The sequence below is a fragment of the Streptomyces sp. NPDC004266 genome (genome assembly GCF_042874095.1).
Classification (GTDB): Bacteria; Actinomycetota; Actinomycetes; order Streptomycetales; family Streptomycetaceae; genus Streptomyces.
Genome location: NZ_JBIAMM010000007.1, coordinates 54,883 through 112,553, shown reverse-complemented (window position 1 = coordinate 112,553; position 57,671 = coordinate 54,883). Strand labels below are relative to the sequence as shown.

The window sequence follows — 57,671 nt, the reverse complement described above, 5'->3', positions numbered from 1 at the left end:
AGCAGCAGTTGTGCCCCTGCGGGGACGTCCACGCCGCCGAGCGTCACGGGCTCGGCGGCCACCCGGCGCCAGGTGGTCACCGGCGGTTCGCGGCGCAGCACTTCCTCCACCCACGCCTCGGCCAGGCCCTGCTCGTCGGCCGCGCGCGACCACAGGCCCGGCTCGGCCAGGGCCCGGTGCAGCGTGGTGGAGATGAGCTGCCCGGTGGTGGACTGGCCGGCGACGAAGACGAAGAAGCACGCGCCGACCGCGGTCCCGACGTCCACCGGTCCGCCGTCGGGCAGGCGGTGGCGGCTCAGCGCCTCGACGAAACTGCCGGGCCGCGCCGGGGCGGCGCTCACGGTCGTGGTGAGCCACTGGTGGAACTCGCCGACCAGAACGGCCAGTTCCAGCTGTCGCTCGGGTGTGGGCCTGCCCCAGAACAGCTCCAGCGAGGCGTCGCTCCAGCGGACCAGGGTGACGGGGTCGACACCGTCGATGCCGAGGAGCTCCATCAGCACCCGGCAGGGCAGGATCTGGGCGTAGGCCTCGAACAGGTCGCAGGAGCCGGTCGCGTCGAGGCGCCGCCGAGCGGCGTCGAGGAGCTCGTCGGCGATGCGCTCGATGACGGGGACGGCCGCGGCGACGCGCTGGGCGTTGAAGAACCGGGTGACCACGCGCCGCAGACCGTGGTGGCTGTCGGTGCCGTTGTTGGCGAGCGCGGGCGGGAGTTTGAAGCCGGCCCGGGCCAGTACCCGCAGCACGCCCACGGGCAGCGGGGTGACGGCGTCCTGCGCGTTGTCGGGGCGGAACGCCGCCGGGTCCAGCAGGACGCGCCGGATGTCGTCGTACCGGCTGACCAGCCACAGCCCGGTGCCCGGGTCCCGGTGCACGGGGGCGTCGGTCCGCAGTGCGTCCAGCCAGGGGTGGGGGTCGCGGACGAACCCGTCACCGAACAGGTCGAGCCGGGGTGTCGCGGCAGGTGCGGGCAGGTCAAGGGCCTGGGGAGTCACGGCCGGACGCTAACACGCACGTGGTCCGACACCGCCCGGATGTGCCCGGCGTCACGCGGGCCGGAGTTCCGGCTCGGCGAGACGCAGCGGAACCCTGTTCCTTCTTCGGGCACGCGGCCGCATCGGTGAGCTTCTCGACCGCGTCTTTCGTCTTCTGCTGCATGGAGTTCGGTCGTAGTTCATCGCGACGGTCGCTTGGCGCTGTCCCTTCGTCGTCGCGTACGACCTGAACCGGTCCTCCACCTTCATGGGGGCGCGGGATGCGATGTCGCCCGGTCCCCAAGCGTTGGCGACCTGCTTCCCTTTTTCGGCAGTCACCACCACTGCGCCGGGGACGTCACTGGCCAGCACCGCTTCGACGTCTGTTGCAGATTCTTCTTCTGGGATTCTGAAATCGACTCTCCCTCGTCGCCACAAGCGCTGAGGGAGAGGGCAACAGCGACGGAAACGACCACGAGTCTGATCGGAGCCTTCACCATGCACATCTCCCGTGTGGGGGTCGGCTCTACGATGCCCATCCCCGAGTCCTGGGTTAGGGAGGCACGCCGTGGCAGCCGGGCTCGGGGAGGGGCCTTACCGGAGTCCGGGTGACGTGCGGCGAACAGGCGTGTCTCGGAAGTGGTGGATGTCAGACGTCATTTCTCATGGCTGTCAGAGGGGCGGGAGAGCCTCATGGCAGGAGATACGGCCTGGCTTGTGCCCTGCGCGGATTTCTCGGCGGCCGGCACGGCTCTCCGCCGCGCCCCGAGGCCATGGGGCGCGGCGGAGCTCCTGACCGAGGGCCGCCGCCCTTGGTCACCGGGCCCGGTCAGGTCACCGGGGCCGTGCCGCGCCGGGCGTTCCGCCGGCTTCCGTTGATCCGGTCGTTGAACCGGTCGACGGCCCAGATGGTCCGCAGCCCTGAAGCACCCATCATCACGGGGCGTCCGAACTCGGGCTTCTTCCTCCAGAGGGCCTTCAGGTCCTCGTGCTGTTCTCCGTCCACGATGTGGTCGGCGATGAGCGAGCCGAGGTACGGCGCCTGGGCCAAGCCGTGGCCGTTGCAGGCGACCGAGTAGAAGATGTCGTCGTCGATCTTGCCGGCGAGTGGAAGCCACGACGTCGTGATCCCGATCCATCCGCCCCAGGCCCGAGCGGCCGCGACGTCGGCCAGCGCGGGGAAGCGGGTTTCGAAGCCGCGCGCGAGGTCGGCGACGACCGCCTCGTCCGGCTTCCTCAGAGGGAGCGGGTAGCCCTTCCCGCGTTGGATCCGACGGACGCCGAACACGATCGTGTCGCGCGAGGTGAGCCGGTAGTTCTCCATGAAGTTGTGCTGGGTGACCACCCCCGACCGGCTGGTCCAGCCGAGGGCGGCCAGGCGCGCGGGATCGATGGGCTCGGTCTCCACCTCGGTGACCCAGATGGGCACGGACAGTCGCTTCGGAGTGATCGCCAGCTCGCCGCCGAAGGCGTTCGTCGCGAGCACGAGTCTGTTCGCGCGCACCTCACCGCGGGGTGTCCTGACGGCGATGCGATCGCCGTTCCGCGTGATGTCGGTGACCCTCGTCCGTTCGAAGACCCGGGCACTCGACGAGAGGACGGCGCGGCGGATGCCCAGGCTGAACTTGCCGGGGTTCATCATCCCGCCGACGGACTCGCGGAAACCGCCGAGGAATCCGCGGGGGATGCCCAGCTCCGCACTCGTGCCGAGTTCGACCTTCCCGCCGGCCTTCTGCAGGATCTTGGTCACGCGGCGCACGCGGCCCATCTGCCCACGGGAAACCGCGGCGCAGACGTTGCCGGTGGCCTCGTAGTCGCAGTCGATGTCCAGCCGTTCGATCAGGTGCTCCACGAAGTGCGCGGCGTTCTCGGCGAACCGGACGATGCCGGGGAACTTCCTGGGGTAGAGGATGTTCAGGAACTGGATGTCGCCGCCCGGGGCACCCGCGACCTGTCCGGCATTGCGCGAGGCGGAGCCGTGGCCGCAGAACTCGGCCTCCAGCAGCACCACGTCCTGGCCGCGCTCCGCCAGCCGCAGCGCCGTCGACATCCCTGCCAGGCCACCGCCCACGACCGCCACCTCACAGGTGACGTCCTCTTCCAGGGCGGACTGGACGTCGTCGGGCGGGTCGACCCATCCACTGAAGGTGGTGTACTCGACGTTGTCCGTCTTCATCTCGTGTTCCCTTGCTTCGTGTGGTACTTGGCAGCGGCTCGACTTCAGGCCAGCCGGCGCTTGAGGATCTTTCCGCTGCCGGTCATCGGCAGGCTCGACACGATCTCGACGATGCGGGGGTACTTGTAGGAGGCCATCTGTGCCTTGCACCAGGCGACGAGCTCGTCGGCGGTGAGGGCGGCGTCCTTCTCGAGGATCACGAAAGCCTTGATCTCCTCGCCGTGGCTGTCGTGCGGGACGCCGATGACCGCCGCGAGGCTCACCGCGGGATGGGTGTGGAGCACCTCCTCGATCTCGCGGGGGTAGACGTTGAAACCGCCGCGGATGATGAGGTCCTTGGCCCGGTCGACGATGTGGTAGAAGCCGTCCTCGTCGCGTCGTGCGAGGTCCCCGGTGCGGAACCATCCGTCGCGGATCGCCTCGGCCGTCGCCTCCGGGCGGTTGTAGTAGCCCTTCATGACGTTGTGGCCCCTGATCGCGATCTCGCCGATCTCCCCGGCCTCGGTGACCTCCGTCCAGTCCGGTCGGATCAGCTTCAGTTCCACACCCCAGATCGGAACGCCGATCGAGCCCGGTCGGGACGGGAGCCGGGGGTCGCTGAACGTGGCGACGGGCGATGTCTCGGACAGCCCGTACCCTTCGAGCACGGTGACGCCGAGGCGCTGCTCGACCCGGTTGATGATCTCGACCGGCAGGGCCGCCCCACCGGAGATGCCGATCCGCAGGTTGTCGGCGATCCGACGGACGTCGACGTCGTCGGTGAGGGCGTTGAGCAGCCCCCACCACATGGTCGGAACACCCGCGAAGAACGTGATGACCTCGCGGCCCATGAGCTCGACCACCTCACGGGCGGCGAAGCGCGGCACGAGGTGCAGGGTCGCCGCGACCGAGAACCCCGCGTGCATCTGTACCGTCGCGCCGAAGGTGTGGAACAGGGGGAGGCACACCACGTGGCTGTCGGTGGCCGGTTCGTTGCGGAACAACCGGTTGTCGGCCAGCACGTTCATCATCGTGTTCGCGTGGGAGAGTTCGGCGCCCTTGGCCTGTCCCGTCGTTCCCGACGTGTAGAGGATGACCGCGGTGTCGGCCGGCTCCCTGACCACCGACTCGAACACGGTGCTCATGCCGGCGAGTGCCTGACCGAGCGTCTCGGTACCGGCGATCGGGCTGGGGGCTTCCTGGTCGGCGGTGATGACGAAGAAGTGCTCGACCGTCTTGGCCTCGAGGTGTCCGGCATGACCCTCTGCGGCCATGGGGAGCTCCGGGGTTCCTTCGAAGCAGAAGTACGCCGAGACGTCCGCGTCGTCCAGGTGGTAGGCGATCTCGCGGCCCTTGAGCAGGACGTTGAGCGGGACCACGACCGCGCCCGCCTTGAGCACGCCGTAGTAGACGATGGGGAAGGAGGGCAGGTTGGGGCAGCTGAGGGCGACCTTGTCGCCGGGCCGGATGCCCCGGGACACCAGCAGGTTGGCGACCTGGTTCGCCGCCGCGTCGACCTGGCGGTAGGTCAGCCGGGTCGAGCCGAGCACGAGTGCGTCCCGGTCCGGGAACGTGCGGGCGGAGTCTTCGAGGAGGATCGAGAGGTTCAGCAAGGTGGTTCTCCAGCGGCTCTGGGTTCGGTCAGCGGGTGGTCTCGACGGATGGGTCGAAGACGTCGGCTCTCGGCCGCTGCGTCCTTCACCCGCCTCCCGGACACGACAGCGGCGCGTTTCACAACGGAAGGTCCGGCGAGTCGACTCCGACCACCCGGTCACCGCAGAACACGCGCACCGACTCGGCGGGGCCGTGACCGCCGATGCCGGACGGTCCCCAGAAGCTCTGCGCGGAATCGTCACCGAGGTCGGCGACCTTGGCGCCGTTGACCCGCACCTCGCCGGACAGCACGCGCGAGCCGACCTCGACGGCGCGCTCCGTGTCGCCGCCGAACACATAGGCGTCGAGTCCCGAGGGATGGGCGTTCGCGATGCGCAGCGCCTCCTCGTCGGAATCGACGGCGTGCAGGGACACCACCGGACCGAACAGCTCCGCGGTGGCCTTCGCCGGGTCGGCCCCGGCGGCGACGGTCGGCGAGAGGAAGAACCCGTCGAGCTCGGGCAGCCGGGCCGGTCCGCGGACGCTCGCTCCCAGGGCGCGCAGCCCTTCGATCCGGCTCTCCAGCGTCGCGAAGTGCGGTGCGTTCGAGATCGGACCGAGCTCGGTGCTCTCGTCGAGCGAATGACCGATCACGACCTTGGAGATGCGCTCGGTCAGCGCTTCGAGCAGCGGCCCCACCAGGCTCCTGTGGGCGAGGACCTTGCCCGGCCCCTCACACCACTGGCCGTTCAGCTTGGTCATGCCCTCGAAGATCCCGTCGGCGGCGACCTCGACGTCGGCGTCGTCCAGGACGAGCGCGGGGTTGTTGCCGCCGAGCTCCAGCTGAAGGACCTTGAAGTCCTCCGCGGCGGCCCGGGCGATCGCCCGGCCGGCGGCCGGACCACCGGTGAACGACAGAACCTTGACGCGCGGGTCACCGCTCAGTGCGGCACCCACGTCGCCCCGGCCGTGCACGAGCTGCAGCGCGCCGCTGGGCAGCCCGGCTTCGACGAAGCACTCGACGATGATCTGCGCGCTGCCCGGGGCGTGCTCCGACGGCTTCAGGATCACCGGGCAGCCCGCCGCGACCGCGCTCACGACCTTCGCCGCGGGGATGAAGCTCGGGCCGTTCCAGGGCGTGAGGATCGCGGCCGGCCCCCACGGGACCTTGTACAGGCGGACATCGCGGCCGCCCGCCGCCAGAGCCCGTACCCGCGGGATGTGCAGCACGTCCGCTGCCGTCGCTCGTATCCGGGCGGGCAGGAACGCCGCCACCTTGCGGGTGACGCCGATCGGCACACCGCTGGTCAGGGAGTCCGTGCGGGCGATGTCCTCGGCTCGGGCCTCGATGAGCGCGGCGACGCGTTCGAGCACGTCGGCACGCTCCTGACGGGCCTCGTCGTCCCACCGGCCGACGCCGTACACGCGCTCGGCATGCCGCAGCGCCCGCTCGATGTCCTCGGACCCGGTCGTGACCGTGCGGTGCACCGGTTCCCGGGTGTTGGGGTCGACGTTCCATTCGCCCCGGACCGTCTCGCAGTCGCTCCAGGCGTCCGCGATGTAGTTCACCGGCTGGGGAATCGTCGTCTCGCCGCTCGACATGTGAGTCACCTCTGCATCCGTTGTTGGTCAGGTCTGCATCCGTTGTCGGTCAGGCCTGGAGGTCGACGACGACGCGCGTCACGTCACCGCTGCGCATCGCCTTGAAGCCCTCGTTGATCTCGTCGAACGGGATGACCTGCGTGACCATCTCGTCGAGCAGCAGCCGCCCCTGCCGGTAGAGGCGCGCGAGCTGGACGATGTCCTGGCGCACCTGTCCCGATCCCATGTACGAGCCGATGAGGCGCTTCTCGCCGAAGAAGAAGTCCGAAGCGGGCACCTTGAGTTCGGTGCCCTCCGGGGCGATGCCCACCAGGCACGCGGTGCCGGTCGCCCGCACCACCGAGAGTGCCGTGGCCGCGGTGCGCGCCGAGCCGACGGCCTCGAACGAGTAGTCGACCCCGTCGCCCAACAGCCTCCGGACCTCCGCGGCGACGTCCTCGGCGCCCCCGTTCACGACGTGCGTCGCGCCGTAGCCGCGCGCGGCCTCGAGTCGCGCCTCGTCCAGGTCGATCGCGACGACGGCCGAAGCCCCCGCCAGCCTGGCTCCCTGGATGATGGCCGACCCGACGCCGCCGCAGCCGATCACCGCCACCGTGCTTCCCGGACGCACCCGGGCACCGCGGAAGACGGCGCCGACGCCGGTGATGACACAGCACGCCAGGAGACATCCCACGTGCAGCGGCACCGCGTCGTCCAGCTTCACCAGCGCGTTCTCCCGCATGAGGGTGTGCCGCGAGAACGCGCCGACGTCGCCGAGCCGCTCGACCGGCTTGCCGTCCGCCAGCCGGAACGCGGGACGCGGGCGACGACGGACCTCCGCCACGCGCCGGCACTGAGTCGACCGGCCGGCCTCACAGTTGACGCACCGGCCGCACGACGGCGTCAGCGCCCCGACCACGCGGTCTCCGACCCGCAGTCCGGTCACCGCGGAGCCGGTCGCCTCGACCACACCGGCCACCTCGTGACCCACCACCACCGGCAGGGCGGTCGGCACCGTGCCGGTCATGTAGTGCAGGTCGCTGTGGCACAGGCCCACGTGCGAGACCGCGACGCGCACCTCGTCGGGCTCGGGATCGTCCACCTGGATCGCGGTCATCTCGAGCGGTTCGTTCACCGCGGTGAGCACCGCGGCCTCCGTGTCGATCACGTCTTCTCCTCTGTCGTTCCTTGTGGAAGGGGCCGTACCGGCCCCTGTCCCGAGCTACTTGGCGCTGTCCTTCGCGGTCCAGAAGCCTTCGATGCCCGCCCTGAACACCCCGCTCTCCCAGATCTCCCGCGCGGCGGCGTCCTCACGGGCGAAGGCCTGCTCGATCTCGTCGAGCCGCGGCCGCAGGAGCGCCAGGTGGAGCGCCGTCGTGTTGTTCTCCGGCGTCCACTCGACGACCAGGTCGACCGCGCGGTCGACCAGTTCGCCGGGCGCGACGACCTCGTCCAGGAGGCCGATCCGCAGGGCCTCCTCGGCGCCGATCCGCGGCGAGCCGAGGACCATGCGCATCGCGTGGTTCCGGACGATCCGGGTCAGCAACAGGCTCGACGCGTTCGAGATCGTGATGCCCCGGCCGTTCTCCGGCTGGTAGTACTCCGCCGCCGGACTTCCGATCCGTGCGTCGCAGCAGAGGGTGATCTCCGAGGCACCGCCCACCGCGAGACCGTTCACGGCCGCGATGACGGGGACCCGTGTCTCCACGACGGCGCGGGTGATGTCGTGGAAGGTCTCGAACGCCTCCCGCATCTCCTCGTACGAGGTGGGCGCCGCCTGGAGGTCCTCGCCGGCGGAGAACGCCCGGCCCTCACCCGTGAGCACGATGCCGCGCACGTTCTCGCCGGCCCCGAACTCCCTTATGACGTGAGCGAGTCGCCGTCGCGTGGCGACGTCCATGGCGTTCAGCTTCTCCGGACGGCGCAGGGTCAGCACCGCCACGCCCCGTACGACGTCGACGTCGAGGACGTCCGCGGACGATGCGGCGGGCGTGCCGGCAGAGCCGCGCCGGGCGCCCAGATCGAAGGTGACGCCGGGCTCGGCCGCGGCGCGGGCCTTGAGCGCCGGCTTGGACACGCGCTCGGACGGCGTCCGCGGGAAGTCGGCGACGAACTCGACGTAGCGCGGCACCTTGAAACGGGCGAGCTGCCGGCCGGCCCGGTCGACGATCCGCGCGGCGGTCGTACGGTCCGCCGGCACCCCGGCGGAGAGTTGGACGAAGGCCTTGACCTCTTCGCCGAAGGTCTCGTCGGGTTCGGCGACGACGGCGGCGGCCACGACCTCCTCGTCACGTTCGAGAGCGGCCTCGACCTCGGCGCTCGCGATGTTCTCGCCACCGCGACGCACCATGTCCTTGATACGACCGACCAGCTGAACGCCTCCGTCCGGCCGGCGGACGACGACGTCGCCGGTGTGCAGCCAGCCGTCCCGCAGCACGCGGGCGGTGTCCTCCGGACGGTTCCAGTAGCCGAGCATCATCGGCCTGCCCGAGACGATCAGCTCACCGGGCTCGCCGTCGGGCAGGTCGACCCCCTGCGGGTCGACCACCCGGACCCGCTTCGTCGGCACCGGAAGCCCCAGGCTCCCGCTCCCCACGGAGTCCGCGTCGTCGACGGAACCGAACAGGTCGACGCCGGTCTCGGTCATGCCGTAGATCTCCCGCCACGGCGCGCCCCAGCGTTCCTCCAGCTGCGCGTGGATCCCGACCGGGATGCCCGAACAGAGCACCAGGCGCAGCTGGTTGTCCAGGTCGTCGGGGCTCGGCGGCTGCTTGAAGAGCAGCGTCGGCATGGACCCGAGCACGTAGAAGAAGGTGGCGCGGTGGCGGCGGACATCGGCGAAGAAGCCCGACGCGGAGAACCGGGGCAGCACGACCAGCGGGGCCCCGATCGTCAGGGCGAGCGCGGTGTTCCACTGCGGGTCCATGTAGGAGAACGGCTGAGCGGTGAGCAGGACGTCGTCGGACCCGAGGCCGGTCACCGCGGCGCAGGTCCAGCCCAGCCGCACCCAGTAGTCGTGGGTGAGCATGCACGCCTTGGGGAAACCGGTGGTGCCCGAGGTGTACTGCAGGTTCGCCAGGGTCCCGGCGGTGGGGCGCACCGCCGGAGCGGTCGCCGGGAAGGGCGCGGACCCGTCCGCGGCGACGTCGACGATGCTCAGGTCCGCCAGATCGGTCTCGTTGTCGGCGACTTCCTTCAGGAGACCTGCCCGCTCGTGATCGGTGAACACGATCAGGGCCCCCGAATCCCTCAGGAGGAAGGTGAGATCGGCCCGCTTGTACGAGGAGTTGACCGGTACCGTCACAGCGCCGGCCTTCAGCGCGGCCAGCCACACGACCGGCCAGTGCACGATGTTCGGGAGCATGATCGCGACACGGTCGCCGGGCCGGATGCCGTCCACCTCGATCAGCCGGTGCGCCAGCCGGGAGGTCCAGGCGTCGATCTCGGCGAAGGTCCAGGACTCGTCGCCGAAGCGGAGGAACTCCCGATCGGGTGATCGCCGCGCACGCTCGGCCAGCAACCCGGTCAGCGTCGCGACGGACGGGTCCTCTCCCATCTGCTCGGGCCTGACGGCCGGCTGCGGACGTCGAGAGGCCGCGTCTCCCTCTCGCTGAGGCGTTTCCTTCACGACCACGACTGCTCCCCGGCCCCGGCAGGGCTCTGCTCGCGTCGGTTCGGCTCCGCGTCGGCCGACTCGTCGTGCCTGTGCAGGGCGCGGTAGGCGAAGTAGTAGGTGAACATCTGGAATCCCCAGGTGCTCAGCGCGCCGATGTAGAAGAGGGTGTGCGCCGCGTCGTCGCCCGGAATGTGGACGAAGTCGTACGTCCAGGCGATGGCACAGGCGGCGGCGGTCGCCAGGCTCACGCCGAGGGCCAGCCCCTTCGCGCCGATCGCCCAGAGCCGCTTCGCGAAGTAGATCAGGAACAGGGTGGTCAGAACGTTGACCACGATGAGGAAGATCGCGACTCCCACGCCGATCCGCTCACCGAAGAACAGCAGGAAGAGTCCGACCGCGGCGGCGAAGACGAACACCCCGACGTCCGTCCCCACGGACGGCTTGTACCGGTGCGTCACCTGCATCAGGCCCATGACGAGGATCAGCGTGATGCCGACCGACCGGGAGAACTGGTCGAAGAAGTACGCGACGGTGTACATGGGGCTCGTCTCGTCGGCGCCCAGGAGCGCGTAGACGAGGAAGTTCGACCCGGAGGTGGCGACGATGATCCATTCGAGGCCGAGAAGGTAGTTCTTGAAATTCCGGATGAATTTCCACCCGAAGGTGAACCCGACGACGATCATCCAGACGTCGGCGAGCAGGAAAAGGAGTTCTCTGAGTGCCATTTTTCCTCGGTTCCTTGGTCCTCGTCAGAGCGTGGTGGGCAGGCCGGCGTCGAGGGAGGTGTAGTCGTCCCGCTTGAGCAGCTCCATGGGGTCGGACATCTGGCCGGCGACCTCGGCCCAGCCGAGGTAGTGCTCCGACGACCAGTCGAGGGCCCGCTGGATCTCTTCCGGGAGCTTCCGGATCTGCTCCAGGCCGTACGCGAGGAAGTGGTTCTCCTCGGTGCGCAGGAAGGCGAGGTCCCAGCCCATCGAAAGCCCGAAGCGATGGGTGTCCGTGGTCGTGTTCTCGCCGCCGCCGTGATAGGTCGATCCGATCCAGATGAGCGCGGAGCCCGCCGTCATCTCGGTGGGGACCGCCTCCTCGCGCCGGGGCGCCCGGTGGTCGTCCCAGAGGTGCGAACCGGGGATCACCAGCGTTCCGCCGTTCTCGGCGGTGAAGTCGCTGACCGCGACCATGATCTGCACCCGGGCTTCGCGCCGGTATTCCGGGTGCCGCCACAGCCAGACGGAGTCGTCGCGGTGGAGCGGCTGCGCGCCCTGGCCTGGGCCGATCTTGATGGCCATGGTGGCGCCGATGTGCATTCCCGCGGGATGGGGCACCGCGTCCTCTCCGAAGAAGACGTCGATCGGCTTGTCGAGGATGAGCTCGGCGACGCGGTGGTACAGCGGGTTCAACGCCACGGTGACCATGTGTTCCGTCTTGGCGAACAGGCCGCCGGCCCGGCGCGTGCGGTTGCCGGCGAACACCTCGTCGTGCCCCGTGTCCACCGTGTCGAGCACGGGGTCCAGGTCGGCCCTGAGGCCCTGGACCGTCGCCTCGTCGAAGAGCCCTTCGACGATCACCCCGCCGTCTCGCAGGATGATCTCGACCGCCTCTTCGGGGGGCGTGTCGGCGGTGATGCGGGCGAGTGTCGGATGCGACATAGCCATTCCTCCAGTCGATGCCGGCGACGGCATCGGGTCTTCGCGAGGGGATGAGGGTCATGCTGGTTCATCTTGGTCATACGATCAAGTCATTTGACCAAGTATTTCGGCCGGGGCCGTGGAGTCCGTCGATGTGGACAAACCGCCTGGTAGCCTGGGTGTCGACTTGATCAAACGTCCAACTTCGACAGGGGGCAGATGTGGCACGCGTACCGGCGGCCGAGCGGCGCAACGACCTGGTGAACGCCGCCATCCAAGTGATCGCCAGCCACGGCGTCGACGGTGCGACGACCCGCCGTATCGCCGAGCGGGCGAACGCCCCGCTGGCCACGCTGCACTACTGCTTCCAGACCAAGGAACTGCTGTTCACGGCCGTTTTCGAGAGGCTGACGGAGCAGTACCGCGAGGTTCTGATCGAGAACGACGTGCACGGCGACCTCGTCACGACCGCGCGTGCGACCCTCCGCGGACTCCTGAACTGGTATCTCGAGTCCGATCCGGAGTTCGCGACCGCGAGCTTCGAGCTGATCAGCTGGGCGCAGCGCCAGGAGGAGCACCCGGCGGTGACCGTGTACAACGAGGCGTTCAACGTCGTGCGATCGATCCTCGCGAGGGCGGCCGCCGGACAGGACGTCCCGCCCGAGACGATCGACCAGATCGGCTACGTCATCGGGACCCTTTCGGACGGCTTCGTCGTGAACTGGCTGACGTACGCCGACCGTTCCCGAGCCGCCGAGCAGGCGGAGATCGTCGTCGACGTGTTCGACGCGTGGCTGGCCGCGAAGCTCGCCTGATCACGGGCCCCGGACGGTCCCTGACCGGACCCGAGCGGCGCCTGCCCGTCGGCAACGCGCTGACGCGCTCGGATCGGCCTCGTCACAGGCGTTTGACGGATTCCTCGACGATCCACGTCATCGTCGGATCGTCGCTCTCCATCCATTCCGGGTGCCACTGGACTCCCAGAACCGGTGCGTCCGGAAGCTCCACCGCCTCGACCACGCCGTCGGCCGTCCGGCCCGTGACGACAAGCCCCGTGCCGCAGCGATCGACGGCCTGGTGGTGCCACGAGTTGGTGACGGCCCGCTCTCCGAACAGTCCCGCCACGATCGAGCCGGCCTCGAAGGCCACGACGTGATCGTCCGTGCCGTCGGTGAGCGCGGCCTCCTGCGACAGGTGCCGCACCTCGCCGGGCGGAAGGTCGGCGACGAGCGTGCCGCCGAGCGCGACGTTGAGGACCTGCATGCCCCGGCACACGGCGAGCACCGGGATCCCCCGGTCGAGCGCGGCACGGACGAGCGCGAGCTCGTACCCGTCCCGCTCGACGTCGTGGACCCTCGGGTCCGTACGCGGGTCGACGTCGCGGACCACGGAGGGATCCCCTCCCCAGCACGCCGGATGCAGGTCCTGCCCGCCGGTGACGACGACGCCGGCCAGCCAGTGGCAGACCGCCTCCGGATCCGTCTCGTACGCGAGGTGCACGGGGAGGCCGCCGGCCCGCGCGATCCGGATCGCGTAGTCGGACATGTAGCTGTCGGCGCAGCGGTCGCCGTACCGGCGGTCCGCGCCCTTGATGAGGTCCAGCCGGATCCGGCGGCCGGTGACGCCGATCAGCGGCCGCACCGCGGTCGGCGCGTCGTCCGCGGCGCTCACGGCAGTTCGAAGTATCGGGCGGACTCCCACTCGGAGAGCTCGGAGAACGGATCCCCGCCCGCGGTGTGGAACTGCATCCACTCCCACCGGCGCGTTCCGACCCAGTAGTCCACGAACTCGGCGCCGAGGAGGTCGCGAAGGATCGGGTCCGCCTCGAGCGCGGCGGCGGCCTTCGTGAGGGTGTCCGGCAGCCGGGTGATCTCCCCGGGCGGCATGCACCACGCCATCTCGCTGACCGGCTCCGGCGGTTCGATCTTGCGCTCCAGGCCAGCGACCACACCGGCCAGCACGCCGGCGAGCGCGAGGTACAGGTTCGCGTCGGCGCCGGGGACCCGGTACTCCAGCCGGGAGTACGACGGGTGCCCGCACACCGCCCGGATCGCGGTGGTCTTGTTGCTGATGCCCCAGGTGGCGGTGACCGGCGGGCCGCTGAGGTCCACCAGGCGCCGGTACGAGGTGATCTGCGGGAGCACGATCGAGGTGTTGCCCTCGATCGTCGCGAGCAGACCGCCGACGGCATGGCGCATCGTCTCCGACGGCCCCTCCTCCGCGTAGAACGCGTTGGCGCCGTCGCGCTGGAGGGACAGATTGATGTGCGAGGCCTGACCGTAGCCCGCGGTGGGCTTGGCCATGAAGGTGACCGTGTGGCCGAGGTCGAACGCGACCTCGCGCATGATCTGGCGGGTCCGCGCCCAGGCGTCGCAGACCGTGACCGGGTCGCCGGGCGCCAGGTTGATCTCGATCTGGCCGGCGGCGTCCTCGTCGCTCCAGGCCTCCCACTCGATCCCGACCGCGTCGAGCCGGTCGGCGACGGCGTTCATGTAACCGGTCCAGTCCTTGGACTTCGCCAGGTGGTAGGCCGTACCCGCGCTTCCGCCCAGGGGGGTCAGGTCGCGGTATCCGCGTGCGCGCGCCTCGTGGATGGACTCCTCGAAGACGGTCGCCTCGATCTCGACGGCGACGGTCGCGGTGAAGCCGAGCGAGGCGAGCCGGTCGACCGTCTTCTTCGTCAGGTTGCGCGGACAGATGGGGACCGGTGTGCCGTCCTTCAGCCAGTAGTCGCCGATCACGGCGTCGAGACCCGGCTCCCACTCGACCCGGGTCGAGAGGTCGGGGCGGAAGTAGACGTCGTCCAGGTGCCCGCGCCAGTCGGGATAGGCGAAGCCGAAGGCCGGGGCGTTGCCGAGGTCGAGGCCGAACAGGAGGTCGGCGAAGGCGAACCCGGAGTTCACGCCCGAGGCGAACTTCTTCGGCGCCAGGGTCTTGCCGAGGAACGAGCCGTCGTGGTTCGTCGCCTCGATCCGGACGGCCCGGGTCGTGGCGTCGGGGGCGTCGAATCCCGTGACGGGCCGGGTGAGTTCAGACATCGTAACGAACCTTCCAGGAAGCGCCGACCATGACCGACAGCTGGGAGAGGGTGCCCTGGATCCCGAGCACACCCGTGGAGAGAACGGCGAGAAGGTCGTCGGCTCCGGAGAACACTCCGGCGAGCGTCTCGGGGGCTCCGGCGATGAGGTAATGGGTCGCGCCCTCGCCGAGCACGACCTGCTCCAGGCCGTCGGGGCCTTCGGTGACCGCGATGAGAACGTCCGGAATCCCCGGTACGGAACGCGCGGCGGTCCAGAAGCGCTCGGCGGCCGTCCGCCAGTCCGGCACCGGCGGCGACAGCGCGAGCAGCGCGTCCGCGGCGAGCTCAGCGTCGCCCGTCGGGGCGTCGGCGGGCGCGAACCGGGCGTTCAGGTCGACGGTGATCGTCGCATCGGGTTCGACGGGGACTCCGCTCGAGACCTCGATGACGCCTCCGGCGAAGGCGATCGTCGCCGCCTGCGGCGTCTCGTGGGACCGGATCGCCACCGTGGCGGCCGGCTTCCGCAGCGCCTGGAGCGCATGGCCCGCGCGGGCGGAATCCCGCAGCGTGCGGCCGATCAGCCGGACGAGGGGAGTCGCGTCGTCCTCGATCCTTACGTCGACCTCTGTGGCCGTCGCTGCGCCGGACGCCGCAGGAGCCGTCGTGGTTTCGGTCATCCTCCAGTCCTTTCGACTTCGGGAGATCACGCGCGCCGCGAATCGGCCGCTTCGGATCTCGGATGGACCGTGATCATCATGGTCAAGTGACTAGATCAGGTGACTAGGATGGTGGGGTACAGGTCGCGACCTGTCAATGACTTCGGGGAGGCCCCACAGTGAATGAAGTGAATCCCGCGTACTGGGACCGACTGGACGCCGATGCGCGATGCGCGGCGCAGGTCATCGCCGGAACCCTCCGGAAGCCCGTACGGGAACTGGGTGCGGAGACGGCGCGGAAGCTCCTGGCGACCCCGCCGTCGGAGCGGCCGATCACCCCTCTCGACCGGGTCGAACGCCTGACCCTGCCCGCCCGCTCCGGCGAGCTCCGCGCACGCCTCTACCACCCGGACGGCACGCCGCCCTCCGCCGGACCGCGCCCGGCGCTGGTCTATCTGCACGGTGGCGGCTTCGTCCTCGGCACCCTCGACGGAGTGGACGAGGTGTGCCGCGCGATCGCCGCCCGATCCGGGTGGGCGGTGTTCTCCCTGGAGTACCGACTCGCGCCGGAGAATCCCTATCCGGCCGCGCTCGACGACTGTCTCGACGCGTTCGCCTGGTTGCGCCGATCGGCACCCGGGCTCGGCGTCGATCCGCACGTGATCGCCGTCGGGGGGGATTCCGCCGGCGGCAACCTCGCTGCCGCGCTGTGCCTCAAGCTCCGGGACCTCGGGCTCGCCCGTCCCGTGTCCCAGGTGCTCGTCTACCCCGCCGTCGACGACGCGTTCGCCACCCCGTCCTGGACGGAGTTCGCCGACGCACCCCTGCTGACCAGTGCGGATGCCCGCTGGTTCTGGGAGCAGTACCTCGGCCCGGACCATGGGGGAGCGGTCGATCACTACGCGGCCCCGATGCATGCCGAATCACTGCGGGATCTCCCTCCGGCGCTGGTTCTCACCGCCGAGGTCGACCCGCTTCGCGACGACGCCGAGGCCTACGCCGAGAGGCTGCGGCGTGACGGAGTGGAGGTCACGATGACCCGCTGTGCCGGTGTCTTCCACGGCTTCTTCACCGAAGTGGGCGTGTTCGCCAGGACGGACGAGGCGATCTCGCAGGTGGCGCGCCACCTGCGGGGCGTCGCCGCCGCCTGAGCGCGCGCGGCCGGGGTGAGCCGACTCGCATCCGACTGTTGACGGCACCCGGGCCCATGGCTAGATTCCGTTGGTCATACGACTAAGTCGTTTGACTGAGACTTGCGCTCTGATGCGCCGAGGGGCGAACGGCCCCCGCCGAGGCGAAGCCCTGACGGCCCGATGTCATCCGCATTTCGACTATCCGAAGGCACACGCATGACTGAGACCGCTCCACCCACCGCACCCGTCGTCGACCTCCTCTGTGTCGGTGCGGGATTCTCAGGCCTCTACGCGGCCTACAAGGCCGTCGAGAAGGGCTGGACATTCGCAGGATTCGAGGTCGCGCCCGACGTGGGCGGCACCTGGTTCTGGAACACGTACCCCGGCGCCCGGTGCGACGTCGAGAGCATCTACTACTCCTACTCGTTCAGTCAGGAGCTTCTGCAGGAGTGGACGTGGAGCGAGCGCTTCGCTCCGCAGGCCGAGATCCTGAGCTACATCAACCACGTCGCGGACCGCTTCGACCTGCGCAGGCACTTCCGCTTCGGCACCAAGGTGACTTCCGCGACCTGGCTCCCGGACGAGCGGCTCTGGGAGGTGACCCTCGACTCCGGCGAGACCCGGCGGGGCCGTCACCTGCTCGCCGCCTCGGGCGGTCTCTCGACGCCCAAGGACTTCGACGTGCCGGGCCTGGAGAACTTCACCGGGACCACGGTCTCGACGAGCCGGTGGAACATTCCGCTGAGCGACCTGGCGGGCAAACGCGTCGCCGTGATCGGCACCGGATCGTCCGCGGTGCAGTGCATTCCGCTCATCGCCGAGGTCGCCGAGCACCTCACCGTGTTCCAGCGCACCCCCAACTACGTGTTCCCCGCCCGGAACGCCCCGCTGTCGGCGGACTACCTCGACGAGATCAAGAGCAACTACACGGCGATCCGTGAGGAGTGCCGCCACTCGCTCGGTGGCATCCCGGACCGCATCCCGGACGCCGCGGCGTTCGACGTCTCCGACGAGGAACGGCGTGAGCGCTACGAACGGGCCTACGTGCGCAGCGGATTCAACGGTGTCGGCGGCGAGTTCTCCGATCTGCTGACCGATGCGAGGGCGAACGAGACCGCGGCGGAGTTCGTGCGCGAGAAGATCCGCCAGATCGTCCACGACCCGAAGACCGCGGCCGTCCTGGAACCCCGCTTCCACCCGCTCGGCGCCAAGCGCAGCTGTTTCGGCACCGACTACTACGAGACCTTCAACCGGCCCCATGTCTCGGTGGTCTCCCTGCGCGACGAGCCGATCGACACCATGACGAGCGACAGCATCGTCACGAGGGGCGGCTCCTACGAGGTCGACGCCATCGTGCTGGCGATCGGGTTCGACGCCTTCACCGGCCCGCTGTTCGCGCTGAACGTCTCCACCCCGGAGGCCGGCAGGCTGCAGGACGCGTGGAGCGACGGAGTCCGGACGTACCTGGGAGTCATGGCCGCCGGGTTCCCCAACTTCTTCATGATCGGCGGACCGCAGAGCCCCGCGCTCGCGAGCAACGTCGTGGTCACGATCGAGCAGGCCGTCGACTGGATCGCCGATCTGATCGGACACGCCAAGGCGGCGGGGGCCGACGTCATCGAGCCGACGGCCGAGGCCCAGGACGACTGGGTGAAGATCACCGAAGACACGGTGAACCAGACGCTCTACGCGATCGCCGACTCCTGGTACCGGGGCTCGAACGTGTCCGGCAAGCCGACGACCTTCCTCGGTTACGTGGGCGGTGTCGGCAAGTACCGCCGGATGTGCACCGAGCTCGCCAAGCGCGGCTACCCGGGCATCGAGCTCGACGGCGAGACCGTCGCCCGCCGCCTCGGCCGCATCGACAGGGAGATCGCATGAAGGTCGTGCACCAGCGCTACGTCGCCCATTCCGAGGCGCACTACGCGGGGAACCTCGTCGACGGGGCCTTCGGGCTGAAGCTCTTCGGAGACGCCGGAACGCACCTGGCGATCACCATCGACGGCCACGAGAGCCTGTTCGCCGGGTACGCGGCGGTCGAGTTCCTCGCCCCGGTCCGCGGCGGCGACGTGGTCGAGGTCGAGGCGCGCCTGGCGTCGAAGGGAAGGCGCAGCAGGACCGTCGACTTCGAGCTGCGGATCATCTGCAGGTCCGTCGACGACAGCGGCCGGGCCGAGGTGCTGGCGGAGCCCATCGTGGCCACTCGGGCGCGAGGGACGGCCGTCGTGCCGGCCGACGCCGCGACGACGGCGCCGTGACCGTCGGGGACGGAGCCGGTCGGCGCCGGCGGTCCGTGACGCACCACGACGCGTGGCCGGTCACGGTGGCGTGAAGCAGTTCACGGCGGTGGGCCCGAAGGTCCACCGCCGCCCCGGTAGGGGCCGTCCGGGCACCCACGGGACCCCGTCCCGACCGGGCGGCTGTCCGTGCGTACGGCCCGCCGATTCCGGCGGCAGGCCGTACCGGTGCATGCGTGGTCCCGCAAACAACCACTTCGGAGACTGACATGACTGAGATCAACGAACCGGTCGGCCTGACAGGGGAGTTGAGGCCGCGCAGTGCGCCGCGGAGGGGATCGCTCGTCGCGGTCGGCACCCTGCTCGTCATCCTGACCAACGCGATCATGTTCATCCTGCCCCCGCTCCTGCCGGTCATCCAGGCGCAGTACGGACTCACCACCGTGTCCGCCACGATGTGGATCTTCACTCTGCTCACGCTGGGGGGAGGCGCGGGCTACATCCTGCTTCCGCGGCTCGCCGACGTGTCAGGCGATCGCCACGCGTCCGTGTTCGCCTCCGGGTGTCTTGCCGTCGGAGCGCTCGTCCCCGCCGTGGGCGACTCGTACCCGGCCCTGCTCGTGGGGTCCACGGTCATGGGCTTCGGCAGTGCGGCCCAACTGCTGCCCCTGGGCTTCCTGCGGCGGAACCTGGGGGAGGAGGGGATCGTCACGGCGGTCCGCGTCCTGGTCGTCGCCTCGGGAATCGGAATTGTCGTGGGCATGATCGGTGGCGGGCTCATCGTCGAGACCCTGTCCCTGCGCACGTTCTTCTGCATCCTCGCCGCGGCGTGCGCGGCGACCACGATCGCCTCGTTCGCGGCCATCCCCCATGTCCCGCCGGCGGAGTCCGGCGGTCGCATCGGCCTGCTCGGCACGGTGTGGCTGATCACCTGGGTCGGAGCGGTGCTGCTCACTCTGACGCAGGGCCTGGTGTGGGGCGGCGCGGCCGTCATCCCGCTGATCGCCGGTGTCGTCGGTGGACTCCTGTGGGCGCGCGTCGAGCGGAAGTCCCCGGCCGCGGTGTTCGACGTGGTGCTGCTGAAGTCGCCCCTCGTCACCGTGGCGTGCCTGTCGATGGCGGCGTTCGGCGCCGTGAACGCGGCCTTCCTGCTGCTGCTCAGCACGTACAGCCAGGTCGTCCCCTCCTCCCTCCCGCCCGGGGACGCGTACGGTCTCGGGCGCACCGCGCTGCAGACGGGCCGGCTCATGGTGCCCTTCGCGGTGATGTTCGTGGTGGGTGGCAAGGTGGTCGATCGCCTGGTCGCCAAGGGGCGCGGTGCCTCCGTGCTCGTGGTGGGGGCGCTCCTCAGCGCCGTGGGACTCGCCTGGCTCGCGCCGGCCCACGACCGTCCGTGGCACTATCTCGTGGGCGCCGGCGTGATCGGCCTCGGGTGCAGCATGGGGTACGCGGCCGGTTTCAGCATCGCCCAGATGGCGGTGCCCGAGGAGAAGGCCGGGATGGCCGCGGGTGTGGCCGGCACCGCCATGGCGATCGGCATCGCGTTCGGATCGGCACTGATCACCGGCGTGCTGAGCGCCTCGGTCGTCTCCGTTCCCGGCACGGAGGTCGAGGTCGCCGAGAGGAGCCTCTACGGCACGAGCTACTGGATCTCGGCCGGCCTGGCCATGCTGATCGTGGTCGCCGTGCTCGTCTCGCGAGCGCGCAACGGCCGACGCGTGCCCGCCACGACGTCCTGAAGGCCCTCGTCTCGTCGACGGAGAACGCGCAGGATCTTCCGGTCCTTCGTCCGGGCAGACGTGCGCTCGGCACGGGCCCTGACCCTTCGGTGCCCGGCGTCGTCCCCCTCCTGACCACCCAGGAGGGGGCGGCCGGCTCCCCTCCGGTGCCGAACGATCAGGCCGGTACCGCGACAGGCGCCGTCCACGATCCGCCACCGGCCGCGGAGCCGGCACCGGCCGTCAGGACATTCGCGATGAGTCGGAGGAGCATCTCATGCTGTGAGGCCGGTACGGTGCGCTACGCCCCCGGTGGGCGAGAGACGGCGCACGTCGGCCGGCCGTGAGGAGGTGGCGGCCATGATCGTCGACTGCGCGCACTACCAGGACGGACGTCGGCAGCACGAGGGCGCGATGCCGCTGGAGCAGGCGGCCGCGCACTGCAGGCTGGGCGGGTTCGTCTGGCTGGGCGTCTTCGAACCGAGTCCTGAGGAATTGACCCGGGTCCGTGAGGTCTTCGGACTGCACGAGCTCGCCGTCGAGGACGCCCGGACGTTCCACCTGCGGCCGAAGGCCGAGCAGTACGAGGACGGCACCGAACTGATCATCCTGCGCACGGCACGCTATGACGACGAGCGCGAGGAGATCGACACCGGCGAGATCAGCATCTTCCTCGCGGAACACTTCGTGATCACCGTGCGCCAGGGCATCGCGAGCGAGCTGCACGGAGCACGGAGCCGTCTCGAAAGCCGCCCCGAACTGCTGAAGACCGGCAGCACCTCCACGCTGTGGGCCATCTTCGACCAGGTGGTGGACAGCTACGCCCCGGTCGTCGAGGAGCTCGAACGCGACATCGAGCAGATCGAGGCCACCGTGTTCTCCGGGGCCGTCGCCCCGACGCAGCGGATCTACTTCCTCCGCCGCGAGGCGACCGACTTCTACCGCGCCGTACACCCGCTCCTCGCCGTGCTCGGACGGCGCCTGCAGCCCGGCAAGTCGCCGCCCGCGCTCCTGCCGTACATCCGCGACGTGCACGACCACCTCTTGCTGGTCAACGAGGAGGTCGCGGCCCAGCGCGACCTCCTGACCACCGTTCTGGAAGCGAACATCGCGGTGATCTCCGTCGAGCAGAACAAGATCAACCTTCGGCAGAGCGCCACGATGGAGCGTCTCACCATCCTCGCGAGCGTGTTCCTCCCGCTGTCCTTCGTGGTCGGCTTCTTCGGACAGAACTTCGACTGGCTGGTCAGCCACATCACCGGCTTCCCGGCGTTCCTCGTCCTCACCGTCGCCGGGATGCTGCTGCCGTGTCTGATGCTCTACGCATGGCTGCGCCGACGACGCCCCGCCCACCCGCCGGCGCCGACGCCGGAGGTGACCCACAGCGTCCGGGGCGGAGCGGAGGACCCCACGGAGTGAGGACGCCACGGCGAGGTCCTCGTGGTCGCGGTCTGCCACGCGGACCCGCAGAAGCCGGGGCAGCGGCTCCCGCAGGACCAGCGGACCCGCTCCCCGTACTCATCGGGGTTTCGTCAAAGCCCCCTCCGCCCGATGTCGCCGACGCCGTCCCGGACGGAGGCGGGACACGTGGGGCCGCCGCTCGGTCCTGCGAGGTGCGTCATGGCGTTCTCGACGTTCTCGGTCCGTGACGCGTTCGCGGTCGTCGCCGGTGAACGCCGGGCGGCCCGCGTTCCGTTCGGCACGCCGCTCGGTGCCGGACGACTCCCGGGAGCCCTGACGCGGTTCCTGTGCGGTTTTGCCGAGGGGAGCGGGCGGGAAGGGCGACCCGGTTTCGCGTCAAGGGGGCACGAAGCCGTGGGTGAGGCGTCAAGAGCACGTCAGGGGCCGTAAGAGGGGCGTCAACGAGAGCGGTTTCGTGGCCGAAAGGCTGTTTCCTCGTCTGGTCCGAGTATCCGTTCTTCTTCCTTCCGGGAGCTCACGATGGCCGACGTGGCCTTCGTCGTCACCACGGTCGCGGTCTTCGCGCTGGTGGCCTTCATCGCCAAGGGGGTGGCCAAGCTGTGAGTGCCGAGAACATCGTCGGCCTACTGGTCGCGGCCGCCCTGCTGGGTTATCTCGTCCTCGCCCTCGTCAAGCCGGAGAGGTTCTGAGTACGGCCATGAGTCCCGTTCTGGCTGGAATACTCCAGCTCCTCGCCCTGGCCGTCGCCCTCGGTCTCTCCTACCGTCCGCTCGGCGACCACATGGCCGAGGTGTACTCCTCGCAGAAGCACTACCGGCCCGAGAAGTGGATCTACAAGGCCATCGGCGCGAACCCCTCGGTGGGGATGCGCTGGCCGGCGTACCTGCGCGGAGTGCTCGCCTTCTCCGCGGTGAGCGTCCTCTTCCTCTACCTGCTGCAGCGCCTTCAGGGCTCGCTCCCGGGCTCGCTCGGCTTCGTGTCGATCGACCCGGACCAGGCGTTCAACACGGCCGCGTCGTTCGTCGCCAACACGAACTGGCAGTCGTACTACGGCGAGCAGGCCATGGGCCACGTTGTGCAGACCGGCGGCCTGGCCGTGCAGAACTTCGTGTCGGCGGCGGTCGGCATGGCGGTCGCGGTCGCGCTGGTGCGCGGCTTCGCCCGGTCCCGTACCGGTGAGCTGGGGAACTTCTGGGCCGATCTGGTCCGCGGCGTGGTGCGGATCCTGCTGCCGATCTCGGTGGTCGGCGCCCTCGTCCTGGTGGCGTGCGGCGCGATCCAGAACTTCTCCGGCATCCACGAGGTCGGGCAGTTCGCGGGCGGCACGCAGCAGTGGAACGGCGGGGCGGTGGCCTCGCAGGAGGTCATCAAGGAGCTGGGCACGAACGGCGGCGGGTACTTCAACGCCAACTCGGCCCACCCCTTCGAGAACCCCGACGGCCTGTCCAACCTCTTCGAGGTCTACCTGATCCTCGTCATTCCCTTCGCGCTGACGCGGACCTTCGGCCGGATGGTCGGGTCCCTGAAGCAGGGGTACGCGATCCTCGGCACGATGGCCGTGATCTGGCTCGGCTTCACCGCGCTGATGATGTGGACCGAATTCGCGGGCAAGGGAGCGGCGTTCGAGCTCGCGGGCGGGGCGATGGAGGGCAAGGAGACGCGCTTCGGCATCGGCGGCTCGTCGATCTTCGCGGTGGCCACGACGCTGACCTCGACGGGAGCGGTGAACTCCTTCCACTCCTCGTACACCGGTTTCGGCGGCGGGATCACGATGCTGGGCATGCAGCTCGGCGAGATCGCGCCCGGCGGTGTCGGCTCCGGCCTGTACGGCATGCTGATCATGGCGATCATCGCGGTGTTCATCGCCGGCCTGATGGTCGGCCGCACCCCGGAGTACCTGGGCAAGAAGATCGGCACCCGCGAGATCACGTTCGCCGCCCTCTACATCCTGATCACTCCGGCGCTGGTCCTCTGCTTCACGGCGGCCTCGTTCGTCCTGGACACCCCGTCCCACTCGATGACGAACTCCGGCGCGCACGGCTTCTCCGAGATCCTCTACGCCTACACCTCGGGCGCCAACAACAACGGCTCCGCGTTCGCGGGTCTGAACGCCGACACCCGGTGGTTCAACTCGACCATCGGCATCGCGATGCTCCTCGGCCGGTTCCTGCCGATGGCGTTCGTCCTCGCGCTGGCCGGCTCCCTGGCCGGGCAGACGCCCGTGCCCGAGACCGCGGGCACCCTGCGGACCGAGAAGCCGCTGTTCACCGGCCTCCTGGTCGGCACGATCATGATCATCACCGGTCTCACCTACTTCCCGGCCCTCGCTCTCGGCCCGCTCGCCGAAGGGCTCGCGGCATGACCCACGACCTGAAGGACCACGAGGACGACATGTCCGTCACCACTGCTCCCACCACGGCGCCCCACGAGGACCTGCCCGGGGGGCACCACGCTCCCGGGCGGGTCGGCGGCGGCCTGTTCGATCCCCGGCAGCTGATCGCCTCCTTCCCGGACGCGCTCCGGAAGCTCGACCCGCGCGTGATGGTCAAGTCGCCGGTCATGTTCGTGGTGCTCGTCGGCTCGGTGGTCACCACCGCGCTCGCCGTCCAGAACCCCGGAGACCGGTTCGGCTGGGCGATCACCGGCTGGCTGTGGCTGACCACGGTCTTCGCCAACCTGGCGGAGGCCGTCGCCGAGGGCCGGGGCAAAGCCCAGGCCGACACCCTGCGCAAGGCCAAGACCGACACCGTCGCCCGCCGTCTGACGAAGACGGGAGAGGAGCGGGTGCCCGGCACCGAGCTGCGCGTCGGCGACCTCGTGGTCTGCGAGGCCGGCGACGTCATCCCCGGGGACGGCGACGTCGTCGAGGGCGTCGCGAGCGTCGACGAGTCCGCGATCACGGGCGAGTCCGCCCCCGTCATCCGTGAGTCCGGCGGCGACCGGTGCGCGGTGACGGGCGGCACGAAGGTGCTCTCCGACCGGGTCGTCGTCGAGATCACGACGAAGCCCGGCGAGACGTTCATCGACCGCATGATCAACCTGGTCGAGGGCGCGGCACGGCAGAAGACCCCCAACGAGATCGCCCTCGACGTCCTCCTTGCGTCCCTCACCATCGTCTTCCTGCTCGCCGTGGTCACGCTGAAGCCCTTCGCGATTTACGCGGGCGCCGACGGGCAGACCTCGACGATCGTCCTCACGGCCCTTCTCGTCTGCCTGATCCCCACCACGATCGGCGCCCTGCTCTCCGCGATCGGCATCGCCGGCATGGACCGGCTCGTGCAGCGCAACGTCCTGGCGATGTCGGGCCGTGCCGTCGAGGCCGCGGGCGACGTGTCCACGCTGCTGCTGGACAAGACCGGCACCATCACCCTCGGCAACCGGCGGGCTTCCGAGTTCGTCCCGGTCAAGGGGACGACGGAAGCCGAGGTCGCCGACGCCGCCCGGCTCTCCTCACTGGCCGACGAGACGCCCGAGGGCCGCTCGATCGTCGTCCTCGCCAGGGAGAGGTACGGGCTGAGCGAGCGCCACCCGGGCGAGCTCGCCCACGCCACGTGGATCGAGTTCACCGCCCAGACCCGCATGTCGGGCGTGGACGTCGACGGCCGCAGGGTCCGTAAGGGGGCGGCCGGTTCGGTCGTGGAATGGGTGAAGGAGCGCGGCGGCGAAGTCGCGGAGGACGCCCAGGACGTCACCGACACTATTTCCCAGGCCGGTGGCACGCCGCTCCTCGTGGCCGTGGAGGACGACAGGGGCGCGCGCGTCCTGGGCGTCGTCCACCTCAAGGACGTCGTCAAGGAGGGCATGCGGGAGCGGTTCGATGAGCTGCGCCGCATGGGCATCAAGACGGTCATGATCACGGGCGACAACCCGCTGACCGCCAGGGCCATCGCCGAGGAGGCGGGTGTCGACGACTTCCTCGCCGAGGCCACTCCCGAGGACAAGATGGCCCTCATCAAGCGCGAGCAGGCGGGCGGGAAGCTGGTCGCGATGACCGGTGACGGCACGAACGACGCCCCCGCCCTCGCCCAGGCCGACGTCGGTGTCGCGATGAACACGGGCACGTCGGCCGCGAAGGAGGCCGGCAACATGGTCGACCTCGACTCCGACCCGACCAAGCTCATCGAGATCGTCGGGATCGGCAAGCAGCTCCTCATCACACGAGGCGCGTTGACGACCTTCTCGATCGCCAACGACGTCGCGAAGTACTTCGCGATCATCCCGGCGATGTTCGCCGTCGCCTACCCCTCGCTCGACAAGCTCAACGTCATGGGCCTGGCCTCGCCCGAGTCCGCGATCCTCTCGGCCGTCGTCTTCAACGCGCTGGTCATCGTCGCCCTCGTCCCGCTCGCCCTCAAGGGCGTGCGCTACCGGCCGAGCAGCGCCGACTCGATGCTCCGCCGCAACCTCGGCCTCTACGGACTCGGCGGCCTGATCGCGCCGTTCATCGGCATCAAGCTCATCGACCTCCTCCTCTCCCTCGTCCCCGGGCTGCGTTGACCAGAAAGAGTGCTGACCCACGATGAACGACTCAGCAGCGAACACCGGCCGTGTGCTCTGGGCGGGCCTGCGCGCCCTCCTCGCCCTCACCGTGATCACCGGCGTCCTCTACCCGCTCGCCGTCACCGGCGTCGCCCAAGCGGCCTTCCCCGGAAAGGCGAACGGCTCCGAGATCAAGGACGCGAGCGGCAGGGTCGTCGGCTCGGCACTGATCGGGCAGTCGTACGAGGATCTCCGCTGGTTCCAGCCGCGCCCGTCCAACGGACTCGGTGTGAACAGCGTCAACACGCAGTACGAGCTGATCCTCTCCGGCGCCACCAACCGCTCCGGCGACAACGAGGACCTGGTCAGGTGGGTCACCGAAGCCAAGGCCGCCGTCGTCAGGGACAACTCGGTGAACGGCTACACGGTGAAGCCGTCCGACGTCCCCGCGGACGCGATCACCTCCTCCGGCTCCGGCCTGGACCCGCACATCTCTCCCGAGTACGCGAAGATCCAGGTCCATCGGGTGGCCGAGAAGAACCACCTCACCGTCGCCCAGGTCGACCGGCTCGTCGCCGACCACACCGACGACCGCGTCCTCGGCTTCATCGGCGAGCCCCGCGTGAACGTCCTCGAACTCAACGTGGCGCTCAAGGAATCGGCCAAGGGCTGACGGCCCCGTCCCCGACGAGGCGGTGCGCCGGGCCGACCGGGCCGACGAGTACCTCCGGGAACCGGACCGGGCACCGCGTCTCGAAGGCCGGGGGCCGCCCGTCGCCCGGCTCGGCAGATCCCGGACCGCCCGGACCGGATCGAGCGCACTGCGGTCCCGACCGCTCGGAAGGATGATGGGAGCATGGAAGGGCTACCTTTCACTCCTCCCGCCGGGGCGGACGAAGACGGGCACCTCGGTCCGCCCCCGGCCGCTTTCGCCCTGCTCGCCGCGGACGGGGTGCTCGTCGGGTGGAGCCGGGAGGCCGAGGCCCTCCTGGGGTATCCCGCTGCGCAGGTGCTGGGACGCCGGGCGGCGGACCTGCTCGTCACCCCGCGCGCCGAGCGCGACGGACCGGCGGAGCGGCCGCCGGACCAGCGGCTGCGGCTCGACGGGACACGCGGTGCCGTCGTGGACGTGCGCCACCGCAGCGGGGACACCGTACGTGTGGCGGTGACCCTGCATCCCCTGACCCCCGCCTCCGACGGGGACCCCACCGGCCGGGCCCCCTCCGCCGTCCTCATGGCGACCGAGCTGGAGGGGCTCCGCTGGTGGGAGACCCGTCAGGCGATGCTGCAGGGGCTCGTGACCCAGTCGCCGGTGACGCTGAGCATCTACGGTCCCGGCGCGCGCCTCCTGTGGGCCAACGCGTCCAGTGTCCGGGAGCTCGGCGGCGACCTCGCGGCATCGCTGGGCCGCTCCATGACCGAACTCTTTCCCGGCGACGTCCTCACCACCCAGCACCTGGCGCCGCCCGAGGAGTTCGTGCAGCAGATCCTCGAGACCGGTGAGCCGGTCATCGACGTGCGTTTCCGGGGGCGGGCCCCGGCCGACCCGCGGCGTGAGCGCGTCTGGTCCTCGTCCTACTTCCGGCTGCTGGACGGCCGGGGAGAGCCGGTGGGCGTGTGCGAGCAGTCCATCGACGTCACCGGCCACTACCGTGCGCAGCAGCGCCTCGCGCTCCTCGCGGAGGCCGGCGCGCGGATCGGGGCGACGCTCGACCCCTCCGGAACGGCGGCGGAGCTCGCGAAGACCGCCGTGCCGGAGTACGCCGACGCCGTGCTCGTCGACGTGGCGGCGGAAGTGCTCGAGGGAGAGGAACCGAAGCCCGCCACGGCATGGGACCTCGTACGCGTGGCCGATTCCGACGGAGAACCAGCCCGGGTGGGCGAGCGGGTCGCGTACCCCGCCGGATCGTCGCAGGCCGAGAGCCTGGCCGGGGGCCGGTCGACCGCGGACGCCGCAGTCGCGCCGACCCGGCTGTACGTCCCGCTGATCGTGCGGGGGACGCCCCTGGGCCTCGTCACCTTCGTGCGGGGCGACGAATCGGAACCCTTCGACGACGGCGACCGGTCCGTGGCCGAGGAGCTGGCGTCGCGGACCGCCGTATGCATCGACAACGCCCGGCGGTACCGCCGGGAGCGCACCGCCGCGTTCATGCTCCAGCGCAGCCTGCTGCCGCGATCACTGCCCGAGCTGAGCGCGGTCGAGGCGGCGAGCCGCTACCTGCCGGCCGACAGCCACCTCGGCGCCGGCGGCGACTGGTTCGACGTCATTCCGCTTTCAGGGGCCCGTGTCGGACTCGTCGTGGGGGACGTCGTCGGCCACGGACTCGGGGCCGCCGCCACCATGGGACGCTTGCGCGCGATGGTGCACACCCTGGCGGAGCTGGACCTCGCGCCCGACGAACTCCTGGCCAGGCTGAACGATCAAGTCGGCAAGGACGCGTCGGACCAGAACGGGAAGGACGGGGAGGGCAGTGGTGCCGTCGGAGCGACGTGCGTCTACGGGATCTACGATCCGGCCTCGCGGAAGAGCACCTGGGCGGCGGCGGGACACCTGCCGCCGGCTGTGATGCAGCCGCACGGCCCCGTGAGCTTCCTTCGTCTGCCGCCGGGGGCTCCTCTGGGCGTGGGGCGGCTTCCGTACGAGGGCGTGGAAGTGGAGCTCGCGGAGGGAAGCCTGGTCGTCCTGTTCACCGACGGCCTCGTGGAGGCCCGGGGGAAGGGTGCCGAGGTGGGGCTGGACCGGTTGGCGGCCGTACTGGGCGAGCAGCGGGGATCGTCGTCCGACCGGTTGTGCGCCCAGATCGTCGCGGAGCTGGCGTCGGACCAGGTGCAGGACGACGCGACGCTCCTCGTCGTGCGCACCCGTGCGCTGGGGGCGCGCCAGGTGGCGACCTGGGAGCTGCCCTCGGACCCCGCGCTCGTCGCACGCGCGCGTGCGATGGCCGCGGAACAGCTGGAGCGGTGGGGACTGGACGATCTGGCCTTCACCACGGAACTGGTGGTCAGCGAACTGGTCACCAACGCGATCCGTCACGCCTCCGGCCCGATCGGACTGCGGTTGATCCGGGACCGTTCCCTCATCTGTGAGGTCTCCGACTCGCAGCACACCTCACCGCATGCCCGTTACGCGGGCAGCGACGAGGAGGGCGGACGCGGACTGTTCATGGTCGCCCAGCTCACCGAGCACTGGGGTACGCGCTACATGCCGACGGGGAAGACGATCTGGGCGGAACAGGCCTTGCCCGTGCCCTGACGGCCACGCGCCGCCATGCGGCGACACCTCGCCCACGGGCACGGCTCACGGCGTGTGCAGGCGTACGGCCAAGGCGGCGATGTCGTCGTCGAGGTTGCCCCTGCTGTGACGGAGGAGCTCGTGGTGCAGGGCCGTGAGCAGATCACGGGGAGGAGTGGTGGGCTGTCGGCGCATCCATGCCGTCAGCGGGAAGAACTCGCCGTCCCGGGCGCGGGTTTCGGCGATCCCGTCCGTGTAGAGGAGGAGGACCTCCCCGGGAGCGAAGTCGAAGGTGTCCGCCCGGTACTGGTCGCCGATCAGTTCCGCGAGGCTGAGCAGGGGGGAGGGGGCGGACGGTTCGAGGACGCGCACGTTCCTGAGGGTGTGGATCAGGGGCGGGGGGTGTCCGCAGTTGACGATGGTGATGCGGTTGCCTCGATGCGGGATCTCGACGAGCAGCGCGGTGGCGAAGCGTTCCATCGGTGCCTCGGGCGGATGGGCGGCGTTGTGCCGGGCACAGCTGGCGTCGAGCCTGCGGGCGATGTCGGCCATGGAGGCCTCGCCGTGCGCCGCCTCCCGGAAGGCGTTGACGATCGCCGCGGCCGCCCCCACCGCCGGCAGGCCTTTGCCCCGTACGTCGCCGATGAGCAGCCGTACCCCGTAGGGCGTGTCGGCCACCTCGTAGAAGTCCCCGCCGATCCGCGCTTCCGCGGCGGCCGCGAGGTACAGCGATTCGACCTCGACGTTCCGGAAACGGTGCGGCAGGGGCCGCAGCACCACCTGCTGGGCCGCGTCGGCGACGAGCCGTACCTGGAAGAGGGTGCGCTCCCGTTGGAGCCGGACGTGGCTCCCGTACGCGGCGGCCACGGTGACCGCGACGATCCCCCCGCACGTCCACCACGTCCCGAGGTCGGGGAAGACGAGACTGAGGCCGATCATCAGAAGGAGGCAGACGGTCCCGAGGAGGACGGTCGGGAGGACCGGCCACATGGAGGCGGCCAGAGCCGGCGCCGCGGGCAGGAGCCGGCTGAAGGCCAGCTCCGGCGGGGTGGCGTAGGCCAGGCCGGCGATCACGACGGTCAGAATCACCGGCGACAGCCGCACGAGCCTGCCGTAGCCGTGGCTCCGACGGAGCCCCGGCCCTCCGGACTCGATCATGAATCCCAGAGTATCCGCGAGGGGCCCGCTCAGCGACGTGACGAGTGGGCTCCGCGTGTGCCGGAGCACGCCTGCCGGCTCGCGAGGGCGCGACCGCGTGACGCGCCACTGACCCGTGGGGACGGGAAGGTCACGGACGGTGCCGTCGGGTGCCGGGAGCGTCCTCCGCGGGGGCCGGCCGACGGTCTCGGGTCCCGCCCTCGCGGAGGTCTCCGTCCCGCGGCACCGGGTGACGGCGTGGACCGGCTCCGCCGACGCGCCTCCACCGAAGCGGGCCGCGGGGCCGGGGCGCGCCCTGCTCGGCGCAGGGCCTCGCACGCGCACCGGACGGTCGCGGGAACACCCGGGCGCCGATGCCGGCCCCCTGCTGATCCATGCCTGGCGCAAGGGTCACTGACCTGGGATGATGCGGTGTCCGCGCGGGTCGTGGCGGAACCTCACCGGCCGCGGCCACGAGGGCGTCGTCGAGGTCCGCGAGGAGGGGAGAAGGCCTCCGACCGCTTCGGCGAGGTCGACGGCCGCCCGGCGACCGCCTCTCCGCCCCCGCCCTCCCCGGCGCCCGGACCGCCCCGCGCGGGAACCCGCGCACCACCGACCCGCGACTCTCCTTCCCATCGACCCGCCCACCCACGAAAGGCACTCCCATGACCGAGCAGGCCAGCACCCCCGTCGTCCGGCGCGTGGACCCCCGGCACCGGTACGAGATCCTCGTCGACGGCGAACGCGCGGGCCTGACGGCCTACCGCGACCGCGACGACCGGCGGGTCTTCTTCCACACCGAGGTCGACGAGGCCTACGCGGGTCAGGGCCTGGCCTCGATCCTCGTCGAGCAGGCCCTCACCGACGTCCGCGCCTCCGGGATGCGCATCGTCCCCGTCTGCCCCTACGTGGCGAAGTTCCTGAAGAAGCACGACGAGTTCGCGGACATCACCGACCCGGTGACGCCCGAGGTCCTCCAGTGGCTGGACGGACAGCTGAAGCGCTGACACCCGGTCAACACGACGCACGCGAAGGCGAACGCTTCCCCCGGACGGACCAGTCGCGCGCGCCCGGGGCCGCGGGCCCCCCGCTCCGGGGGGCCCGCGGGCGACCGAAGCGGCGGATCCGTGGCGCGTCGCTGGCCGACTCTCCGTCGGTTGGCCTGAATCCTGCTGGCCACCGGGATAAACATCGTTTCGAGCAAGATCACCACAAGGAGGTAATGCTCTCGGACTCCCTCAGCGAGGCGGGCTCGGCGGCCGTTACTGTTCCCCGAGATCTGGACGGATTCCCGGATCTTCGCCCCCCTTTATCTTCTTTCACCGTTTTTCAGCCCCCGCGTGCCGAAAACCGCCCTCGCGAAGGAGAGCTCGCCCGATGACCGTTGACGACCGCCCGGACGTACAGTCGGCGCCGCCCCGGCAGTCCAGTCTGAGCACCGCGGCCGCCCGCAACCTCGCCACCACCACCAAGTCCGCCCCGCAGATGCAGGAGATCAGCTCCCGCTGGCTGCTGCGGATGCTCCCCTGGGTGGAGACCAAGGGCGGGGCCTACCGGGTCAACCGCCGGCTGAGCTACACCGTCGGCGACGGACGCATCGACTTCGTCCAGGACGGCTCCCGCGTCCGCGTCATCCCCCGCGAACTCGGCGAACTCGCCCTGCTGCGCGGCTTCGAGGACGTCGACGTGCTCCACGCGCTCGCCGACCGGTGCGTCCAGCGCGACTTCAACGCCGGCGAGGTGCTCGTCCAGCGCGGGACGCCCGCCGAGCAGATCCACCTGATCGCCCACGGCCGCGTCAACCAGACCTCCGTCGGCAAGTACGGCGACGAGGTCGCCGTCGCCACGCTCGCCGACGGCGACCGCTTCGGCGAGAACGCCCTGCTCGACGGCGACGCCGGCTGGGACTACACGGCGACCGCCGAGACCTCCGGCACCCTGCTCACCCTCTCCCGCGCCGACTTCGCCCACGTCCTCGCCTCGGCGCCGAGCCTCCAGGCCCACATCCACGAGTTCAGCTCGCTGCCCGAGCAGCGGCAGAACAAGTACGGCGAGGCCGAGATCGCCATGTCGGCCGGCCACAAGGGCGAGGCCGAGATCCCCGGCGCCTTCGTCGACTACGAGCTCAGGCCGCGCGAGTACGAACTCTCCGTCGCCCAGACCGTCCTCAAGGTCCACACCCGGGTCGCCGACCTCTACAACGGGCCGATGAACCAGACGGAGGAGCAGCTCAGGCTCACCATCGAGGCGCTCCGCGAGCGCCAGGAGCACGAGCTCATCAACAACCCGGAGTTCGGCCTGCTCCCCAATGCCGACTTCAAGCAGCGGATCCAGCCGCACTCCGGCCCGCCCACCCCGGACGACCTCGACGAGCTCCTCTGCCGCCGCCGCAGCACCAAGCTCTTCCTCGCCCACCCGCGGACGATCGCGGCGATCGGGCGCGAGTGGAACCGTGCCGGGCTCTACCCCGACACCATCGAGCTCCAGGGGCACCGGGTCCCGGCCTGGCGCGGAGTGCCGATCCTGCCCTGCAACAAGATCCCCATCAGCAAGGAGAACACCAGCTCGATCCTCGCCATGCGTCTCGGCGAGGACAACCAGGGCGTCATCGGTCTGCGCCAGACCGGTCTGCCCGAGGAGTACGAGCCGGGTCTGTCGGTGCGGTTCATGGGCATCAGCGAGCAGGCGATCATGTCGTACCTCGTCACGACGTACTACTCCGCCGCCGTCCTGGTCCCGAACGCGCTCGGCGTCCTGGAGAACGTGCAGATCGCGCGCCGACGCGACTAGCCCCCCGCAGGCCACCACCACCCGGACCATCCGGGCCGGGCCGGCGTGCCCGGAATCCGGGACGGCCCACCCCTCTTCCCAAGGAGTCACGGATGCCCGATCCCGGGCTTTCCCCTCTGCAGTCCAGCCTGCCCGGCGCCTCGGCCCACTTCGGGACCCACGTCCTCGCCGCCGCCGCGGCCCGCGCCGAGGCCGAGGCCCTCGGCCTCGCCCACCCGCAGGCCGTCCCCACCGACGTCCCCACCGCGGTGCCCCCGGCCGAACCCGCCGCCGTCCGGCCCGACGTGACGAGGGTCCTGGGCGGTCCCACCGGCCTGGGCACGGCGAGCCTGTCCCTGGTCCCGCGCGAGGAGCTCCCCCGCGAGGCACCCCCGGCGCCCCCAGCCGCGGCGCCGGCGGACGCCCTGATCATCCCGGGCCTCTACTGGCACCCGATCCCGGAGCCCGACCCGGTGCGGGTGGAGGAGGTCAGCCTCCGGATCAAGTCGTGGGCGGTCGACGAGGTCCAGCTGTTCCCCGAGGACTGGGAGGGCCAGTTCGACGGGTTCTCCGTCGGGCGCTACATGGTCGCCTGCCACCCGGACGCCCCGACCGTCGAGCACCTCATGGTCGCCACCCGGCTGATGGTCGCCGAGAACGCCGTCGACGACATCTACTGCGAGGACCACGGCGGCTCGCCCATCGGCCTGGGCGGGCGCCTGCTCCTCGCGCACACCGCCCTGGACCCGCTGCACTCGACGGCGGAGTACCAGCCGCAGTGGGCGGAGTCGCTCCGCGCGGACGCGCCCCGGCGCGCCTACCGCTCCGCCATGGAGTACTTCGTCCGGCAGGCGACCCCCTCCCAGGCCGACCGGTTCCGGCACGACATGGCCCGGCTGCACCTGGGCTACCTCGCCGAAGGCGCGTGGGCCGAGACGGACCACACGCCCGAGGTGTGGGAGTACCTGGTGATGCGGCAGTTCAACAACTTCCGGCCGTGTCCCACCATCACCGACACCGTCGGCGGCTACGAACTCCCCGCCGACCTGCACGCCCAGCCGGCCATGCAGCGGGTCCTGGCCCTCGCCGGCAACGCCAGCACCATCGTCAACGACCTGTACTCGTACACCAAGGAACTCGCCAGTCCCGGCCGGCACATGAACCTGCCCGTCGTGCTCGCCGAGCAGGAGTCCCTCTCGGAGAAGGACGCCTATCTGAAGGCCGTCGAGGTCCACAACGACCTCATGCGCGACTTCGAGGCCGCGTCCGCGGAACTGGCCGCCGCCTGCCCCGTCCCCAGTGTCCTCCGCTTCCTGAAGGGAGTGGCCGTGTGGGTGGACGGCAACCACTACTGGCACCAGACCAACACGTACCGCTACAGCCTGCCCGATTTCTGGTAAGAACGGATTCATCTGTGACCAACACCGAGCTCCCCACCGTCAACGGCACCTCCGCGTTCGTCCCCGGCCCGGCGACGCCGTACCAGGGAGACATCGCCCGTTACTGGAACGCCGAGGCGAGGCCCGTGAACCTGCGCCTCGGTGATGTCGACGGGCTGTACCACCACCACTACGGCATCGGGGCCGTCGACCACGCCGCCCTCGGGGACGTCGAGGACAGCGAGTACGAGAAGAAGCTGATCGCCGAGCTGCACCGCCTGGAGTCGGCGCAGGCCGAGCTCCTCCTGGACCACCTGGGCACCGTCGGCCGCGAGGACACCCTCGTCGACGCCGGCTGCGGCCGCGGGGGTTCGAGCGTCATGGCCCACCTGCGCTTCGGCTGCAAGGTCGAGGGCGTCACCCTCTCCTCCACGCAGGCCGACTTCGGCAACAAGCGCGCGAAGGAGCTGGGCATCGAGGAGCACGTCCACGCCCAGGTCTGCAACATGCTCGACACCCCCTTCGAGAAGGGCAGCATCACCGCCTCGTGGAACAACGAGTCGAGCATGTACGTCGACCTGGACGACCTGTTCGCCGAGCACTCCCGGTTCCTCAAGGTCGGCGGCCGCTACGTGACCATCACCGGCTGCTGGAACCCGAAGTACGGCCAGCCCTCGAAGTGGGTCTCCCAGATCAACGCGCACTTCGAGTGCAACATCCACTCCCGCCGTGAGTACCTGCGCGCGATGGCCGACAACCGGCTCGTCCCGCAGGCCGTCATCGACCTCACGCCGGACACCCTGCCCTACTGGGAGCTGCGGGCCACGTCCTCGCTGGTCACCGGCATCGAGGAGGCGTTCATCGAGTCGTACAAGGACGGCTCCTTCCAGTACGTCCTGATCGCCGCCGACCGCGTCTGACCCGACAGCGGCACGGAAGAGGGACGGGCCCGTCGTCCGACGGGCCCGTCCCTCTCGTCATGCAGCGGCCGCCTTCTCCTTCTCGGCGGCCGGCGCGCTCACCCGCTCGGTACGGGGCGCCTGGCCGGCCCGCAGGCCGAGGCGGGCGATGACGGCGACGAGCGCGAAGGCGACGGCGCCGATCCCGAAGGTGAGGGTGAAGCCGGACTCGGCGGGCAGGGGCGGGACGCCGGCGGGCAGGTGCTCGATCGTCTTCGACGCCAGGATCGTGGTGACCACGGCGCTGCCGATCGCGCTGCCGGTGGAGCGGGAGATGGAGTTGATGCCGTTGGCGATGCCGCTCTGGTGGTGCGGGACGCTCGCCATGATGACGGCGGGCATGGCCGCGTATCCGAAGCTGACGGCCGCGCCGACGATCACGCCGGCGCCGATCACCGAGGCGGTGTGGCCGTGGTCGAGGCCGAGCCAGCCGAAGCCCACGGCGCCCAGGGCGGCGGCCAGGGACAGCGCGGTGCGCGGACCGCGGTGGCGGACGAGCCGGCCGCCGATCGGCGAGGCGAGCAGGGAGACGATCGCGCCGGGCAGCAGGAACTCGACGGAGGCCCGCAGGACGGACGCGCCGAAGCCGTAGCCGGTGAGGGCCTCGGGCATCTGGACGAGGTACGAGACGCCCAGGAAGTTCGCGAACATGCCGAAGCCGACGAGGACGCCGGCCAGGTTGGCCATGAGCACCGGCCGGTGCACGAACATCCGCATGTCGACGAGGGGCTCGCGGACCTTGAGCTCGGTGAGGACCCAGACGACGGTCATGACGGCCGCGGCCGCGAAGCTGCCGAGGGTGCGGCCGGAGGTCCAGCCCCACTCGTGGCCCTGCGAGATCGGGAGCAGGAGCAGCAGCAGGGTGGCGCCGAGGGTGAGCGCGCCGAGGAAGTCGGTGCGGCCGCCGGTCTTGTGGCGGGTCGCGGGGACCAGGAACACGACCGCGAGCAGGGCGATCGCGGCGAAGCCCGTGGCCATCCAGAAGGCGCTGCGGTAGTCGGCGTCGGAGCCGGAGGTGAGCAGGCCGGTGGCGACGAGCGCGAGGCCGCTGCCGAAGGCCAGGGTGCCGCTGACGAGGGACATCGCGCCGGGCAGCTTCTGCGGGCGGACCTCCTCGCGCAGCACGGACAGGGCCAGCGGGAAGATCGCGGTGGCGGCGCCCTGGAGGACGCGGCCGAGGATCAGCAGGGGGAGCGAGGTCGCCAGGGCGGCGACGACGGAGCCGGCGACCATGACGCCGAGGACGGCGACCAGGGTGGGCTTCTTGCCGTGCTGGTCGCCGAAGCGGCCGAGCAGCGGGGTGAAGACGGCGGCGGAGAGCAGCGTGGCGGTGGTCACCCAGCTCACGTTCGCGGCCGAGGTGCCGAGGTCGGCGCGGATGAGGCCGAGGATCGGGACCGGCAGGGTCTGCATCATCGACACGACCATGGCGGCGAGGCTCAGCGCGAAGACGACGAGCGTCTCGCGCCGGGGGTCGGCGGCGGGCGGGGTGGTCTCGTGACTCATGTGTGGGTGGCCTTCTCGGTGCTTCACGTCGTAGATCTTTGATGTCATCAAGTAATACGACGAAGGTAGGCCCCGATGCTTGAGGAGGTCAAGTAAATGCTTGAGGTCCTTAAGTAAACAATTGATAATGTCAAGGGTCTTGAGTACGCTCGAAACATGAGCGCGACGACCCCCGAGACGCCCACCAAGCTCCAGCTGCTGGAGCTCCTCGCCGCCATCGGCACGGCCCAGTGGCGCGACTTCGCCGCGGCCGCCGCCCACCACGGGCTGACCTCCACCCAGGCCAAGGTGCTCGCCCAGCTCAACGGCCCCCTGCCGATGCGCGCCCTCGCCACGCTGCTGGTCTGCGACGCCTCGAACGTCACCGGGATCGTGGACCGCCTGGAGGCACGCGGCCTCGTGCGCCGCGAGGCCGACGCCTCCGACCGGCGCGTCAAGAACGTCGTGGCGACCGACGAGGGCCGGGACGTCATCCGGCGGGTCCGCGAGGAGATGCAGGCGACCCACGGCGCCCTCGACACGCTCGGCGCGGAGGACAGCGCCACCCTGTACGCCCTGCTCGCCCGGCTGCGCCCGGGCATGGAGGACGCCTGACCCCGGGCACGGAGAAGGGCGCCCGAAGGGAATCCCCTCCAGGCGCCCGTACCCCCGCCTCAGTCCCGGCGCTCCCCGAAGGCCCGCAGGATCTCCTCGGCGGCCAGGGTCGCCGTCAGCTCGCCGCCCCTGACCCGCCGCTCCAGCGCGGGCGCGGCCTCCTGGACCGCCGGGTCGGTGTGCAGCCGCCGCAGCAGCTCGTCGCGGACCATCGACCAGGTCCAGTCGACCTGCTGGTCCTGGCGCTTGGCCGTGAGACGGCCCGTCGAGTCGAGGAGCAGCCGGTGCTGCCGCAGTCGCTCCCAGACCTCGTCGAGGCCCGCCGACTCCCGCGCGCTGCAGCTCAGGACCGGCGGCGTCCAGACGGCGTCGGCGCCGTGCATCAGCCGCAGCGCGCCCGCCAGCTCACGCGCGGCGGCGCGGGCGTCACGCTCGTGCGGGCCGTCCGCCTTGTTGACGGCGACCACGTCGGCCAGCTCCAGGACGCCCTTCTTGATGCCCTGGAGCTGATCGCCCGTACGGGCCAGGGTGAGCAGCAGGAACGAGTCGACCATGTTCGCCACGGCGGTCTCGGACTGGCCGACGCCCACCGTCTCCACGAGCACCACGTCGTACCCCGCGGCCTCCATCACGACCATCGACTCCCGCGTCGCCTTCGCGACGCCGCCGAGCGTGCCCGCGCTGGGGGAGGGGCGGACGAAGGCCGCCGGATCGACGGCGAGCCGCTCCATCCGCGTCTTGTCGCCGAGGATGGAGCCGCCCGTACGGGTCGACGACGGGTCGACGGCGAGCACCGCCACCCGGTGCCCCAGCCCGGTCAGCATCGTCCCGAACGCGTCGATGAAGGTCGACTTCCCGACCCCCGGCACCCCGCTGATCCCGATCCGCACGGCCTTGCCGCTGTGCGGCAGGAGCTCCGTGAGGAGCTCCTGCGCCAGCGCACGGTGCTGGGGGCGCGTCGACTCGACGAGGGTGATCGCACGGGCGATCACCGCCCGCTTCCCGTCGAGCACGCCCTTCACATACGTGTCGAGACCGATCACAGGTCGTGTCCGAGGTCGGCCGCCAGCCGGGTCACCAGGTCGTGGGCCGCGTCGGGGATCACCGTCCCCGGCGGGAACACGGCCGCAGCGCCCATCTCCAGGAGCGTCGCCACGTCCTGCGGGGGGATGACACCGCCGACCACGATCATGATGTCCTCGCGGCCCTCCGCCGCCAGCTCCTCCCGCAGCGCCGGCACGAGGGTGAGGTGCCCCGCGGCCAGCGACGAGACCCCGACGATGTGCACGTCCGCCTCCACGGCCTGGCGGGCCACCTCGGCCGGGGTCTGGAACAGCGGGCCGACGTCCACGTCGAAGCCCAGGTCGGCGAAGGCGGTGGAGATCACCTTCTGGCCGCGGTCGTGCCCGTCCTGGCCCATCTTGGCGACCAGGATGCGCGGCCGGCGCCCCTCGGCCTCGCCGAAGGCGTCGACCAGGGCCCGGGTGCGCTCCACGGAGGGGGACTCGCCTGTCTCGTTGCGGTACACACCCGAGATCGTACGGATCTGCGCCGCGTGCCGGCCGTACACCTTCTCCAGGGCCTCCGAGATCTCGCCGACGGTGGCCTTCGCGCGGGCCGCGCGCACCGCGAGCTCCAGGAGGTTGCCGTCGCCGCCCGCGGCCCGGGTGAGCGCGTCGAGCGCGTCCCGGCAGGCCGTCTCGTCGCGCTCCTCGCGCAGCCGCCGCAGCTTGGCGATCTGCTGGGCGCGGACGGAGGAGTTGTCGACCTTGAGGACGTCGATCTGCTCGTCGGACGCCACCCGGTACTTGTTGACGCCGATCACCGGCTGCCGTCCGGAGTCGATCCGGGCCTGGGTGCGGGCCGCGGCCTCCTCCACGCGCAGCTTGGGGATGCCCGCGTCGATGGCCTTGGCCATGCCGCCGGCCTGCTCGACCTCCTGGATGTGCTGCCAGGCGCGGCGGGCCAGGTCGTACGTGAGCTTCTCGACGTACGCGCTGCCGCCCCACGGGTCGATCGTCCGGCAGGTGCCGGACTCCTGCTGGAGGAGCAGCTGCGTGTTCCGCGCGATGCGCGCCGAGAAGTCGGTGGGCAGCGCGAGCGCCTCGTCGAGGGCGTTGGTGTGCAGCGACTGGGTGTGGCCCTGGGTGGCCGCCATCGCCTCCACGCACGTCCGCGTGACGTTGTTGAACACGTCCTGCGCGGTCAGCGACCAGCCCGAGGTCTGCGAATGCGTACGCAGCGAAAGCGACTTGGCGTTCTGCGGGTCGAACTGCTTGACCAGCTTCGCCCAGAGGAGCCGGGCCGCTCGCAGCTTGGCGATCTCCATGAAGAAGTTCATGCCGATCGCCCAGAAGAACGACAGGCGCGGCGCGAACGCGTCCACGTCGAGCCCGGCCTCGCGCCCCGCCCGGATGTACTCCACACCGTCCGCCAGCGTGTACGCCAGCTCCAGGTCGGCCGTCGCGCCCGCCTCCTGGATGTGGTAACCGGAGATGGAGATGGAGTTGTAGCGCGGCATCCGCTGCGAGGTGTACGCGAAGATGTCGGAGATGATCCGCATCGACGGCCCGGGCGGGTAGATGTACGTGTTGCGGACCATGAACTCCTTGAGGATGTCGTTCTGGATGGTCCCGGCCAGCTTCTCGGGCGGTACGCCCTGCTCCTCGGCGGCCACGATGTACAGCGCGAGGACCGGAAGCACCGCGCCGTTCATCGTCATCGACACGGACATCTTGTCCAGCGGGATGCCGTCGAACAGCTGCCGCATGTCGTAGATCGAGTCGATGGCCACGCCGGCCATGCCGACGTCACCGGTGACGCGCGGGTGGTCGCTGTCGTAACCGCGGTGGGTCGGCAGGTCGAAGGCGACCGACAGGCCCTTCTGGCCGGCCGCGAGGTTGCGCCGGTAGAAGGCGTTCGACTCCTCGGCCGTGGAGAAGCCCGCGTACTGGCGGATCGTCCAGGGCTGGTTGACGTACATCGTCGGGTACGGGCCGCGCAGGTACGGGGCCACGCCCGGCAGGGTGTCCAGGAAGTCGAGGCCCTCCAGGTCCTGCCCGGTGTAGAGCGGCTTGACGGCGATGCCCTCCGGGGTCTCCCACAGCAGGTCGTCACCGCCCGCCGCCTTCTTCACGGCCGAGCGCCACTCGTCGGGACCGCCGGCGGCGGCCTGTGCCCCGAGCTCGATCCCGGAGAAATCGGGGATGGACATCAGGACACTCCCATGCGGTCGAGGGCGGTGGAGAGCAGGGCGACGGCGTCACAGCCGGCGAAGACGTACGTGTCGACACCGGCGTACGACCCGGGGCGCCCCGCGAGGAGGACGTGCTCGGCCCCGGCCGCGCGCAGCTCCCCGGCGGCGGCCTCCGCCCCCTCCTCGTACAGCGCGTCGCTGGAGCACAGGCAGGCCTCGCGGGCGCCGCTCTCCTCGAACGTGCCCTCGGTGACGGCCTCGATGCCGCCCGCCTGGAAGAGGTTCGCGGCGAAGGCGAGCCGGGCCGAGTGCGCGGCCGCCGGGCCGAGCGCCGCCAGGTAGACGCGGGGCCGGGCGCCGGTCGCCGCGAGGTGCGCGTCGGAACGGGCGCGCAGCGCCTCGTACGCCTCGTCGCGCCGCACGCGCGGGAGGCCGCCGGCCGACGGCTCGGGCGCGGGCGCGCGGTCCACGGGCTTCTCCGCGAGGTGCGGGAACTCGCTGACGCCGGTGATGGGTTCGCGGCGGGTGGCGAGCTTCCTGCTGCGCGCGGCCCAGGTCTCGGCGAGCCGTTCGCCGACCGCGCCGGAGCGCAGCGCGGCCTCCTGGCCGCCGTCCCGCTCGATGTCCTGGAAGAACTCCCAAGCGGCGTGCGCGAGTTCGTCGGTGAGTCGCTCCACGTACCAGGAACCGCCCGCCGGGTCGATCACCCGGGACAGGTGGGACTCCTCGATGAGGACGCTGGAGGTGTTGCGGGCGATCCGGCGGGAGAACGCGTCGGGCAGGCCCAGCGCGTCGTCGAAGGGCAGCACGGTGACGCTGTCGGCGCCGCCCACGCCCGCCGCGAGCGTCGCGATGGTCGTGCGCAGCATGTTCACCCACGGGTCGCGGCGCGTCATCATCACCGGCGAGGTCACCGCGTGCTGGCGCTGCGCGCCCGCCTCCGGGGCGCCGCAGGCCTCGGCCACCCGGGCCCACAGGCGGCGCGCGGCGCGCAGCTTCGCGATCGTCAGGAACTGGTCGGCGGTGGCCGCGTAGCGGAACTCCAGCTGACCGCACGCCTCCGTGACGCTCAGTCCGGCCTCGGTCAGCCCGCGCAGGTACGCGACGCCGGTCGCGAGCGAGCAGCCCAGCTCCTGCGCGGCCGAACCACCGGCCTCGTGGTACGGCAGGGCGTCCACGGTCAGGGCCCGCAGCCCCGGGTACCGGTCGGCGCAGCGGCGCGCCAGACCGGCCACGGACGCGAGGTCGTACGCCGCGCGGCCGGTGCGGGCCTCGTGGCCCAGCGGGTCCGCACCCAGGTTGCCGCGGGCCGCCTCCGGGGCGACCCCCCGCTCCTCGTACAGCCGCAGCAGCCGCTCGGCGGCCGCCTCCGTCTCGTCGCCCGCGTCGAGGACGACGGGCGCGAGGTCGAGGTAGACGCCCTCGAGGACGCCGTCGAGCGAGGACACCGGGATGCCGGTGCCGCCGACCGAGAGCCAGAGGGAGGTGACGCCGTTCTCCAGGTCGGCGAGGACGGCCTCGCCGTCGGCCGCCGCGTGGAGCTGGCGCACGTCCCAGCCGTCGGTCGTGTTGCCCTCGGCGCGCCCGCCGCGCACGAAGGGCGCGAAGCCGGGCAGGCCGGGGTCGGGCGCGGTGTCACGCGCGGTGTACAGCGGGCGGGTGGCGAGGCCGTCCTCCAGCAGAGTGGACAGGGCGTCCTCGGCGGCGGCGCCGGAGACCTCCTTGCCCGACTTGCGCAGGACGCCCGCCACGAGGTTTTGCCACTGCTCGTGTGGCGCGTCTGGGAATTCGGACGCCAGGGAGAGCCCGTCGTCAGGCAGGACCGTCATGGCTCGGATGCTAGGGGAGATCCACAAAGGAGCAGGAGGGCGTACGACTGTGACCTTCTTCTCTTCCGCGTCCCGAGACGGCTGCCCGAATGACGGACGCCCCCGGCGCCGGGCTCAGACGCCCCCGCCGCCGGCCCGGTCGGGGCGCCGCGCGAAGCAGAACAGGTGCTCCTCCGGGACCGCGCGCTCGTCGTCCGGCCGGAAGACCGACACCTCGTGCCGGAGGACGTCGAGGCCGCAGTCCTCCCGCAGCGTCCGCACGTACTCCTCGGCCGAGAAGCTGGAGACCCTGACCGGCCGGCCCATGAACTCGATCTCCACCCCGTCCACGTCCGCCGGCACCGTGGCGGTCACCAGATAGCCCCCGGGCACCACCCAGCCCGCCATCCGCTCCAGGGCGGCGGACGCCTCCGCCCGGCTCATCATCAGCAGCGGGAAGAAGGCGCACACGGCGTCGAAGCCCTCCGGCGGGGCGTCGTAGTCACGCACGTCCACCTGCTCGAACGTGGCCCCCGGCACCTGCGCGCGGGCCAGCCCGACCATCTCCCCGGACACGTCGATGCCCGTCACCGCGCACCCGGCCCGCACCAGGCGGTCGGCGACCGGACGCCCCGTGCCGCTGCCGACGTCGAGGACCCGGGCCCCCGCGCCCAGGCGCTCCGTGAGCCAGTCCACCGCCGCCGACTGCTCCGGCAGACGCCCGAAGGCCCGCTCGTACGCCATGCCCAGGTCGTCGAAGAGCTCCGCCGCCGACAACGTCTTCCGCCCGGCACCCTCGTCCCGCATGTCCGCTCCCTTTCCCGGATGTCACGGGCCGACCGCCCGCCCCGGGCGGCTTCCTACCCGCTTCCCGCCGACTTCCCACCGGCCTTCCCCCGGCCGAGATGCCGGAGCGCGGAGCCGGGCGAAGAATGGACGGGGTAGACCCGCACGACGCGGGTGCCGGAACCGCTCGGGGACTTCCCTATCCGGACACGGGCACGCCATGAACGCAGGAAGCCCGGCCCAGGGCCGGCCAGCATCCACCCAAGGCGCTCTCTACCGACTCGGTCACTGGTGCGCCCGCCACTTCCTCGTCGTCATCGCCCTCTGGCTGGCGGCCGTCGCGGGACTCCAGATCGCCGACCGGGCCGTCGGCGGAATGTTCTCCGACGACTTCGCGCTCCCCGGGGTGCAGTCGGCCGAGGGCCTCGACGTCCTCCAGGCGCACGATCCCGCCGCCGCCGGATACAGCGCCCAGGTCGTCCTGAACGACCCCTCCAAGCCCCTCACGCAGGAGTCGTCCGCGGTCAACTCCGCCGTCACCGCCCTGGCGAAGCTCCCCGACGTCCTCGGCGCCCAGAACCCGCTGCCGCCGCCCGGCACCACCCCGCCCGCGCTCCCGGCCGGGACGCCCAACGTCGGGCCGCTCTCCACCGACGGCAAGACCGCCTACATCACCATCCGCTTCAGCGTGGCGCCCTCCACCCTCGGCACCGACTACCTGAACGGCGTCGACGCCGCCGTCCAGCCGCTCCGGGACGCCGGCGTCACCGTCGAGTACGGCGGTTCGCTCGGCGAACTCGCCCGGCCGGCGGCCGACGACCGCAGCAGCGAGGCCATCGGCTTCGCCGTCGCGATCGTCGTCCTCCTCATCGGCTTCGGCAGCGTCATCGGCGCCGTCATGCCGCTGGTCACCGCACTCCTCGGAGCGATCTGCGGGCTGGCCCTGCTGGGCCTGGCGGCGGCCGCCTTCACCTTCGGGACCGTCTCACCCACCCTGGCCACCATGATCGGCCTCGGCGTCGGCATCGACTACGCGCTGTTCCTCATCACCCGCCACCGCCAGAACCTCATGCACGGCCACGATCCCGCCGACTCGGCCGCCCGCGCGACCACCACCAGCGGCCGCGCCGTCCTCGTCTCCGGCTGCACGGTCATCATCGCCCTCTCGGGCCTGTGGGTCTCCGGGGTCACGTTCATCGGCAAACTCGGCCTGGCGGCCGCCTTCACGGTCGTCACCGCCGTCATCGCCGCGCTCACCCTCGTCCCGGCCATGCTCGGACTCGTCGGCCGCCGGATCGACCGCTACCACGTCCGCAAGCCCGTGGCGGAGACCGACGCCGACCCCGGCACCCCCGCGCACGGCACCTGGCACCGCTACGCGCAACGCGTCGAGAAGCGCCCCTGGTGGTTCCTCACCGGCGGCGTCCTGGTCCTGCTCGTCCTGGCCTTCCCGCTGCTCTTCATCCAGCTCGGCCACATCGGCGACGGCGCCGACCCCGAGTCGTTCACCGACCGGCGGGCCTACGACCTGATCTCCACGGCCTTCGGGCCCGGTGTGAACGGGCCCCTCACCGTCGTCGTCGACCAGTCGGCCGTGCCCGCCGCCGACCGTGCCGCCCTCGGCACCAAGCTCCAGCAGTCGCTGACGGGCGTCCCCGACGCCGCCTTCGTCACCCCGCTGCAGACCACCTCCGACGGGGACGTCCTCGTCGGCACCGCCTACTCCGTGGCCTCCCCGCAGGACGAGAAGACGACCCGGCTGACCAACCACCTCGTCGACGACGTCCTCCCGCAGGCGGTGGCCGGCACCGACGCGCAGACCTACGTCACCGGGAACACGGCCGCCCAGGTCGACTTCCTCGACATCGTCTCCAGCCGCCTGCCGCTGATCATCGCCGTCGTGGTCGGACTCGCCTTCCTCGTCATCCTCGTCGTCTTCCGCGGAGTCCTGGTCGCGGTCAAGGCGGCCGTGCTCAACGTGCTCTCCATCGCCGCCTCGTACGGCGTCGTCGTGGCCGTCTTCCAGTGGGGCTGGGGCGGCCCCGCGCTCGGCGTCAACGGCAAGGTGCCCATCGAGAGCTACGTGCCGATGATGATGTTCGCCATCGTCTTCGGACTCAGCATGGACTACGAGATCTTCCTGCTGTCCCGCGTCCGCGAGGCCTGGCTGCGCACCGGGGACTCGAAGGCCAGCGTGGCCCACGCCCTGGAGATCACCGCCCGGGTCATCACCTGCGCCGCGCTGATCATGGTCAGCGTCTTCGCCGCCTTCATCGTCTCGGACAACATCGTCATCAAGATGCTCGGCCTCGGCCTCGCCGCCAGCGTCCTCATCGACGCCACCGTGGTGCGCCTGCTGCTCGTGCCCGCCGTGATGACCCTCCTCGGCCACCACGCCTGGTGGACCCCCGCCTGGCTGGACCGGATCCTGCCCCACCTGGACACCGAGGGCGAGGAACCGGCCGAGGCCGAGGCGGTGACCCAGGGCGCGGGGAGGAGCTGAGCGGGCGGCCCAGGGCGCGGGGAGGAGCCGAGCGGGCGGCCCAGGACCTGAGCGGGGGGTCCACCAGGCCCTGAGCTGCCGGGCGCCCTAGCCGCGCGACAGCTCGCCGAGGAGCTTCCAGGTGCGGCGGCGGTCGTCCTCACCGCCCAGGTCCGTGGCGGTGAAGACCACCTCCGTCGCCCCCGCCTCGCGGTAGCGCCGCACCTCGGCGGCGACCGTCTCCTCGTCCCCGATCGCGGCCAGCCCGGCCGCCCGGTCGGCACCGGAGAGCTCGATCGCACGCCGGTAGGAGGGAATCCGCTCGTAGAGGGCGAGCGCCTCCGCCGCCCTCTGCCGCACCCCCTCCGCGTCCGCCGTCACCACGCCCGGCACGAGGGCCACGATCCGGGGCGCCGGCCGGCCCGCCGCCTCGGCGGCGGCGGTCACGGCCGGGACGACGTGCCCGGCCAGCGCACGCGGACCCGCGAGGAACGGCAGGACGCCGTCGGCGAGTTCACCGCTGACGCGCAGCGCCTGCGGGCCCATCGCGGCGACGAGCACCGGCACCGGCGGCCGGTCCGCCCCCGGCACCGCCGCCGGGTACGGCGTCGTCGCGGTCAGCAGCTCCCCGTGGAAGTCCGCCCCGCCCGTCTCCAGGAGCGGCCGCAGGGCGGTGAGGAACTCCCTGAGCAGCCCGATCGGCCGCTGGTACGGCAGGCCGAACGCGGTCTCGGTCAGGTGCCGGGTGCCGAGGGCGAGCCCGAGGTGGTAGCGGCCGCCGGTGGCGGCCTGCGCGGTCTGCGCCTGGCTGGAGACGAGCAGCGGATGGCGGCCGAAGATCGGGATCGCGGACGTCCCGACCTGCAGCCCGGGCACCTCGCGCCCGACGATCGCGGCGAGCGAGGGGGAGTCGTACGCGAAGGACTGGCCGAACCACGCCGAGTGCAGGCCGGCGTCGTGCGCCTCCCGCGCGAGGCGCACCGTGTCGTCGATCGGAAGCTGCCGGGAGGTCGAGCTGAGCGTCACTCCAAGGGTCATGCACCGGGCAACCGGGAGCCGCGGAGCGGGCATTCCCGGTTCCGCGTGAACAGCGTGTGACGGCCGCGTCCCCCACGGCCCGGCGATGATGGGGGACATGAAGACTCTCGCCGAAGTGGACGAACTGGCCGACCGCGCGCACGCCGGGCAGGTCGACAAGGCCGGCGTGCCCTACGTCGCCCACGTCCGGGCCGTCGCCGCGGGCCTGGAGCCGCTCGGCCCGCACCTGGCCATGGCCGGGCTGCTGCACGACGTCATCGAGGACACCGGGTGGACGGCGGAGCGGCTGCGCGCCGCCGGGATCCCCGCCCGGGTCGTCGCCCTCGTCGAAGCCGTCACCAACCACCCGGACACGGCCTACGAGGAGAAGCTCCGCCGGATCGCGGAGGACCCCGACGCCACCCTCGTGAAGATCGCCGACAACGCGCACAACAGCCGCGCGGACCGGGCCGCCGCCCTGCCGCCCGCCCAGCGGGAACGGCTGGCCGCCAAGTACCGCGCGGCCAGGGCCGTCCTGTGGCCGGCGGCCGACCCCGGCGACATCGCGACGATCCTCCGGGTGGTCAACCCCGACCTCCTGCCGGAACTGACCACCCGCTGACGGGCCGCCCCGGCGCCGCTCAGCTCGTCCGGCCGGACGACCAGCCGCCCAGCTCGGTGGGGCGGTTCGTGATGACGCCGTCCACGCCGAGCGCGTCCAGGGCCTTCCAGCGCGCCGGAGCGTCGACCGTCCACACGTTCACGGCCACGCCGGCCGCGTGCAGGTCGCCGACCAGCTGCGGACGGGTGGCGAGCGCGGCGTCCGAGACGTTGTACGCGGAGAGGTCCAGCTCCCGGGCGAGTGCGACGGGGTCGGCGTCCAGGGTGCCGCGCAGCAGGCCGAGCGGCAGTTCGGGCGCCAGCTCGTGGGCGTACCGCAGGGACGGGATGTCGAAGCTCTGCACGAAGACCCGGTCCGCCATGTCCTGGTCCCGGACCTCCCGGACGATCCGGTCCACCTCGGCGCGACTGTGCCGGCCCTTGATCTCCAGGAGCAGCTTCCCGCCGCGCTCCCTGAGGTCCGCGAGCTGGGCGGCCAGGGTCGGGACCCGGGTGCCGGCGTAGGCGGGCGCGAACCAGGAACCGGCGTCCAGGGCGTCGAGCTGGTCGGAGGTCAGCGAGCGGATCGGCCCCGTGCCGTCCGTGGTCCGGTCGACGGTGGTGTCGTGCAGGATGTACGGCACGCCGTCCTTGCTGGGCTGGACGTCGTTCTCGATCCAGACGGCCCCGCCCCGCCGGGCCACCTCGTCGGAGACCAGGGTGTTCTCGGGAGCCGCGGACGGGGCGCCCCGGTGGGCGATCACCGTCAGCGGCGCCCCGGCCGCACGCATCCAGGGGCTCGCCGCCACCGTGGTCCTCGCCGCCACCGTGGCCTTCGCCACCGGACGGGAGGCGGACTCCGAGGGCGGTGCGGCGACGACGAACGCGGTCGCCAGCCCCGCGACCACGGCGGCCCCGGCGACCAGTCCGACGGTCCTGCGCCGACGGGACCGGGCGGCGGGCGGTTGAGCTTCTCTCATGACCGCCCACCCTAAGGGGTCCCCCGCCGGGCGGCCCGGGCACGGGGCGACACGGCCGGGCGCGCAAGCCCTTCGCCGTAATGGTCCGGTCTGCGGCATCGTGTACCCGTGCCCGCAGCCGCGCCATCGGGGGACCACGGCCGGGCGTAGCGAGTCAGGGGGACTCATTCATGGACACCGGAACGGGACGGAGAACGGGCGGCGTCGCGAGGACGGCCGCGCCGGGGGGCCAGGAGCGCGGCCGGGGAGTGCTGGAAGGGGCGTTCGCGCTGCTCGACGCCCTGCGCCGGAACGGCGACGAGGCGGGCGTGACCGAACTCGCGCTCGCCTGCGGAGTGCCCAAGGGCAGCGTCCACCGGCTGCTCGACCAGCTGGTCGGGGTCGGCGCCGTCGAACGGAAGGGCAACCGCTACCGGGTCGGCCCGCAGCTCTACCGCCTCGGCCAGGCCTGGGAACCGCACCCCGGTCTGCGCCCCGCCGCCCGGCTGCCGCTCCAGCGCCTCCGGGCCGTCACCGGCGCCAGCGTCGTCCTCGCCGTGATGCGCGAGGACATGGCCATCACCGTGAGCTCGGTGCCCGGCGACCTGGAGCCGCTCCTCCCCGTGCGCGACGGCATCGCCTTCCGCCTCGACACCGCCGCCGGGAAGGCGCTGTGCGGGCCCCTCCGCGGCGGGGCGGTCCTCGACCAGGAGGACGTGATGGAGGGGGTGTGCTGCGCCGCGCTGCCCGTCCGCGCCCCGGACGGCCGCACGGTCGCGGCGCTCGCCGGCATGGTCCCGGCGGGCCGCCGGCTCGACGCGCTGGCCCAGGCCGTCGCCGAGGCGGGGGCCGCGGTCACCCGCGCGCTGGCCCGGGGCGGCAGGCGGGCACCGGTCCCCACGACCGCCCTCGTCCTGTGACCCGGCGCCGTTCCACCCAGCGGAACGCGCGTAGAGCCGGGACCGGGCCGCCCGGCACAGTGGGTGTCGTGCCGAGGGGAAACGGCACACCGGGCCGCCGGGAAGGCGGACCGGGCACCACGTCACACCAGTGACCCGATGTGTGGGGGGACCACATGCGCAAGAACCGAGTCGTCCGAGCCGCCGCCACCGCCCTGCTGGGCCTCGGCAGCCTGGGAGCCTTCGCCGGCACCGCGCACGCCGAGCCGATCGACTACGTGAAGATCGAGCTGTTCGAGCTGCACTGCCAGCAGAACAGCGAGGGCGACCACGACGAGGCCTACCTCAAGATCACCGACGCCAACGGCAACGCCGTCAAGGTCTGGCCCGGCAACGGCATCAAGTACCAGACCATGGGCACCGGCTACGTCCGCTCCATGGCGGACGGCAACGGCAACGCCGCGCTCATCCTCGGCAAGGAGCAGGCCCGCACCCTGACCCTGTGGGACTACGACTCCACCAGCAGCGACGACAAGCTCGGCGCCACGCTCGTCACCGGCAGCGAGGTCGGCGCCGAGACCCAGTGGCGCACCGTCGAGGGCTCCGGCGGCGTCTACGTCATCGGCTACCGCGTCGTCGACATCTGACAGCCGATCAGCACCTGGGGGAAGGGTCGTGGGGGGGGGCCGGCCCCGCCCCCCCCCCCCCCCCCCCCCCGGGGCGCCGCGGGGGGGGCCGCCGCCCGCCCGGGGCCCCCCGGCCGCGCCCCCCGCGGGGGGCGGAGGGGGGGGGGGCCCCGGGCCCCCCCCCGCGGACCCCCCCCCCCCCCCCCCCCCCCCCCCGGGGGGGGGGGCGGGGGCGGGCCCCCCCCCCCGACCCTTCCCCCGTCCCGCGTCAGTGTCCGCCGGGGGCGTGCAGCTCGCCCGAGCGGGCCACCCGGGCGTACCAGCGGGCGCTGGACTTCGGGGTGCGCTCCAGGGTGTCGTAGTCCACCCGGACCGCGCCGAACCGCTTCGCGTAGCCGTACGCCCACTCGAAGTTGTCCAGCAGCGACCAGAGGAAGTAGCCGCGGACGTCCACCCCGTCGGCCATCGCCCGGTGCACCGCCTCCAGGTGCGCGTGCACGTAGGCGGACCGCTCCGGATCGTGCACCGAACCGTCCGGACCGACCACGTCCTCGTACGCCGCCCCGTTCTCGCTGATCACCAGCGGAAGATCGGGGTACGCCGTGGAGACCCGGGTCAGCAGGTCGTACAGCGCGCTCGGGTCGACCGCCCAGCCCATCGCCGTCGGCTCGCCCGGCGCCCGGTGGAAGGCGACCGCGTCCGCGCCCGGCCAGGGCGAGTGCTCGCTGTTGCCGTGGCCGTCGTCCTGCGGCTTCTCCCCGCCCTCGGGCACCGTCGAGACCACCGTCGGCGTGTAGTAGTTGATCGCGAGCAGGTCCAGCGGCTGGTGCGCCGCCGCGGTGTCGCCGTCCCGGACGAAGGACCAGTCGGTGAGGTGCGCCGTGTCGGCGAACAGGTCCTCCGGGTAGGCGCCCTCCAGCATCGGCCCCAGCCAGATCCGGTTGCCGACGGCGTCGATGCGACGGGCCGCGTCCAGGTCCTCGGCCGAGCCGGTCAGCGGACGGATCTCGTGCAGGTTGAGCGAGACCGCGATCTGCCGGTCCGCCGGCAGCGCGGCCCGCAGCGCCTGGACCGCCAGGCCGTGCCCGAGGTTGAGGTGGTGGGCGGCGCGCAGCGCGGCCACCGGGTCGGTCCGCCCCGGCGCGTGCACCCCGGAGCCGTACCCCAGGAAGGCGCTGCACCAGGGCTCGTTGAGCGTGGTCCACCGCTTCACCCGGTCGCCGACGGCCGCGGCGACGATCCCCGCGTACTCGGCGAACCGCTCGGCGGTCGCCCGCTCCGGCCAGCCGCCCGCGTCCTCCAACTCCTGCGGCAGGTCCCAGTGGTAGAGCGTCAGCGCCGGCTCGATCCCGGCCGCGAGCAGCTCGTCGACGAGCCGCCGGTAGAAGTCGAGCCCCTGCTGGACGGCCGGGCCGCGGCCGGTGGGCTGGACGCGGGACCAGGACACGGAGAACCGGTAGGCGTTCAGGCCGAGTTCGGCCATGATCCCGACGTCCTCGCGGAACCGGTGGTAGTGGTCGACGGCCACGTCACCGGTGTGGCCCTCGAAGACCTTGCCGGGGGTGTGCGAGAAGGTGTCCCAGATGGAGGGGGTGCGGCCGTCCTCCGCCGCCGCCCCCTCGATCTGGTACGCGGCGGTGGCCGCGCCCCACAGGAAGTCGGCGGGGAACGAGCGGACGGCGGTGAGCGGCCGGGTTTCGGGCGCGGTCATAGGAGAGGGCTCCCAACACGATGACGGGTACGGGTAGGGCGGCACTTCGGCGCGCCGGCGCTCCGGTACGAGCGGAGGCGGGCGCCGGGCGGTCAGCTCTTGACGGCGCCGGCCGTGATGCCGCCGACGATGTGCTTGCCGAGGAAGGCGAAGACCAGCAGCAGCGGCACGGTGGAGATCAGGGCACCGGTCAGCACCACGGCGTGGTCCACGCTGTGGTTGCCCGCGCCGAGGCCGGCGAGCGCCACCTGCAGGGTGGGGCTGCCGTCCGGGGTGAGCGCGATGAACGGCCAGAAGAAGTCGTTCCAGGCCTGGACGAAGACCAGCATGCCGAGCACGGCCATGGCCGGCCTGGCCACGGGGAAGACCACGTGCCAGATGATCCGGAGGCTGTGCGCCCCGTCCATCCGGGCCGCCTCCACCAGCTCCACCGGCAGCGCCTCCAGCAGGAACTGGCGCATGAAGAACACGCCGAAGGCGGCGACCAGCGAGGGCAGCACGACCGACTGGAGCTGGTCGAACCAGCCGAGGTCCGTGATGATCCGGTAGAGCGGGATGACGCTGAGCTGCGGCGGGATCGTCATCGTGGCGACCACCAGCGAGAGCAGCATCCCCCGGCCCCGGAAGGGGAGTTTGGCGAAGGCGAAGCCGGCGAGCGTGGAGAACAGCACGGTGGACAGCGCCACCAGGCTGGCCACGACCGTGGTGTTGACCAGCGCCTCGCCCATGTCGACCTGGTTCCAGGCGAAGCTCAGGTTGTCCAGGAGCCGCTTGCCGGGCAGCAGCGGCGCCGGGGCCTCCACGACCCGCTCGCCGGTGTGGGAGGCGGCGACCACGTTCCAGTACAGCGGGAAGAGCGAGACGAACGCGGCGACGACGAGCAGGACGTACGTCACCGGTCCCGCGTGGTGCTGACGGCCGGCCGACGGGCCGAAGCGGCGTCCCGGCCGGGCCGCCGGGACCCCGGCCCCGACCGGCGTCGTGTCGAGTGTGCGGGCCATGAGGTCATCCCCCCAGCTTCGTGCGGTTGCGGCGGGAGACCAGTGCCTGGACGCCGCCGATCAGGAGGAGGAGCAGCAGCATGACCCAGGCGATCGCGGAGGCCTGTCCGAGGGCGCCGGTCACCCAGCCCTTCTCGTACATCAGCAGGCTCAGCGTCTGGAACTGGTTGCCGCTGCCGCCGCTGATGCCGACGCTGCCGCCGAAGAGCATCGGCTCGCCGAACAGCTGGGTCGCGCCGATGGTGGAGACGATGACCGTGAAGAGGATCGTCGGCCGGATCGACGGGATGGTGACGCTGAGGAACTGCCGCCAGCGCGAGGCCCCGTCGAGCGAGGCCGCCTCGTAGAGGTCCTGCGGCACGGCCTGCATCGCGGCCAGGTAGATCAGCGCGTTGTAGCCGGTCCAGCGCCAGGTGACGATCACCGAGATCGCGATCTGCGCCGGCCACCTGGACGACTCCCAGTCCACGGGGTCGATGCCGATCCAGCCGAGGAGGCCGTTGATCATTCCGTAGTCGGTGTTGAACAGCTGGGCGAAGACCAGGGTCGCCGCCGCGATCGAGGTGGCGTACGGGGCGAGGATCGCGACCCGGAAGAAGCCTCGGCCGCGGAGCCTGTAGTTGAGCAGGTGCGCCAGGCCCAGGGCCATGAGCAGCTGCGGAACGGTCGAGATGACCCCGATGGTGAAGGTGTTGAGGAGCGCGTTCCAGAAGAACTCGCTGGTCGCGAGGTCGGTGTAGTTCTCCAGGCCCTTCCACGTCGGGTCGCCGCCGAGCTCGACCCGGTTCAGCGAGAGCCAGCCGGTGTAGAGCAGCGGGAAGAGCCCGAAGGCCGCGAAGGTGAGGAAGAAGGGGGCGATGAAGACGTACGGGATCGCCTTGGTGTCCCAGCGGTAGAGCCTGGCGCGCAGGCCGGCCGGGGCCGCGCGGCGGCCGCGGGGCCGGCCGGGGGAGGAGGGCGGTGCGGCGGGCGGCGGGGAGCCGGCCCGCTTCGCCCGAACGGAGGTGGCCACGGGGGCGTCCTTCCAGGTCGATGCGTGCGGTGGTGCGGACGGTGCCGGTCCGCCGCCCGCAGGCGACGGCGGACCGGCAGGCGCCCCCGCTACTGGTCGATCTTGTCGTCGACCAGCTTCTTGACGTTCTCCCAGGCCTTGGCCGGGTCGGTGCCGCGCTGCTCGATGTCGAGGATGCCGTTGTCGGTGAGGAAGGTCTTCACCTGGCCGTCCCAGCGGCTGATGCTGGCGGGCGTGATCCTGGCCGCGGCGCTGGAGAAGATCTTGCCGACCGGCGTGTCGCCGAAGTACGGCAGCTTCGCCTCCTGGACGGCGACCGAGGTGAGCGTGTCCTTGGACGAGGGGATGTTGCCGTTGACCGCGAACACCTTGGCGTGCTGCTCCGGGGCGGTCAGCCAGGCGGCGAGCTCGGCCGCCTCCTTGGTGTGCTTCCCGGACTTCGGCACGGCGAGGAAGGCCCCGCCCCAGTTGCCCGCGACCGGCGGCGCGGCGATGTCCCACTTGCCCTGGTTGGCGGGGCCGGCCTGGTCCTTGATGATGCCGGTCATCCAGCTCGGGCAGGCGACCGTGGCGAACTTCGAGTTCTTGAAGGCCGCGTTCCAGGTGCCCTTCTCGTCGAACTGGCGCAGCTTGGCGGTGAGTCCGCCCTGAGCCGCCTTCACGGCGGTCTCCCAGGCCTTCTTCACGCCGGGGCTGTTCTCCCAGTCGAGCTCGCCGCTCGCGTTGGCGTACTGCACCGGGTCGCTGGAGACGACGGCGTTGAACAGGCCGCTCGCGGAGTCGTGGAAGGCGGTGCCGGCGGGCGCGGCCGCCTTGTACTTCTCGCCGGTCGCGATGAACTTGGACCAGTCGCCGGCCCACAGCCTGCCCACCTCCTCGCGGGAGGTGGGCAGCTTGGCCTTGGCGAAGAGGTCCTTGTTGTAGCAGATGGCCATGGGGCCGATGTCGGTGCCGAGGCCGATGACCTTGCCGTCGGCCGTCGTCGCCTGCTTGACCTTCCAGTCGAGGAAGGCGCCGAGGTCCGCACCGCCCTCCTTGCCCAGGTCGACCCACTTGTTCGCCATGGCGGTGCCGGTCGCCTCGGCGATGTAGCCCACCTCGACGGCCTGGATGTCGGCGAGGCCGCTGTTCTGGGAGAGGCGCAGCTTCAGCGTGTCCCAGTACTTCTGGCCGTCGGAGACGTTCGACTCCTCGATCTTGATGTTCGGGTGGAGCCGCTCGTACTCGGCGTAGAGCTTGGCGCCGGTCCTGTCGTCGTAGCCGAAGGAACCGAAGGTCCCGATCCGCAGCGTGACCTTCCCGGCACCCCGGCCGTCCTTGCCGGCGTCGTCCTCGCCGCCGCCGCAACCGGTGAGCAGGGTCGTGCCGGTCACGACGACGGCGATCGCCGCGATCGCCGCGCGGCGTCCGCGTCTGCTGCTGGAAGTGCGCATTCCACTCTCCTCGTCCAAGGTGGTGCTCTTCGTGCGCCAAGAGGCCCGGCCGGCTGATCGCGGCTCGGCGGCGTCCGCCAGGACCTGATGCAAGGCTGTGTCGCGTCCCGATGGGAGCGCTCCCACGTCGTTGCCGGAAGGTTGCTGCCTGGCGGGTGCGGGTGTCAAGAGATGAACGCGGATTCGTTACCGGAAGGTTTTCCGGGGGTTTCGCGGCCCCTGACGGGACGTCGGCCGTCATCTCCTGAACGCGGGCGCGTGGCGCGGCGGGGTGGCGGTGGACTAGTGTGGGAGCGCTCCCATGCTTCCTGGTGGTCATCCGGGCAGGTGAGCGGCGCGTTGTCCTACGAGGGGAGTTACGGGAGTCGTGAACGGACGGCAGAGCGGCAGACCCACCCTGGAGCAGGTCGCGGCCAGGGCCGGGGTCGGCCGGGGCACGGTCTCCCGGGTCATCAACGGCTCCCCCCGGGTGAGCGAGCAGACCAGGAGGGCCGTCGCCCGGGCCGTCGCCGAACTCGGCTACGTGCCCAACCAGGCGGCCCGCGCCCTGGCGGGCAGCCGCACCGACGCCATCGCGCTCGTCATCCCCGAGGCCGAGGCGCGGCTCTTCGCCGAGCCGTACTTCCTCGACCTCATCCGCGGGGTCAGCGCCGAGCTCGCCGAGGCCGACAAGCAGCTCCTGCTCACCCTGGTCCGCAGCGAGCAGGAGCGGCAGCGCTTCGAGCAGTACCTCGCCGCCCAGCGCGTCGACGGGGTGCTGCTCGCCTCGGTCCACGGCGACGACCCGCTGCCCGACCGCGTCAGGGAGCTGGGCCTCCCGGTCGTGCTGAACGGCCGCCGGACGGAGGCCGAGCCCGTGCCGTACGTGGACTCCGACAACATCGGTGCCGGACGGGCGGCCGTCGCCCACCTGGTGGCGCGCGGCCGGAGCCGTGTCGCGACCGTCACCGGACCCCTCGACATGTACGTGGCGCGGGCCCGGCTCGGCGGCTACCGGGCCGGGCTCACGGAGGCCGGACTCCCGCCCGACGAGGGCCTTGTCTCGGCCGGGGACTTCACCGAGGAGGGCGGCCGGCGGGCCATGCGGCGGCTCCTGGACCGCCGGCCCGACCTGGACGCCGTCTTCGCCGCCTCCGACGTGATGGCGGCCGGCGCGCGCGGGGCGCTGCGGGAGGCGGGCCGCCGGGTCCCCGAGGACGTGGCCCTCGTCGGCGTCGACGACTCGCCGGTCGCGCGGCTCATGGACCCGCCGCTGACGAGCGTGCGCCAGCCCATCGAGGAGATGGGCCGCACGATGGCGCGGATGCTGATCCGGGAGATCCACGAGAGCGCGGGGACCGCCCCGGAGGAGCCGCGCCGGCACGTGCTGCCGACGGAGCTGGTGGTGCGCGACTCGTCCTGAGGAAGCCCCTGGAGGGCGCCCGTCGATCAGGCCGGGCCCACGGCCCGGGCTTCACCCTGGGAGGCGCCCGGCTTCACCCGGGAGGCGCCCGCTCGGGCGACGGGGGCAGGCCGTGGAGGCGCAGGACCCGGCTCACGCCGGGCCGCCCGTGGAGCCGCCGCGTTCGCCGCGGCCCCGGAGCCGTACAGGGCCCCGACGCCGGACCGGGGCCGTCCGCGCCACCCTGCTCAGAAGCGGAACCGCGCCTTGATCGGGTAGTGGTCCGACTCGCCCGCGTCGGCCGTCACGTCACACGGGACGACGGTCCCGGCGGACGGGCCGAAGAGGTAGTCGATCTTGATGCTGCGGGTGGCCAGCGGCTTCGTGGCCCGGCCGTCACGCGGCCGCGTGGCCGACAGGCCCTCGTCGCACTCCCCGTCCGCCGCGTAGGCCGACGTCATGACGTCCTTGGGAGCGTCCGTCGAGGCGGAGTCCGGCGGGACGGAGTTGAAGTCGCCGCCGTAGACGGTCCGGTAGCCGGGCTGGGTGTACGAGTGGACGATCTCCTGGAGCTTCGCGGCCTGTTCCCTGCGCTTGGAGCCGTCCGCGTCGTCCGTCGACAGACCGGCGCTGAAGTGGGCCGTGCAGAACTGCAGGGCCTGGGCCGGGAGGACGGCGCAGATCGCGGTGCGCTGCTCCATGCGCACCCACTCGGTGTCGACGGTCCTGTTCTGCGGCGACGGCAGGTCGTACGACGTGTACCAGACGTTGGCGTCCGGCACCGCGAGACCGATGCCGTAGGAGCCGCGGTCCTTCCAACCGGATTCCGCCGAACCGGCGTTGTCACAGGTCCTGGCGGCCTTCACCGAGGACTTGTCGACGGTGTACTTGATGGGGGCGAAGCGCACGTCCCATCCGGTCCCCGTCTTCGCCTCCAGCCATGTCTCGATGGTCTTGGCGTGCGATTCGCACATCT

At 71.4% G+C, this 57,671-nt stretch carries 45 protein-coding genes (2 of these 45 only partly in view); 21 read left to right on the top strand and 24 right to left on the bottom strand.

Features of this window, described 5'->3' with window-relative positions; translation table 11 throughout:
• The 8 genes from ACFYUZ_RS18605 to ACFYUZ_RS18570 all read right to left on the bottom strand — a co-directional run.
• Positions 1 to 992 carry the 5' portion of a cytochrome P450 gene (locus tag ACFYUZ_RS18605; RefSeq protein WP_389310485.1) on the bottom strand. Its footprint begins 271 nt before the window's first position, so only the first 992 of its 1,263 coding nucleotides appear in the window; its start codon is at positions 990 to 992; the stop codon falls past the left edge of the window.
• Positions 993 to 1,800: 808 nt separating this feature from the next.
• A complete protein-coding gene (locus ACFYUZ_RS18600) occupies positions 1,801 to 3,147 on the bottom strand; it encodes an NAD(P)/FAD-dependent oxidoreductase (protein ID WP_389310483.1) in 1,347 nt (448 codons plus the stop codon).
• Between the two features lie 44 nt (positions 3,148 to 3,191).
• Entirely contained in the window at positions 3,192 to 4,739 is a 1,548-nt protein-coding gene (locus ACFYUZ_RS18595; protein ID WP_389310481.1) for a long-chain fatty acid--CoA ligase, read from the bottom strand.
• 118 nt (positions 4,740 to 4,857) lie between these two features.
• Entirely contained in the window at positions 4,858 to 6,321 is a 1,464-nt protein-coding gene (locus tag ACFYUZ_RS18590; RefSeq protein ID WP_389310479.1) for an aldehyde dehydrogenase family protein, read from the bottom strand.
• A 49-nt stretch (positions 6,322 to 6,370) separates the two neighbouring features.
• Complete coding sequence (locus tag ACFYUZ_RS18585; RefSeq protein WP_389310477.1) at positions 6,371 to 7,468, bottom strand: Zn-dependent alcohol dehydrogenase; 1,098 nt, start codon at positions 7,466 to 7,468, stop codon at positions 6,371 to 6,373.
• Between the two features lie 54 nt (positions 7,469 to 7,522).
• Positions 7,523 to 9,856, bottom strand: a complete 2,334-nt coding sequence (locus tag ACFYUZ_RS18580; RefSeq protein WP_389310475.1) for an AMP-binding protein — start codon at positions 9,854 to 9,856, stop codon at positions 7,523 to 7,525.
• 68 nt (positions 9,857 to 9,924) lie between these two features.
• Positions 9,925 to 10,641 (bottom strand): transporter, encoded by a 717-nt coding sequence (locus tag ACFYUZ_RS18575; protein ID WP_389310473.1) that lies wholly within the window; start codon positions 10,639 to 10,641, stop codon positions 9,925 to 9,927.
• Between the two features lie 24 nt (positions 10,642 to 10,665).
• Complete coding sequence (locus tag ACFYUZ_RS18570) at positions 10,666 to 11,565, bottom strand: phytanoyl-CoA dioxygenase family protein (protein ID WP_389310471.1); 900 nt, start codon at positions 11,563 to 11,565, stop codon at positions 10,666 to 10,668.
• A gap of 200 nt (positions 11,566 to 11,765) precedes the next feature.
• Between ACFYUZ_RS18570 and ACFYUZ_RS18565 the strand changes: the two genes are divergently transcribed.
• A complete protein-coding gene (locus ACFYUZ_RS18565) occupies positions 11,766 to 12,359 on the top strand; it encodes a TetR/AcrR family transcriptional regulator (RefSeq protein WP_389310469.1) in 594 nt (197 codons plus the stop codon).
• A gap of 82 nt (positions 12,360 to 12,441) precedes the next feature.
• Here the strand turns inward: ACFYUZ_RS18565 and ACFYUZ_RS18560 are convergent, their stop codons facing one another.
• Genes ACFYUZ_RS18560 through ACFYUZ_RS18550 form a run of 3 tightly spaced genes read right to left on the bottom strand, consistent with a single transcriptional unit; the run spans position 12,442 to position 15,240 of the window.
• Positions 12,442 to 13,215 (bottom strand): gamma-glutamyl-gamma-aminobutyrate hydrolase family protein, encoded by a 774-nt coding sequence (locus ACFYUZ_RS18560; protein WP_389310467.1) that lies wholly within the window; start codon positions 13,213 to 13,215, stop codon positions 12,442 to 12,444.
• Positions 13,212 to 14,582, bottom strand: coding sequence for a glutamine synthetase family protein (locus ACFYUZ_RS18555; protein WP_389310465.1), 1,371 nt, complete (start codon positions 14,580 to 14,582; stop codon positions 13,212 to 13,214). Before ACFYUZ_RS18555 ends, ACFYUZ_RS18560 begins: the two co-directional genes overlap by 4 nt.
• The gene (locus ACFYUZ_RS18550; RefSeq protein ID WP_389310463.1) at positions 14,575 to 15,240 is read right to left on the bottom strand and encodes a hypothetical protein; all 666 of its coding nucleotides are present in this window, start codon (positions 15,238 to 15,240) and stop codon (positions 14,575 to 14,577) included. The genes ACFYUZ_RS18555 and ACFYUZ_RS18550 overlap by 8 nt, the downstream gene beginning before the upstream one ends.
• 158 nt (positions 15,241 to 15,398) lie before the next feature.
• Between ACFYUZ_RS18550 and ACFYUZ_RS18545 the strand changes: the two genes are divergently transcribed.
• The 10 genes from ACFYUZ_RS18545 (at position 15,399) to ACFYUZ_RS18500 (ending at position 29,461) form a co-directional block, all read left to right on the top strand.
• Positions 15,399 to 16,370 carry an alpha/beta hydrolase gene (locus ACFYUZ_RS18545; protein WP_389310461.1) on the top strand — a complete coding sequence of 324 codons (972 nt, stop codon included), beginning with the start codon at positions 15,399 to 15,401 and terminating at the stop codon, positions 16,368 to 16,370.
• A 198-nt stretch (positions 16,371 to 16,568) separates the two neighbouring features.
• Positions 16,569 to 18,233 carry a flavin-containing monooxygenase gene (locus ACFYUZ_RS18540; RefSeq protein WP_389310459.1) on the top strand — a complete coding sequence of 555 codons (1,665 nt, stop codon included), beginning with the start codon at positions 16,569 to 16,571 and terminating at the stop codon, positions 18,231 to 18,233.
• A complete protein-coding gene (locus ACFYUZ_RS18535; protein WP_389310457.1) occupies positions 18,230 to 18,610 on the top strand; it encodes a hotdog fold domain-containing protein in 381 nt (126 codons plus the stop codon). The genes ACFYUZ_RS18540 and ACFYUZ_RS18535 overlap by 4 nt, the downstream gene beginning before the upstream one ends.
• Positions 18,611 to 18,858: 248 nt before the next feature.
• Positions 18,859 to 20,328 (top strand): MFS transporter, encoded by a 1,470-nt coding sequence (locus tag ACFYUZ_RS18530; RefSeq protein ID WP_389310455.1) that lies wholly within the window; start codon positions 18,859 to 18,861, stop codon positions 20,326 to 20,328.
• Positions 20,329 to 20,667: 339 nt separating this feature from the next.
• Positions 20,668 to 21,726: a magnesium and cobalt transport protein CorA gene (locus ACFYUZ_RS18525; RefSeq protein WP_389310453.1), complete on the top strand. Its 1,059-nt coding sequence runs from the start codon at positions 20,668 to 20,670 to the stop codon at positions 21,724 to 21,726.
• Positions 21,727 to 22,328: 602 nt separating this feature from the next.
• The gene (kdpF, locus tag ACFYUZ_RS18520; protein WP_033204243.1) at positions 22,329 to 22,418 is read left to right on the top strand and encodes a K(+)-transporting ATPase subunit F; all 90 of its coding nucleotides are present in this window, start codon (positions 22,329 to 22,331) and stop codon (positions 22,416 to 22,418) included.
• Between the two features lie 8 nt (positions 22,419 to 22,426).
• Positions 22,427 to 24,091: a potassium-transporting ATPase subunit KdpA gene (gene kdpA, locus ACFYUZ_RS18515; RefSeq protein ID WP_389310451.1), complete on the top strand. Its 1,665-nt coding sequence runs from the start codon at positions 22,427 to 22,429 to the stop codon at positions 24,089 to 24,091.
• Positions 24,088 to 26,226: a potassium-transporting ATPase subunit KdpB gene (gene kdpB / locus ACFYUZ_RS18510; protein WP_389310449.1), complete on the top strand. Its 2,139-nt coding sequence runs from the start codon at positions 24,088 to 24,090 to the stop codon at positions 26,224 to 26,226. The genes kdpA and kdpB overlap by 4 nt, the downstream gene beginning before the upstream one ends.
• A gap of 22 nt (positions 26,227 to 26,248) precedes the next feature.
• Entirely contained in the window at positions 26,249 to 26,881 is a 633-nt protein-coding gene (locus tag ACFYUZ_RS18505; protein WP_389310447.1) for a potassium-transporting ATPase subunit C, read from the top strand.
• A gap of 183 nt (positions 26,882 to 27,064) precedes the next feature.
• Positions 27,065 to 29,461, top strand: a complete 2,397-nt coding sequence (locus ACFYUZ_RS18500; protein WP_389310445.1) for a SpoIIE family protein phosphatase — start codon at positions 27,065 to 27,067, stop codon at positions 29,459 to 29,461.
• Positions 29,462 to 29,506: 45 nt separating this feature from the next.
• Here ACFYUZ_RS18500 and ACFYUZ_RS18495 read toward each other — a convergent pair whose 3' ends face one another.
• Positions 29,507 to 30,598, bottom strand: a complete 1,092-nt coding sequence (locus ACFYUZ_RS18495) for a PP2C family protein-serine/threonine phosphatase (RefSeq protein WP_389310443.1) — start codon at positions 30,596 to 30,598, stop codon at positions 29,507 to 29,509.
• A gap of 644 nt (positions 30,599 to 31,242) precedes the next feature.
• Here ACFYUZ_RS18495 and ACFYUZ_RS18490 point away from each other — a divergent pair.
• From ACFYUZ_RS18490 to ACFYUZ_RS18475, 4 genes are all read left to right on the top strand, one after another.
• Complete coding sequence (locus ACFYUZ_RS18490) at positions 31,243 to 31,584, top strand: GNAT family N-acetyltransferase (RefSeq protein WP_389310441.1); 342 nt, start codon at positions 31,243 to 31,245, stop codon at positions 31,582 to 31,584.
• 370 nt (positions 31,585 to 31,954) lie between these two features.
• A complete protein-coding gene (locus tag ACFYUZ_RS18485) occupies positions 31,955 to 33,367 on the top strand; it encodes a family 2B encapsulin nanocompartment shell protein (RefSeq protein WP_389310439.1) in 1,413 nt (470 codons plus the stop codon).
• A gap of 92 nt (positions 33,368 to 33,459) precedes the next feature.
• Complete coding sequence (locus ACFYUZ_RS18480) at positions 33,460 to 34,746, top strand: family 2 encapsulin nanocompartment cargo protein terpene cyclase (RefSeq protein ID WP_389310437.1); 1,287 nt, start codon at positions 33,460 to 33,462, stop codon at positions 34,744 to 34,746.
• Between the two features lie 14 nt (positions 34,747 to 34,760).
• Entirely contained in the window at positions 34,761 to 35,645 is an 885-nt protein-coding gene (locus ACFYUZ_RS18475) for a geranyl diphosphate 2-C-methyltransferase (protein ID WP_389310435.1), read from the top strand.
• 57 nt (positions 35,646 to 35,702) lie between these two features.
• Here the strand turns inward: ACFYUZ_RS18475 and ACFYUZ_RS18470 are convergent, their stop codons facing one another.
• Positions 35,703 to 37,190 (bottom strand): MFS transporter, encoded by a 1,488-nt coding sequence (locus tag ACFYUZ_RS18470; RefSeq protein ID WP_389310433.1) that lies wholly within the window; start codon positions 37,188 to 37,190, stop codon positions 35,703 to 35,705.
• A 156-nt stretch (positions 37,191 to 37,346) separates the two neighbouring features.
• Between ACFYUZ_RS18470 and ACFYUZ_RS18465 the strand changes: the two genes are divergently transcribed.
• Positions 37,347 to 37,784 carry a MarR family winged helix-turn-helix transcriptional regulator gene (locus ACFYUZ_RS18465; protein ID WP_389310431.1) on the top strand — a complete coding sequence of 146 codons (438 nt, stop codon included), beginning with the start codon at positions 37,347 to 37,349 and terminating at the stop codon, positions 37,782 to 37,784.
• Positions 37,785 to 37,843: 59 nt separating this feature from the next.
• Here the strand turns inward: ACFYUZ_RS18465 and meaB are convergent, their stop codons facing one another.
• The 4 genes from meaB to ACFYUZ_RS18445 form a co-directional block, all read right to left on the bottom strand.
• The gene (meaB, locus tag ACFYUZ_RS18460) at positions 37,844 to 38,827 is read right to left on the bottom strand and encodes a methylmalonyl Co-A mutase-associated GTPase MeaB (protein ID WP_389310429.1); all 984 of its coding nucleotides are present in this window, start codon (positions 38,825 to 38,827) and stop codon (positions 37,844 to 37,846) included.
• Positions 38,824 to 40,998, bottom strand: coding sequence for a methylmalonyl-CoA mutase (scpA, locus tag ACFYUZ_RS18455; RefSeq protein ID WP_389310427.1), 2,175 nt, complete (start codon positions 40,996 to 40,998; stop codon positions 38,824 to 38,826). Before scpA ends, meaB begins: the two co-directional genes overlap by 4 nt.
• Positions 40,998 to 42,809 (bottom strand): methylmalonyl-CoA mutase family protein, encoded by a 1,812-nt coding sequence (locus ACFYUZ_RS18450; protein WP_389310426.1) that lies wholly within the window; start codon positions 42,807 to 42,809, stop codon positions 40,998 to 41,000. Before ACFYUZ_RS18450 ends, scpA begins: the two co-directional genes overlap by 1 nt.
• A gap of 114 nt (positions 42,810 to 42,923) precedes the next feature.
• Entirely contained in the window at positions 42,924 to 43,595 is a 672-nt protein-coding gene (locus tag ACFYUZ_RS18445) for a class I SAM-dependent methyltransferase (RefSeq protein WP_389310424.1), read from the bottom strand.
• Positions 43,596 to 43,794: 199 nt separating this feature from the next.
• On the opposite strand from ACFYUZ_RS18445, the gene ACFYUZ_RS18440 reads away from it, so the two are divergent.
• Positions 43,795 to 46,077, top strand: coding sequence for an MMPL family transporter (locus ACFYUZ_RS18440; protein ID WP_389310422.1), 2,283 nt, complete (start codon positions 43,795 to 43,797; stop codon positions 46,075 to 46,077).
• A gap of 87 nt (positions 46,078 to 46,164) precedes the next feature.
• Here ACFYUZ_RS18440 and ACFYUZ_RS18435 read toward each other — a convergent pair whose 3' ends face one another.
• Entirely contained in the window at positions 46,165 to 47,094 is a 930-nt protein-coding gene (locus ACFYUZ_RS18435) for a TIGR03564 family F420-dependent LLM class oxidoreductase (protein WP_389310420.1), read from the bottom strand.
• 97 nt (positions 47,095 to 47,191) lie between these two features.
• On the opposite strand from ACFYUZ_RS18435, the gene ACFYUZ_RS18430 reads away from it, so the two are divergent.
• Positions 47,192 to 47,695, top strand: a complete 504-nt coding sequence (locus ACFYUZ_RS18430) for an HD domain-containing protein (protein ID WP_389310418.1) — start codon at positions 47,192 to 47,194, stop codon at positions 47,693 to 47,695.
• A 19-nt stretch (positions 47,696 to 47,714) separates the two neighbouring features.
• Here ACFYUZ_RS18430 and ACFYUZ_RS18425 read toward each other — a convergent pair whose 3' ends face one another.
• Positions 47,715 to 48,653 (bottom strand): glycerophosphodiester phosphodiesterase, encoded by a 939-nt coding sequence (locus tag ACFYUZ_RS18425; RefSeq protein WP_389310416.1) that lies wholly within the window; start codon positions 48,651 to 48,653, stop codon positions 47,715 to 47,717.
• 170 nt (positions 48,654 to 48,823) lie between these two features.
• On the opposite strand from ACFYUZ_RS18425, the gene ACFYUZ_RS18420 reads away from it, so the two are divergent.
• A complete protein-coding gene (locus ACFYUZ_RS18420) occupies positions 48,824 to 49,552 on the top strand; it encodes an IclR family transcriptional regulator (protein WP_389310414.1) in 729 nt (242 codons plus the stop codon).
• 155 nt (positions 49,553 to 49,707) lie between these two features.
• Positions 49,708 to 50,178, top strand: a complete 471-nt coding sequence (locus ACFYUZ_RS18415) for a hypothetical protein (RefSeq protein ID WP_123456469.1) — start codon at positions 49,708 to 49,710, stop codon at positions 50,176 to 50,178.
• Positions 50,179 to 50,425: 247 nt separating this feature from the next.
• On the opposite strand, the gene ACFYUZ_RS18410 is transcribed toward ACFYUZ_RS18415, so the two are convergent.
• The 4 genes from ACFYUZ_RS18410 to ACFYUZ_RS18395 form a co-directional block, all read right to left on the bottom strand.
• Positions 50,426 to 51,868 carry a GH1 family beta-glucosidase gene (locus ACFYUZ_RS18410; protein ID WP_389310412.1) on the bottom strand — a complete coding sequence of 481 codons (1,443 nt, stop codon included), beginning with the start codon at positions 51,866 to 51,868 and terminating at the stop codon, positions 50,426 to 50,428.
• Between the two features lie 92 nt (positions 51,869 to 51,960).
• Positions 51,961 to 52,869: a carbohydrate ABC transporter permease gene (locus ACFYUZ_RS18405; RefSeq protein ID WP_389310410.1), complete on the bottom strand. Its 909-nt coding sequence runs from the start codon at positions 52,867 to 52,869 to the stop codon at positions 51,961 to 51,963.
• 4 nt (positions 52,870 to 52,873) lie between these two features.
• A complete protein-coding gene (locus ACFYUZ_RS18400) occupies positions 52,874 to 53,881 on the bottom strand; it encodes a carbohydrate ABC transporter permease (protein WP_389310409.1) in 1,008 nt (335 codons plus the stop codon).
• An 89-nt stretch (positions 53,882 to 53,970) separates the two neighbouring features.
• Entirely contained in the window at positions 53,971 to 55,314 is a 1,344-nt protein-coding gene (locus ACFYUZ_RS18395) for an ABC transporter substrate-binding protein (protein ID WP_389310407.1), read from the bottom strand.
• A gap of 367 nt (positions 55,315 to 55,681) precedes the next feature.
• Between ACFYUZ_RS18395 and ACFYUZ_RS18390 the strand changes: the two genes are divergently transcribed.
• Positions 55,682 to 56,716 carry a LacI family DNA-binding transcriptional regulator gene (locus tag ACFYUZ_RS18390; protein WP_389310405.1) on the top strand — a complete coding sequence of 345 codons (1,035 nt, stop codon included), beginning with the start codon at positions 55,682 to 55,684 and terminating at the stop codon, positions 56,714 to 56,716.
• A 227-nt stretch (positions 56,717 to 56,943) separates the two neighbouring features.
• On the opposite strand, the gene ACFYUZ_RS18385 is transcribed toward ACFYUZ_RS18390, so the two are convergent.
• A protein-coding gene (locus tag ACFYUZ_RS18385) for a hypothetical protein (protein WP_389310403.1) crosses the window boundary here: on the bottom strand, positions 56,944 to 57,671 show its 3' end. Its footprint extends 784 nt past the window's final position; 728 of the gene's 1,512 nt are visible here — the last part of the coding sequence; its start codon lies beyond the right edge, outside the window; its stop codon occupies positions 56,944 to 56,946.

Excerpts from the sequence above, each read along its gene's own strand:
- ACFYUZ_RS18600 (WP_389310483.1), bottom strand. The coding sequence starts at position 3,147 with ATGAAGACGGACAACGTCGAGTACACCACCTTCAGTGGATGGGTCGAC.
- ACFYUZ_RS18590 (WP_389310479.1), bottom strand. The coding sequence starts at position 6,321 with ATGTCGAGCGGCGAGACGACGATTCCCCAGCCGGTGAACTACATCGCG.
- ACFYUZ_RS18580 (WP_389310475.1), bottom strand. The coding sequence starts at position 9,856 with ATGGGAGAGGACCCGTCCGTCGCGACGCTGACCGGGTTGCTGGCCGAG.
- ACFYUZ_RS18575 (WP_389310473.1), bottom strand. The coding sequence starts at position 10,641 with ATGGCACTCAGAGAACTCCTTTTCCTGCTCGCCGACGTCTGGATGATC.
- ACFYUZ_RS18570 (WP_389310471.1), bottom strand. The coding sequence starts at position 11,565 with ATGTCGCATCCGACACTCGCCCGCATCACCGCCGACACGCCCCCCGAA.
- ACFYUZ_RS18555 (WP_389310465.1), bottom strand. The coding sequence starts at position 14,582 with ATGTCTGAACTCACCCGGCCCGTCACGGGATTCGACGCCCCCGACGCC.
- ACFYUZ_RS18550 (WP_389310463.1), bottom strand. The coding sequence starts at position 15,240 with ATGACCGAAACCACGACGGCTCCTGCGGCGTCCGGCGCAGCGACGGCC.
- ACFYUZ_RS18540 (WP_389310459.1), top strand. The coding sequence starts at position 16,569 with ATGACTGAGACCGCTCCACCCACCGCACCCGTCGTCGACCTCCTCTGT.
- ACFYUZ_RS18535 (WP_389310457.1), top strand. The coding sequence starts at position 18,230 with ATGAAGGTCGTGCACCAGCGCTACGTCGCCCATTCCGAGGCGCACTAC.
- ACFYUZ_RS18530 (WP_389310455.1), top strand. The coding sequence starts at position 18,859 with ATGACTGAGATCAACGAACCGGTCGGCCTGACAGGGGAGTTGAGGCCG.
- ACFYUZ_RS18525 (WP_389310453.1), top strand. The coding sequence starts at position 20,668 with ATGATCGTCGACTGCGCGCACTACCAGGACGGACGTCGGCAGCACGAG.
- kdpA (WP_389310451.1), top strand. The coding sequence starts at position 22,427 with ATGAGTCCCGTTCTGGCTGGAATACTCCAGCTCCTCGCCCTGGCCGTC.
- kdpB (WP_389310449.1), top strand. The coding sequence starts at position 24,088 with ATGACCCACGACCTGAAGGACCACGAGGACGACATGTCCGTCACCACT.
- ACFYUZ_RS18505 (WP_389310447.1), top strand. The coding sequence starts at position 26,249 with ATGAACGACTCAGCAGCGAACACCGGCCGTGTGCTCTGGGCGGGCCTG.
- ACFYUZ_RS18500 (WP_389310445.1), top strand. The coding sequence starts at position 27,065 with ATGGAAGGGCTACCTTTCACTCCTCCCGCCGGGGCGGACGAAGACGGG.
- ACFYUZ_RS18495 (WP_389310443.1), bottom strand. The coding sequence starts at position 30,598 with ATGATCGAGTCCGGAGGGCCGGGGCTCCGTCGGAGCCACGGCTACGGC.
- ACFYUZ_RS18490 (WP_389310441.1), top strand. The coding sequence starts at position 31,243 with ATGACCGAGCAGGCCAGCACCCCCGTCGTCCGGCGCGTGGACCCCCGG.
- ACFYUZ_RS18485 (WP_389310439.1), top strand. The coding sequence starts at position 31,955 with ATGACCGTTGACGACCGCCCGGACGTACAGTCGGCGCCGCCCCGGCAG.
- ACFYUZ_RS18480 (WP_389310437.1), top strand. The coding sequence starts at position 33,460 with ATGCCCGATCCCGGGCTTTCCCCTCTGCAGTCCAGCCTGCCCGGCGCC.
- ACFYUZ_RS18470 (WP_389310433.1), bottom strand. The coding sequence starts at position 37,190 with ATGAGTCACGAGACCACCCCGCCCGCCGCCGACCCCCGGCGCGAGACG.
- ACFYUZ_RS18465 (WP_389310431.1), top strand. The coding sequence starts at position 37,347 with ATGAGCGCGACGACCCCCGAGACGCCCACCAAGCTCCAGCTGCTGGAG.
- scpA (WP_389310427.1), bottom strand. The coding sequence starts at position 40,998 with ATGTCCATCCCCGATTTCTCCGGGATCGAGCTCGGGGCACAGGCCGCC.
- ACFYUZ_RS18450 (WP_389310426.1), bottom strand. The coding sequence starts at position 42,809 with ATGACGGTCCTGCCTGACGACGGGCTCTCCCTGGCGTCCGAATTCCCA.
- ACFYUZ_RS18445 (WP_389310424.1), bottom strand. The coding sequence starts at position 43,595 with ATGCGGGACGAGGGTGCCGGGCGGAAGACGTTGTCGGCGGCGGAGCTC.
- ACFYUZ_RS18440 (WP_389310422.1), top strand. The coding sequence starts at position 43,795 with ATGAACGCAGGAAGCCCGGCCCAGGGCCGGCCAGCATCCACCCAAGGC.
- ACFYUZ_RS18435 (WP_389310420.1), bottom strand. The coding sequence starts at position 47,094 with ATGACCCTTGGAGTGACGCTCAGCTCGACCTCCCGGCAGCTTCCGATC.
- ACFYUZ_RS18430 (WP_389310418.1), top strand. The coding sequence starts at position 47,192 with ATGAAGACTCTCGCCGAAGTGGACGAACTGGCCGACCGCGCGCACGCC.
- ACFYUZ_RS18425 (WP_389310416.1), bottom strand. The coding sequence starts at position 48,653 with ATGAGAGAAGCTCAACCGCCCGCCGCCCGGTCCCGTCGGCGCAGGACC.
- ACFYUZ_RS18420 (WP_389310414.1), top strand. The coding sequence starts at position 48,824 with ATGGACACCGGAACGGGACGGAGAACGGGCGGCGTCGCGAGGACGGCC.
- ACFYUZ_RS18415 (WP_123456469.1), top strand. The coding sequence starts at position 49,708 with ATGCGCAAGAACCGAGTCGTCCGAGCCGCCGCCACCGCCCTGCTGGGC.
- ACFYUZ_RS18410 (WP_389310412.1), bottom strand. The coding sequence starts at position 51,868 with ATGACCGCGCCCGAAACCCGGCCGCTCACCGCCGTCCGCTCGTTCCCC.
- ACFYUZ_RS18405 (WP_389310410.1), bottom strand. The coding sequence starts at position 52,869 with ATGGCCCGCACACTCGACACGACGCCGGTCGGGGCCGGGGTCCCGGCG.
- ACFYUZ_RS18395 (WP_389310407.1), bottom strand. The coding sequence starts at position 55,314 with ATGCGCACTTCCAGCAGCAGACGCGGACGCCGCGCGGCGATCGCGGCG.